Source organism: Streptomyces sp. NPDC027189 (assembly GCF_055566975.1).
This window is the reverse complement of the sequence record NZ_JBVHRI010000003.1, coordinates 111,461-167,674: the sequence shown is the minus strand read 5'-3', so window position 1 is coordinate 167,674 and position 56,214 is coordinate 111,461. Positions and strand designations below refer to the sequence as shown.

The 56,214-nt window shown below is 69.8% G+C and carries 46 protein-coding genes and 5 pseudogenes (2 of these 51 only partly in view); 26 read left to right on the top strand and 25 right to left on the bottom strand.

Annotation, left to right across the window (positions count from 1 at the left end; genetic code table 11):
- A protein-coding gene (locus ACZ4RZ_RS08575) for an SRPBCC family protein (protein ID WP_467743234.1) crosses the window boundary here: on the top strand, positions 1 to 491 show its 3' portion. The gene continues 244 nt to the left of window position 1, outside the view; 491 of the gene's 735 nt are visible here — the last part of the coding sequence; the start codon falls outside the window, past its left edge; its stop codon occupies positions 489 to 491.
- 103 nt (positions 492 to 594) lie between these two features.
- Here the strand turns inward: ACZ4RZ_RS08575 and ACZ4RZ_RS08570 are convergent, their stop codons facing one another.
- A complete protein-coding gene (locus tag ACZ4RZ_RS08570) occupies positions 595 to 2,421 on the bottom strand; it encodes an endonuclease/exonuclease/phosphatase family protein (RefSeq protein ID WP_467743233.1) in 1,827 nt (608 codons plus the stop codon).
- Positions 2,422 to 2,812: 391 nt separating this feature from the next.
- On the opposite strand from ACZ4RZ_RS08570, the gene ACZ4RZ_RS08565 reads away from it, so the two are divergent.
- Positions 2,813 to 4,240, top strand: coding sequence for a hypothetical protein (locus ACZ4RZ_RS08565; RefSeq protein WP_467743232.1), 1,428 nt, complete (start codon positions 2,813 to 2,815; stop codon positions 4,238 to 4,240).
- 123 nt (positions 4,241 to 4,363) lie between these two features.
- Here the strand turns inward: ACZ4RZ_RS08565 and ACZ4RZ_RS08560 are convergent, their stop codons facing one another.
- The 3 genes from ACZ4RZ_RS08560 to ACZ4RZ_RS08550 all read right to left on the bottom strand — a co-directional run bounded on the left by ACZ4RZ_RS08560 (position 4,364) and on the right by ACZ4RZ_RS08550 (position 6,217).
- Positions 4,364 to 4,810 carry a hypothetical protein gene (locus ACZ4RZ_RS08560; protein ID WP_369257585.1) on the bottom strand — a complete coding sequence of 149 codons (447 nt, stop codon included), beginning with the start codon at positions 4,808 to 4,810 and terminating at the stop codon, positions 4,364 to 4,366.
- A 37-nt stretch (positions 4,811 to 4,847) separates the two neighbouring features.
- Positions 4,848 to 6,008, bottom strand: a complete 1,161-nt coding sequence (locus ACZ4RZ_RS08555) for a chymotrypsin family serine protease (protein WP_467743231.1) — start codon at positions 6,006 to 6,008, stop codon at positions 4,848 to 4,850.
- Between the two features lie 71 nt (positions 6,009 to 6,079).
- Positions 6,080 to 6,217: a hypothetical protein gene (locus ACZ4RZ_RS08550; RefSeq protein ID WP_369245737.1), complete on the bottom strand. Its 138-nt coding sequence runs from the start codon at positions 6,215 to 6,217 to the stop codon at positions 6,080 to 6,082.
- A gap of 403 nt (positions 6,218 to 6,620) precedes the next feature.
- Between ACZ4RZ_RS08550 and ACZ4RZ_RS08545 the strand changes: the two genes are divergently transcribed.
- The 4 genes from ACZ4RZ_RS08545 (at position 6,621) to ACZ4RZ_RS08530 (ending at position 11,909) form a co-directional block, all read left to right on the top strand.
- Positions 6,621 to 8,072 (top strand): alkaline phosphatase PhoX, encoded by a 1,452-nt coding sequence (locus tag ACZ4RZ_RS08545; RefSeq protein WP_467743230.1) that lies wholly within the window; start codon positions 6,621 to 6,623, stop codon positions 8,070 to 8,072.
- A gap of 493 nt (positions 8,073 to 8,565) precedes the next feature.
- Positions 8,566 to 10,146: a TROVE domain-containing protein gene (locus ACZ4RZ_RS08540; RefSeq protein WP_467743229.1), complete on the top strand. Its 1,581-nt coding sequence runs from the start codon at positions 8,566 to 8,568 to the stop codon at positions 10,144 to 10,146.
- Positions 10,147 to 10,224: 78 nt separating this feature from the next.
- A complete protein-coding gene (locus tag ACZ4RZ_RS08535) occupies positions 10,225 to 10,878 on the top strand; it encodes a GntR family transcriptional regulator (protein ID WP_467743228.1) in 654 nt (217 codons plus the stop codon).
- Positions 10,879 to 10,892: 14 nt separating this feature from the next.
- Complete coding sequence (locus ACZ4RZ_RS08530) at positions 10,893 to 11,909, top strand: 1-aminocyclopropane-1-carboxylate deaminase (protein ID WP_467743227.1); 1,017 nt, start codon at positions 10,893 to 10,895, stop codon at positions 11,907 to 11,909.
- A 64-nt stretch (positions 11,910 to 11,973) separates the two neighbouring features.
- On the opposite strand, the gene ACZ4RZ_RS08525 is transcribed toward ACZ4RZ_RS08530, so the two are convergent.
- Positions 11,974 to 13,431: an MFS transporter gene (locus ACZ4RZ_RS08525; protein WP_467743226.1), complete on the bottom strand. Its 1,458-nt coding sequence runs from the start codon at positions 13,429 to 13,431 to the stop codon at positions 11,974 to 11,976.
- Between the two features lie 134 nt (positions 13,432 to 13,565).
- Between ACZ4RZ_RS08525 and ACZ4RZ_RS08520 the strand changes: the two genes are divergently transcribed.
- Complete coding sequence (locus ACZ4RZ_RS08520; RefSeq protein ID WP_467743225.1) at positions 13,566 to 14,132, top strand: TetR/AcrR family transcriptional regulator; 567 nt, start codon at positions 13,566 to 13,568, stop codon at positions 14,130 to 14,132.
- A 45-nt stretch (positions 14,133 to 14,177) separates the two neighbouring features.
- Here the strand turns inward: ACZ4RZ_RS08520 and ACZ4RZ_RS08515 are convergent, their stop codons facing one another.
- From ACZ4RZ_RS08515 to ACZ4RZ_RS08480, 8 genes are all read right to left on the bottom strand, one after another.
- Positions 14,178 to 16,793, bottom strand: a complete 2,616-nt coding sequence (locus ACZ4RZ_RS08515; protein WP_467743224.1) for an NACHT domain-containing protein — start codon at positions 16,791 to 16,793, stop codon at positions 14,178 to 14,180.
- 223 nt (positions 16,794 to 17,016) lie between these two features.
- Positions 17,017 to 18,255 carry a TerD family protein gene (locus ACZ4RZ_RS08510; protein WP_467743668.1) on the bottom strand — a complete coding sequence of 413 codons (1,239 nt, stop codon included), beginning with the start codon at positions 18,253 to 18,255 and terminating at the stop codon, positions 17,017 to 17,019.
- A gap of 234 nt (positions 18,256 to 18,489) precedes the next feature.
- Complete coding sequence (locus ACZ4RZ_RS08505; protein WP_467743223.1) at positions 18,490 to 19,479, bottom strand: zinc-dependent alcohol dehydrogenase family protein; 990 nt, start codon at positions 19,477 to 19,479, stop codon at positions 18,490 to 18,492.
- Positions 19,476 to 20,327 carry a carbohydrate ABC transporter permease gene (locus ACZ4RZ_RS08500; RefSeq protein ID WP_189187512.1) on the bottom strand — a complete coding sequence of 284 codons (852 nt, stop codon included), beginning with the start codon at positions 20,325 to 20,327 and terminating at the stop codon, positions 19,476 to 19,478. Before ACZ4RZ_RS08500 ends, ACZ4RZ_RS08505 begins: the two co-directional genes overlap by 4 nt.
- A complete protein-coding gene (locus ACZ4RZ_RS08495) occupies positions 20,324 to 21,262 on the bottom strand; it encodes a carbohydrate ABC transporter permease (RefSeq protein ID WP_467743222.1) in 939 nt (312 codons plus the stop codon). The genes ACZ4RZ_RS08500 and ACZ4RZ_RS08495 overlap by 4 nt, the downstream gene beginning before the upstream one ends.
- A complete protein-coding gene (locus ACZ4RZ_RS08490; RefSeq protein WP_467743221.1) occupies positions 21,259 to 22,629 on the bottom strand; it encodes an ABC transporter substrate-binding protein in 1,371 nt (456 codons plus the stop codon). Before ACZ4RZ_RS08490 ends, ACZ4RZ_RS08495 begins: the two co-directional genes overlap by 4 nt.
- A 138-nt stretch (positions 22,630 to 22,767) precedes the next feature.
- The gene (locus tag ACZ4RZ_RS08485) at positions 22,768 to 23,538 is read right to left on the bottom strand and encodes a DeoR/GlpR family DNA-binding transcription regulator (RefSeq protein ID WP_369245726.1); all 771 of its coding nucleotides are present in this window, start codon (positions 23,536 to 23,538) and stop codon (positions 22,768 to 22,770) included.
- A gap of 274 nt (positions 23,539 to 23,812) precedes the next feature.
- The gene (locus ACZ4RZ_RS08480; protein ID WP_467743220.1) at positions 23,813 to 24,637 is read right to left on the bottom strand and encodes an NAD-dependent epimerase/dehydratase family protein; all 825 of its coding nucleotides are present in this window, start codon (positions 24,635 to 24,637) and stop codon (positions 23,813 to 23,815) included.
- Positions 24,638 to 24,960: 323 nt separating this feature from the next.
- On the opposite strand from ACZ4RZ_RS08480, the gene ACZ4RZ_RS08475 reads away from it, so the two are divergent.
- Together ACZ4RZ_RS08475 and ACZ4RZ_RS08470 are read left to right on the top strand one after the other, a co-directional pair.
- Positions 24,961 to 25,902 (top strand): 5-dehydro-4-deoxyglucarate dehydratase, encoded by a 942-nt coding sequence (locus tag ACZ4RZ_RS08475; protein ID WP_467743219.1) that lies wholly within the window; start codon positions 24,961 to 24,963, stop codon positions 25,900 to 25,902.
- Between the two features lie 66 nt (positions 25,903 to 25,968).
- Positions 25,969 to 27,138 carry a hypothetical protein gene (locus ACZ4RZ_RS08470; protein WP_467743218.1) on the top strand — a complete coding sequence of 390 codons (1,170 nt, stop codon included), beginning with the start codon at positions 25,969 to 25,971 and terminating at the stop codon, positions 27,136 to 27,138.
- Here the strand turns inward: ACZ4RZ_RS08470 and ACZ4RZ_RS08465 are convergent.
- Together ACZ4RZ_RS08465 and ACZ4RZ_RS08460 are read right to left on the bottom strand one after the other, a co-directional pair.
- Positions 27,072 to 28,310 carry an MFS transporter gene (locus ACZ4RZ_RS08465; protein ID WP_467743217.1) on the bottom strand — a complete coding sequence of 413 codons (1,239 nt, stop codon included), beginning with the start codon at positions 28,308 to 28,310 and terminating at the stop codon, positions 27,072 to 27,074. The genes ACZ4RZ_RS08470 and ACZ4RZ_RS08465 overlap by 67 nt on opposite strands.
- Positions 28,311 to 28,373: 63 nt before the next feature.
- Positions 28,374 to 29,342: an NAD(P)-dependent alcohol dehydrogenase gene (locus tag ACZ4RZ_RS08460; RefSeq protein ID WP_467743216.1), complete on the bottom strand. Its 969-nt coding sequence runs from the start codon at positions 29,340 to 29,342 to the stop codon at positions 28,374 to 28,376.
- Between the two features lie 198 nt (positions 29,343 to 29,540).
- On the opposite strand from ACZ4RZ_RS08460, the gene ACZ4RZ_RS08455 reads away from it, so the two are divergent.
- From ACZ4RZ_RS08455 to ACZ4RZ_RS08415, 9 genes and pseudogenes are all read left to right on the top strand, one after another.
- Entirely contained in the window at positions 29,541 to 30,128 is a 588-nt protein-coding gene (locus ACZ4RZ_RS08455; protein ID WP_467743667.1) for a TIGR03086 family metal-binding protein, read from the top strand.
- 121 nt (positions 30,129 to 30,249) lie between these two features.
- Complete coding sequence (locus tag ACZ4RZ_RS08450) at positions 30,250 to 31,005, top strand: MBL fold metallo-hydrolase (RefSeq protein WP_467743215.1); 756 nt, start codon at positions 30,250 to 30,252, stop codon at positions 31,003 to 31,005.
- A gap of 202 nt (positions 31,006 to 31,207) precedes the next feature.
- Positions 31,208 to 31,864, top strand: a complete 657-nt coding sequence (locus ACZ4RZ_RS08445) for a GntR family transcriptional regulator (protein WP_467743214.1) — start codon at positions 31,208 to 31,210, stop codon at positions 31,862 to 31,864.
- Positions 31,861 to 32,769 carry a dihydrodipicolinate synthase family protein gene (locus ACZ4RZ_RS08440; protein ID WP_467743213.1) on the top strand — a complete coding sequence of 303 codons (909 nt, stop codon included), beginning with the start codon at positions 31,861 to 31,863 and terminating at the stop codon, positions 32,767 to 32,769. The genes ACZ4RZ_RS08445 and ACZ4RZ_RS08440 overlap by 4 nt, the downstream gene beginning before the upstream one ends.
- The gene (gene araD / locus ACZ4RZ_RS08435) at positions 32,766 to 34,487 is read left to right on the top strand and encodes an L-arabinonate dehydratase (RefSeq protein WP_467743212.1); all 1,722 of its coding nucleotides are present in this window, start codon (positions 32,766 to 32,768) and stop codon (positions 34,485 to 34,487) included. The genes ACZ4RZ_RS08440 and araD overlap by 4 nt, the downstream gene beginning before the upstream one ends.
- 142 nt (positions 34,488 to 34,629) lie before the next feature.
- Positions 34,630 to 35,705, top strand: a pseudogene (locus tag ACZ4RZ_RS08430) (carbohydrate ABC transporter permease).
- A gap of 1 nt (position 35,706) precedes the next feature.
- Positions 35,707 to 36,006: pseudogene (locus ACZ4RZ_RS08425) on the top strand (pectinesterase family protein); the annotation flags it as partial.
- Positions 36,005 to 36,763: pseudogene (locus ACZ4RZ_RS08420) on the top strand (right-handed parallel beta-helix repeat-containing protein); the annotation flags it as partial. The pseudogenes ACZ4RZ_RS08425 and ACZ4RZ_RS08420, both read left to right, overlap by 2 nt.
- A 161-nt stretch (positions 36,764 to 36,924) precedes the next feature.
- Positions 36,925 to 37,719: an HAD family acid phosphatase gene (locus tag ACZ4RZ_RS08415; RefSeq protein ID WP_467743211.1), complete on the top strand. Its 795-nt coding sequence runs from the start codon at positions 36,925 to 36,927 to the stop codon at positions 37,717 to 37,719.
- A gap of 6 nt (positions 37,720 to 37,725) precedes the next feature.
- Here ACZ4RZ_RS08415 and ACZ4RZ_RS08410 read toward each other — a convergent pair whose 3' ends face one another.
- Positions 37,726 to 39,942 carry a glycoside hydrolase family 43 protein gene (locus ACZ4RZ_RS08410; protein WP_467743210.1) on the bottom strand — a complete coding sequence of 739 codons (2,217 nt, stop codon included), beginning with the start codon at positions 39,940 to 39,942 and terminating at the stop codon, positions 37,726 to 37,728.
- Positions 39,943 to 40,198: 256 nt separating this feature from the next.
- Here ACZ4RZ_RS08410 and ACZ4RZ_RS08405 point away from each other — a divergent pair.
- A pseudogene (locus tag ACZ4RZ_RS08405) lies at positions 40,199 to 40,490 on the top strand (right-handed parallel beta-helix repeat-containing protein); the annotation flags it as partial.
- Positions 40,491 to 40,937: 447 nt separating this feature from the next.
- Here the strand turns inward: ACZ4RZ_RS08405 and ACZ4RZ_RS08400 are convergent.
- The 3 genes from ACZ4RZ_RS08400 to ACZ4RZ_RS08390 form a co-directional block, all read right to left on the bottom strand.
- Positions 40,938 to 41,768: a pectate lyase gene (locus ACZ4RZ_RS08400; RefSeq protein WP_467743209.1), complete on the bottom strand. Its 831-nt coding sequence runs from the start codon at positions 41,766 to 41,768 to the stop codon at positions 40,938 to 40,940.
- Positions 41,769 to 41,856: 88 nt separating this feature from the next.
- Positions 41,857 to 42,738 (bottom strand): hypothetical protein, encoded by an 882-nt coding sequence (locus ACZ4RZ_RS08395; RefSeq protein ID WP_467743208.1) that lies wholly within the window; start codon positions 42,736 to 42,738, stop codon positions 41,857 to 41,859.
- Positions 42,735 to 43,301 carry a SigE family RNA polymerase sigma factor gene (locus tag ACZ4RZ_RS08390; RefSeq protein ID WP_467743207.1) on the bottom strand — a complete coding sequence of 189 codons (567 nt, stop codon included), beginning with the start codon at positions 43,299 to 43,301 and terminating at the stop codon, positions 42,735 to 42,737. The genes ACZ4RZ_RS08395 and ACZ4RZ_RS08390 overlap by 4 nt, the downstream gene beginning before the upstream one ends.
- 258 nt (positions 43,302 to 43,559) lie before the next feature.
- On the opposite strand from ACZ4RZ_RS08390, the gene ACZ4RZ_RS08385 reads away from it, so the two are divergent.
- Positions 43,560 to 45,011, top strand: coding sequence for an NCS2 family permease (locus ACZ4RZ_RS08385; RefSeq protein WP_467743206.1), 1,452 nt, complete (start codon positions 43,560 to 43,562; stop codon positions 45,009 to 45,011).
- Between the two features lie 117 nt (positions 45,012 to 45,128).
- On the opposite strand, the gene ACZ4RZ_RS08380 is transcribed toward ACZ4RZ_RS08385, so the two are convergent.
- The 6 genes from ACZ4RZ_RS08380 to ACZ4RZ_RS08355 form a co-directional block, all read right to left on the bottom strand.
- Entirely contained in the window at positions 45,129 to 46,580 is a 1,452-nt protein-coding gene (locus ACZ4RZ_RS08380; RefSeq protein WP_467743205.1) for a peptidoglycan D,D-transpeptidase FtsI family protein, read from the bottom strand.
- Positions 46,581 to 46,675: 95 nt separating this feature from the next.
- Entirely contained in the window at positions 46,676 to 47,347 is a 672-nt protein-coding gene (locus tag ACZ4RZ_RS08375; protein WP_467743204.1) for a response regulator transcription factor, read from the bottom strand.
- Complete coding sequence (locus ACZ4RZ_RS08370) at positions 47,344 to 48,603, bottom strand: sensor histidine kinase (RefSeq protein WP_467743203.1); 1,260 nt, start codon at positions 48,601 to 48,603, stop codon at positions 47,344 to 47,346. Before ACZ4RZ_RS08370 ends, ACZ4RZ_RS08375 begins: the two co-directional genes overlap by 4 nt.
- Positions 48,600 to 49,622, bottom strand: a complete 1,023-nt coding sequence (locus tag ACZ4RZ_RS08365) for a hypothetical protein (protein WP_467743202.1) — start codon at positions 49,620 to 49,622, stop codon at positions 48,600 to 48,602. The genes ACZ4RZ_RS08370 and ACZ4RZ_RS08365 overlap by 4 nt, the downstream gene beginning before the upstream one ends.
- A 164-nt stretch (positions 49,623 to 49,786) precedes the next feature.
- Positions 49,787 to 50,260, bottom strand: coding sequence for a GNAT family N-acetyltransferase (locus ACZ4RZ_RS08360; RefSeq protein WP_467743666.1), 474 nt, complete (start codon positions 50,258 to 50,260; stop codon positions 49,787 to 49,789).
- Positions 50,261 to 50,270: 10 nt separating this feature from the next.
- Entirely contained in the window at positions 50,271 to 51,044 is a 774-nt protein-coding gene (locus ACZ4RZ_RS08355; protein ID WP_028803360.1) for an IclR family transcriptional regulator, read from the bottom strand.
- A gap of 144 nt (positions 51,045 to 51,188) precedes the next feature.
- Between ACZ4RZ_RS08355 and ACZ4RZ_RS08350 the strand changes: the two genes are divergently transcribed.
- The 6 genes and pseudogenes from ACZ4RZ_RS08350 to ACZ4RZ_RS08325 form a co-directional block, all read left to right on the top strand.
- Positions 51,189 to 52,718: an aldehyde dehydrogenase (NADP(+)) gene (locus tag ACZ4RZ_RS08350; protein WP_467743201.1), complete on the top strand. Its 1,530-nt coding sequence runs from the start codon at positions 51,189 to 51,191 to the stop codon at positions 52,716 to 52,718.
- Between the two features lie 145 nt (positions 52,719 to 52,863).
- Positions 52,864 to 53,472: a DUF1349 domain-containing protein gene (locus tag ACZ4RZ_RS08345; RefSeq protein ID WP_467743200.1), complete on the top strand. Its 609-nt coding sequence runs from the start codon at positions 52,864 to 52,866 to the stop codon at positions 53,470 to 53,472.
- 122 nt (positions 53,473 to 53,594) lie between these two features.
- Positions 53,595 to 53,953: pseudogene (locus ACZ4RZ_RS08340) on the top strand (helix-turn-helix domain-containing protein); the annotation flags it as partial.
- Positions 53,950 to 54,468, top strand: coding sequence for a GNAT family N-acetyltransferase (locus tag ACZ4RZ_RS08335; protein WP_467743199.1), 519 nt, complete (start codon positions 53,950 to 53,952; stop codon positions 54,466 to 54,468). The pseudogene ACZ4RZ_RS08340 and the gene ACZ4RZ_RS08335, both read left to right, overlap by 4 nt.
- Before the next feature lie 105 nt (positions 54,469 to 54,573).
- A complete protein-coding gene (locus ACZ4RZ_RS08330) occupies positions 54,574 to 55,293 on the top strand; it encodes a DsbA family oxidoreductase (RefSeq protein WP_467743665.1) in 720 nt (239 codons plus the stop codon).
- 60 nt (positions 55,294 to 55,353) lie between these two features.
- Positions 55,354 to 56,214: the 5' portion of an aminotransferase class V-fold PLP-dependent enzyme gene (locus tag ACZ4RZ_RS08325; RefSeq protein ID WP_467743198.1), read on the top strand. Its footprint extends 225 nt past the window's final position; the window shows 861 of its 1,086 coding nt (coding positions 1–861); it begins with the start codon at positions 55,354 to 55,356; its stop codon lies off the right edge, out of view.

Here is a 56,214-nt window from a genome sequence, read left to right as displayed (position 1 = left end):
TCGAGCCGCGCGACGACGGACGCCGGTCCTGGGTGCGGTACGTGCACAGCGGGATCTTCGTCGATGACTGGGACAACCAGTACGACGGCGCCGGCAAGCACACGGACTTCTATCTGCACACCCTGCGCGAGTACCTGACCCACTTCGCGGGCCGCCCGGTCGCCTTCTCGACGTTCGACGGACCCGGGGCGTCCGTGGCATCGGACGCCTTCGCCACGGTCGGTCGGGCGCTCGGTCTCACGGACGACACCGCCGAGGGAGCGCGGGTCCGGGCCCAGGGGCCCGACGGCCAGGTCCTCGACGCCGTGGTCGACTACCGCAACCCGTACTTCATCGGGCTGCGCACCGACAATGCCCTCATCCGCTTCTTCGGGCGCAACCACTGGGGCGCACCGGTCGGTATCAGCGTCCACGACTTCGCGGCCGACGCCGACGCGAAGCGGAACGAGAGCGCTTGGCAGGGCTGGCTGAACGGGGTGTTCGGCGCGTAGGTGCGGCTGCCGGGCAGGGGAAGAGCCCGGCCCCCCGGACGACGGGGCCGGGCTCTTCGCCGTGCGGGCTGCGGCCTTGGCGGCCGCAGCCCCCGCTACAGGCCTACGGCCGGAACCGCAGCACCTGCGGGTCGTGGTCGCTGATCTGGTCGGAGAACTCCGAGTTGATGTGCACACTGTCGTAGTCGAAGTCGCAGTCCTTGCGAATCGACGGGCTGACCAGGATCTGATCGAGGACCTGCTGGTTGCCCTGGTAGTCGTACGTGTAACGCTCGCTCCTCGGCAGCGACTTGATCGCCGACCAGAGCTCGCCGTCGCCTTCGAGGATCTTGGTGGTGTCCGAGAATTCGAAGTCGTTCATGTCGCCGAGGGTGATCACGTCGGCGTTCTTCTGCGCCTTGAGGATCTCGTTGACGAAGGAGTTCACCGCCGTCGCCTGGAGGTGACGCTGGGTCTCCGAGCTGCGCGTCGGGGGCTGGTACTGCGAGGTCAGCCCCTGGTCGCCGCCCTTCGAGTTGAGGTGGTTGGCGATCACGAAGACCGTCTTGCCGCGGAAGACGAACTCGCCCGCGAGCGGCTTGCGGCTGGACGTCCAGGCCGTGTTGGCCGGGTCGACACGGCCGGGAGACGCGGTCAGCTGCGCCTTGCCGTGCACCTTGGTGACACCGACGGCGGTCGTCGAGTCGCCGCCCGCGCGGTCGGTGAAGGAGACCCGCTCCGGGTTGAAGAGGAACACCTGGCGGATGTTGCCGCCGGGCTGGCCGCCGTCCTTGTCATTGACGGGGTCGATGGAGCGCCAGTCGTACGTCGGACCGCCCGCGGCCACGATCGCGTCGATCAGCTTCTGCACCGTCTGGTCGGCGGCGACCGTGCCGTCGTCCTTGGCGCCGTTGTTGTCCTGGATCTCCTCCAGGGACACGATGTCGGGCGACTGCAGGTTGTTCACGATCGCGGCCGCGTGGGCGTCGAAGGTGCCGTCGCCCGGGTCCAGGTTCTCGACGTTGTACGTCGCCACGGCCAGCTCGCCGCGCGACTGCTTCTTCGTCGTCTCGCGCTCCAGGCCACCCTTCTCCAGGGTGCCCAGCTGGTTCGCCACGAGCGTGTAGCCGCCGAACTGGTTGTAGTCCAGCGGGCCGGCGGTGGTGCCGGTGAGCTCGTCGCCGACGTTCGCGGTCGGGAAGTCCGCGGTCGAGCCGAGCGACTGGATCTGGATCCGGCCGGTGTTCTGCGAGGTGTACGAGCCGTACACCGAGCCGCCGCGGCGGCTGGCGTGCTCACCCGGCTTCACCGTGACCCACAGCTCGGTGTACGGGTCGGTGGCGGTGACCACGCGGGCGTCGGAGACCTGGACGTTCATGCCCTCAAGGGACTCGTAGTAGTCCAGGGCGTATTTCGTCGGCTCCAGGGTCAGGCCGTTGATCGAACCGCTCGCGGCGGTGTCGCCCGCGGGGGTGTAGTCGGCCGGTACGGACTCGGCGTCGACGACCGTCGCGGCCGGGACGGCGTTGCCGCTGGAGACCACGGTCACCGTCGGCTTGGTGATCTCCGTCAGCGACTGGTTGCCGCTGGAGGCGCCGCCCGGAACGTACTCCGAGACCGTGCCCGACACCGTGACCGAGTCGCCCACGGCGACCTTCGGGGCGGAGCTGGTGAAGACGAAGACGCCCTCACTGGTGGCCGGGTTGTCGTCCGCGTTCGGGTCCTGGAACCAGAAGCCCTTCGACGAACCGTAGGTCCGCACGCCGGTGACGATGCCCGCCACGTCCGTGACCTTCTGGCCCGCGAGCGGGGAGGTCCGGGTGGTGCCCTGGACGTCATGGATGTGGACGGTGTCCGCGTGGGCGGGTGTGGTGAGCACCACGGCGGACAGGGTGGAACAGACCGCGGCGACGGTCAGCGCGCCTATGCGCGCGGTTCTCTTGCTCGGCAAGGGAATCCCTCCGGGGACGTACGTGAGCGCCGGGACGAGAGTGGAGCTGTGGGGGAGCGTGACCTGTGTGCGGGCCGGTGACGCGCGTAGAAGCTGCTGAGCGGGTTGCCGCTCATACTTCTACGCGCGTCAATCTCGTGTGTGGGCAGGGGAGTTGTCAAGGTTTCAGGGGTGTACGGCTGCTGTCAGGGACATGAACCGGGCGGCATGGGTGGAAATCCGTCTAGGCTGAGCCGTCGGCGCGGAATTCCGGGGCGGCCTCGGGGCCCATGTGTCCCGGGACGGCCCTCGGGGTCCGGTGCCGATGGTGCTTGTTGCTACTTGCTCGTGATCATTACTGCTTTTTACGATTGCCCTGCTTGTCCTGGTTGCGCGGAGGAGAACCCAGCCGATGTCAGACAGCTCGCCCCTGCCGCCGGTGCGGCTGCACTCCGAAGCGGAGCTGGCGCGGGACGCGCTCGCCGCGCCGCTGCTCTCCCGCGCCGCGCGGCTGGCCCGCTGGGCGGGTCCGGACACGCGGGTCGGCGCGGGGGGCGAACTCGTCGAGGAGCAGCTTCCCCAGGCAGCCCTTGAACTCGGGCTGTCGGGTGACGACGCGGCCGCCTTCGCCAGTGAGGCCTGGCGGGTGGCCGTCGACACCGGGCTCGTCGGGATCGTGGACGAGGAGGAGGGCACGGTCGCCGCGGGCGAGGAGCTCTCGCTCCTCACCTCCGGCGGGCCGCAGGACGTCCTGGGCGTGTGGCTCGGCGCCCTGGAGACGGTGCTGGCCGACGCGAGCGTGCCCGACCTGGACGATCTCGTCGGCGCGATGGGCGAGGACGGCGAGATCGACCTCTCCACCCTGGACTGGGATCCGGAGGCGGACGCCGAATTCCTCGACGGGGTGCTCGGCAATCTCTATCTGCTGACCGTGAGCGGGAGTGGATCCGGTGACGGGCCGGTGCCGCTGCCCGCCCTCGCCGCGTCGATGATCGTGCCCGACGACATGGGGGAGCCGACCAACGACGTGTTGGAGCAGGTGTCGGACGCGATGATGCGACTCGACGACCAGTTCCGGCTGCTGGAGCCCGTCGGGCTGGTCGACTTCCAGCCGGTCGACGAGGCGTTGATGGCGGACGCCGACGAGGAGCCGGCGGCGGCCGTCGACGACACGGACGTCTCGCGGTACGGGATGGTGCGGCTGACTCCGCTCGGGCTGTACGGGATCCGGGCGCGGCTCCTGGAAGCGGGCATGTCCGCTCCCGCGGTGGGTGACCTGGCGGACAAGGGGGCCGACGCGCTGCTGGACGGCACGGCCGCGTTCCCGCCGGCGGCCGCGCAGGCCGAGACCGAGCAGTGGCTCGCCCGGCGTGAACCGCTGCCCGCCGCGCGGGAGTTGCTCGCCGCGGCCCGCGGCGGCGATGTCAGGGCCCCGCTGCGCCGTCTGCACTGTCAGCAGGCGCTCTCCCTCGTCGGCATGGAGGTCGAGCCCGCGCTGCGCGAGGTCCTCGACGACGCGGAGCTGGGCGGGCTCGCCCGCGTCTGGCTCTCCGAGCACGGCGCGGCCGACGTGCCCGCGCCGTCCGAGGCGATGGTCTTCTGGCTCACCATCGACACCTTGGCGGCGCAGCTCGCGGCCGAGGGCAACTCCGCCGAGCTGCAGGCCCTCGTGGAGGGCCTGGCCCAGCAGCACAGCGGCTTCTTCGCCGCGGCCTGGCGCGTCGACCACCCGGCCACCCCGGACGTCCTCGAAGCCATGGGGCGCCTCCACCCAGACAAGAAGGTCGCCAAGGAGGCCCGTAAAGCGGCGTTCAAGGCCCGCTCCCAGCAAGGGAGTTGAGAGCGCGGCGATGCGGCGGGGGCAAGGTTTGCCCCCGCCGCTCCATGCGTCAGGTCAATGCGTCGGCTCGATGCGTCGGCAGTGGTACCGCTCGATGCGTCGGCAGGCGTACCGCTCGATGTGTCAGCAGTGGTACCGCGTCGTGTGCTTGAACGACGACGTCGCGCCGTTGAAGCCGTAGGTGCCGCGGTAGGCCGGCGGGTTCTGGAACTCGCCGACGATGGTGATCGTGGTGGCGCAGGAGCCCTGGCCGGCACGCTTCGCGTCGAGGCGGATCGTTTCCCCTACGTAGCCGCCCGTGATGTCCCAGGGGGCGCCGCAGATGCCGGAGGTGATCTTGCCGCCGGTCACGACGTGCGGGTAGGTGTTGGGGTTGTACTTCACCTCGATGGCGAAGGTGACCGCCCCGTTGTGCAGTTCGAGCTGGGCGGACGTGGAGACTGCCTCGACGGAGACGTCCTGCTGTGAGGCGAACGCCTCGTCCCGGGTCTTGACCTCCGCGCCCTGCGGGTTGTGGAAGCGGTGCTCGGAGCCGGCGTGGCTCTTCTGCCGCTTGGCCTGCGTGGTCATGCTGATTCCCTCTTCCTGTGCGGGTATTGAGTGACCGTCAGGCCAGCTGCTCGGCGATTTCCACCCGCAGCAGTGTGCGAACGTTCTCGATGTGGTTGGCCACGGTGGCGACCGAGGACCCCGCGAAGAGCAGACCGGTCGCGACGTTGTCGAGCGAGGTCACCAGCGAACCGGAGTCGCCGCCCGCCGAGATGTTCGTGGTCAGGATCTGGTCCTTGAACCGGGCCGTCCCCGCCGTGCCGTAGCTGACGTCGATCGTGGCGTCGACCGCGATGATCCGGCCGAAGCTGATGTTCGTCGTGCGGCCGGTCTTCTTCACCAGGTCGCCGACCGCGACGTTGGCCTTGCGCCGCCAGGCGCGCGGCGCACCGCTGAAGTACTGCTCACGGGTGGCGTCCTGGAACTCCACCGCGCCGAGCGCGCAGTCGACCACGTTGTTGTGGCGTTCCACCGGGGTCTGCGGTGCGAACTGGATCGTGATGAACCGGTCCAGGGTCGCGATGCGGTCCGCCGGGTCCGTGCCGCCGTCGAACACTCCGGGCTGCAGGATCGCGCTGCCCAGCTGTGCCCGGTTGGAGTCGGCCAGCACGTGGTTGTTGGAGAGGATGTAGAACTTCGACGGTGTGCCGAGGCCGGGCCCCGGGGGGTCGACGGTGGCGCCCGGCAGGAAGTCGTACACCACGCTGCCCAGTGTGCCCGCGGTCACCCGTACGTTGCCGACCGAGAAGCCGGAAGGGGACGGGCGCATACGGCGCTTGAGGAGCTGCGGCTCGAACTGTCCAAGCCCACTGAGCTCTTCCAGCAACGGCTGTGAGAGGCCAGCGAGTTGCTCGGCCATGCTGCCGTCGGGCTGGTAGGAGACACCGCGGTCCTCGGAGCGGGGCGAGGTCCTGCGCTGCTGCTGACGCTGCGCGGCGACATGGCCGACCGCGACTACGTCGGTGGGGGTGCCGTCGTCCATCACCCGCGGGATGACGTCCCGCTCGGGAAGCTGGGACTCCGGAACCTTCTGGGTCACGAACACCAGCACGGCTGCCTCGCCCGTGGCCTGTCCGTCGATCCACTTCACGCCGTGGCCGAAGCCGACGACATTGGCCAGCGGCGACTGCGGCCGCAGGAAGTCTGAATTCGCTTGCTGGCGGGAGCTGTCACTCAGCTGACCACCAGTCGGTCCTCGCATCATTTCGGGCTGGCTCACGCCAGACCACCTCTTCAGTTTCGGCTCTGGGTTCCTTACGGGCCGCGGCGCGATGACTCAGCGCTCAGGGCTCACAAGTTCCCTTCCTGAGCGCTCACTTCACCGATCGCGAGCACGCGCACCGGTACGCCGTCGAGCTCGTCCGGAACCACGTCTTCTTGAAGGAGCCGGTCACGGGGCACTTTCCGGGTGACGAAGACGATGATCACGTCCTGTCCCGAGTGCTCGTCCCTCCCGGTGCTGACTCCACTCACGTTGGCCAGCTTCATGAGCCGGCCTTCATGGAGGCGAAGTACCCGCTTTGCGTCCATCGGGCTCGCCTCCCGTTCGGGTGGTGTGCTCTTCCTGTCTATGGCCCGGGGTCCCCGGAGTCAAGGCATTCTGAAATGAATCACGAGTTTCGCCACTATTCGCGCCTGTTGACCTTCTTTACGAAGATTATTCCGCTCATCGGTTCGAGTGCGAGAGGTTTGACGGATTCACGGAAGCGGGACCCCTGAAGTTGGCCCATGTTCAACTCCCGTTCAGGCACGGGCGGGACCGTGTGGCCGCAACCGAGGTCCGCCACCCCGCCCCCCACGACAGTCCCACTCCACCGTCACAGGAGACACCATGTCGCTCACCCGCAGGGACTTCGCCAGACGATCCGCGATCACCGGTGCAGGTGTCGCCCTGGCCGGCAGCGTTGGCGCCCTCGCCACCGCTCCCAACGCCCTCGCGTCCACCGACACCGACACCGAGAGCACGGGCGAGGAATCGGCGGATGGACACGACGGTGTCGGCTACGGGCCGCTGATCTCCGACCCGAACGGCCTGCTCGCGCTGCCCGCCGGGTTCTCGTACCGCGTCATCACGTACAGCGGCAAGACCAAGCTGGAGTCGGGCGAGTTCACGCCCTCCAACCACGACGGCACCTCCACCTTCTGCGGCCCGCGCGGCGCCACCCTCCTCGTCAACAACCACGAGCTCCGCGGCCCGCGCGCCAGCTGGGCCTACCCCGTGCCGCTCACCGAGGGCCTGGTCTACGACCCGGCCGCGGCCGGCGGCTGCACCGTCGTCGAGGTGCGCGGCGACAAGGTCGCCGAGTGGGTCGGCATCGCCGGCACCGCCACCAACTGCGCGGGCGGCAACACTCCTTGGGGCACCTGGCTCACCTGCGAGGAGACCGAGGACAAGGCCGGCCAGAACGGCATGACCAAGGACCACGGCTACGTCTTCGAGGTCGACCCCGAGGACCGCCGTCGCAACCAGAACCCCAAGCCCATCAAGGCACTCGGCCGCTACGCCCACGAAGCGGTCGTCGTCGACCCCAAGCGCGGCCGCCTCTACCTCACCGAGGACGCCGCGACCCCGAACGGCCTCCTGTACCGCTGGACGCCCCCGCAGGGCTTCGAGCACGGCCACGGGCAGCTCGGCACCCTCGCCGACGACGCCGGCTCGCTCCAGGCCTTCAAGTGCTTCGACTCCGGCGGCCAGTTCGTCGACGACCTCTCCCGCGCCACCAAGATCGGCACGGTGTACGGCGTCGACTGGGTCGACGTCCCGGACCGCGACGCCAAGACCACGTCCGTGCGCAAGCAGTTCGCCGCCGGCCAGGTCACCCGCGCCCGCAAGCTCGAAGGCATGTGGTGGGGCGACGGCGGCGCGTACATCGTCTCCTCGTACGCTCGCGCGGAGAGCCCCGTCCAGCACGACGGTGCCGTCTGGTTCTACGACCCCAAGCGCCGCACCCTGACGCTGAAGGTCCTCATCGGCGTGAACCCCGACCCGTCGGTCGACGGCGCCTTCGACGGCCCGGACAACATCACCGTCTCCCCGTACGGCGGCCTCGTCATCGCCGAGGACGGCGAGGGCATCCAGCACCTCTTCGGCGCCACCGACAGCGGCCGTACGTACCCGATCGCCCGCAACGAGCTGAACAACGGCACCGCAGAGGCGCCCGAATACAGCGAGTTCACCGGCGTCACGTTCTCGCCCGACGGCAAGACCCTCTTCGCCAACATCCAGGAGCCGGGCATCATGCTCGCCATCACCGGCCCCTGGAAGCGCCAGAAGCGCGGCTGATTAATTCAATGGCTCGACCCGCGGCCGCCCTCCTAAAGTGGTGCACGTCCAGGTGCGAAGGCAGGACCTACTTCCACTGATAATGGGGCGGCCGCGGGTTCGAGTCCCGCCACCGGTACAACGCGCCGGTGTAGCTCAGGGGTTAGAGCACCTACGTCGGTTCCGCCGACCTGAACTCTGGACACCACAACTTCATGCACCTCCCGGTGCGCTGGCTGCGGCTACTTCTCTCTCAAAGAATCCACGCCGCCGCCGATTTGATCTCGGGAGGCGCAGCACATGGTGTGTGCCCGGTGCGCAGGCAACGGTTACTTCATTGGATCGGACGGTTGCGGGTTCAAATCCCGTCATCGACTTCGGGTCGGTGTAGCTCAATTCGGTAGAGCATCTGGCTAAGTCCGTCGCCGACTCCTGATCTCGGGCACGCTCCATTTGCTGCGCCTCCCCTCGAAACACGACTGGAAAGTCGTAAAAGAATTCGGGGGAATTCATCATGGCGCGATTCAACACCAAGGCGGCCAAGGCACACCCCACTTCGCGGGTCACCTCGACCGGCCGTGTGCTCCGTACGTACGAGGGCGGCCGAGGCCAGGAGCGCGACGCGCGCTCCGAGCTTTTCCTGCTGTCGATTGCGAACTTCGTTTCGCAGAACACCTTTTACGAGACCGGCGCGGCTCGCGACGACCGGTTCGCCAAGCTCGTGCGCGAGCTCGCCGTCGCCGACCCGTCGTGGACGGCCGCCCTGCTCGGCTGGCTGCGCGGTGAGGGCAACCTGCGTACGGCCTCGATCGTGGGCGCCGCCGAGTACGTGAAGGCACGTCTCGACGCGGGCGCCACCGACGGCCCGGCCAACCGCCAGGTCATCGCGTCCGTGCTGTGCCGTCCGGACGAGCCCGGCGAGCTGCTCGCGTACTGGACCTCGCAGTACGGCCGCAACGTGCCCAAGCCCGTCAAGCGGGGCATCGCCGACGCCGTACGACGTCTCTACAACGGCAAGGCGCTGCTGAAGTACGACACGGCGTCCAAGGGCTACCGCTTCGGCGACATCCTCAACCTGGTGCACGCGGCTCCGGACCCGGACAAGCCGTGGCAGGGCGAGCTGTTCCAGTACGCGCTGGACCGGCGGCACAACCCGGACACGGCCGTGGTGCCCAAGTCGCTGCCCGTGCTCGTGGCGCACCGTGACCTGATGGCGCTGCGGCCCGCCAAGCGGCGCAAGGTCGTGACCGGAGCGCACGGCGCGCAGCGCCTGGCGGAGGCGGGCATGACCTGGGAGGCGCTGGCCGGCTGGCTGCAGGGCCCGATGGACAAGGCGGCCTGGGAGGCCGTGATCCCGTCCATGGGCGCGATGGCGCTCGTGCGGAACCTGCGGAACTTCGACGAGGCGGGTGTCAGCGACGAGGTGGCGGCTCAGGTCGCCGCCAGGATCAGCGACCCGGCGGAGGTGGCGCGCTCGCGGCAGTTCCCCTTCCGCTACCTCGCCGCGTACCAGCACGCGCCCTCGCTGCGCTGGTCGTACCCGCTGGAGCAGGCGCTCGGCCACTCGCTGGCCAATGTGCCGGCGCTGCCCGGACGGACGCTCGTGCTCGTTGACCGGTCCGGTTCGATGTTCTACTCGCGGCTGTCCGACCGCTCCGAGCTGAACCGGGCGGACGCGGCGGCGATCTTCGGCACGGCGCTCGCGCTGCGGGCGGCGGACGCGGATCTCGTCGAGTTCGGCACCAGCAGCAACCGCGTGAAGTTCCGCACGGGCGAGTCGGTGCTCAAGGTGCTGGAGCGCTTCGGGGACCTCGGCGGCACCAACACGAGCGAGGCGGTCCGCAAGCACTACAAGAAGCACGACCGGGTGCTGATCGTCACTGACGAGCAGGCCACGTACAGCCACTACGGCGACCCGACCGAGCAGGTCCCGGCGCACGTACCGGTCTACACGTGGAACCTGGCGGGATACCGAGCGGGCCACGCCCCGTCCGGGAAGGGGAACAGGCACACGTTCGGCGGGCTCTCGGACGCGGCCTTCCGGATGGTGCCGCTCCTTGAGTCGGCGCGGGACGCGGACTGGCCCTGGAAGTGAGCGGATGAGTGCGGCCCGTACTTCGGTGCGGGCCGCACTCTTGTGCGTATCGGGTGCTGATATCTAACATTTCAGTTCATGGAGGCGATACGGCCCGTGCGTCGGACCCTGCTCCGGGACCGCGCTTACGAGGCGATACGGGACGCCATCGTGGCCGGCGACATCGCGCCGGGCGCGGTGGTGCGGGACGCCGAGCTGGCGGAGCTGCTCGGGCTGTCGCGGGCGCCGGTCCGTGAGGCCTTCTCACGGCTGGTCGACGAGGGGCTCCTGGAGTCCAAGCCGCAGAGCTACACCCGGGTGACGCCTGTGGTGGCCGCCGATGTGCGGGACGCCGCGGCCGTCGTCGGCGCCATGCACGAGCTGGTGACGCGGGCGGCCGTGCCCCGGCTTCTCGCGGACCACGTGGGTGCCATGCGGGACGCCAACGTGCGTTTCGCCGCGGCCGTACGAGACGGCGACGTGGACGCTGCCCTGCGCGCCGACGACGAGCTGCACGACGTCCTCGTCCGGGTCAGCGGCAACCGTGCCGCCGCGGCCACCATCGCCCGCTACACCCCGCTCATCCGCCGACTGGAGCGACGGCGCTTCGGCGAGGGCGGCAACTGCCATTCGGCCGGGCTGCACGAGCGGCTGATCGAGGCCTGCGCGCGCGGTGAGGTGGACGAGGCGGTCCGCGTCACGGCGGAGATCTGGCGGGGTCTGGAAGAGCTCGCCGACGAAGCGGCCCACTGAACCCGGGAGGACCCATGCCCCTTTCCTCGTACGAGCGTTACCCGCTGCTCTTCGGACCCTCGCCGGTGCATCCGCTGGAGCGGCTGACGAAGCACCTCGGCGGCGCCTCCCTGTGGGCCAAGCGGGAGGACTGCAACTCCGGAGTCGCGTACGGCGGGAACAAGACCCGCAAGCTGGAGTACCTCGTCGCCGACGCGCTCGCGAAGGGCTGCGACACGCTCGTCTCGATCGGCGGCGTGCAGTCCAACCACACCCGTCAGGTCGCGGCCTGCGCCGCCCGCGCCGGACTCAAGTGCGTGCTGGTGCAGGAAAGCTGGGTGGAATGGCCCGACTCCGTGTACGACAAGGTCGGCAACATCCTCATCAGCCGGCTCGCCGGCGCGGACGTGCGGCTTGTGCGGGCCGGGTTCGGGATCGGTTTCAAGGAGAGCTGGCAGCAGGCGCTGCGGGAGATCGAGGAGTCGGGCGGCAAGCCGTACGCCATCCCGGCGGGGGCGTCCGACCATCCGCTCGGCGGGCTGGGGTTCGCCGCGTGGGCGTACGAAGTCGCCGCGCAGGAGAGGGAGTTGGGACTCTTCTTCGACACGGTGGTGGTGTGCTCCGTGACCGGGTCGACCCAGGCGGGCATGGTCGCCGGATTCGCCGCGCTGGAGGAGGCGGGTGGGAGGCCACGGCGCGTCCTTGGGATCGACGCGTCGGCGGCACCGGCCCGTACCCGTGAGCAGATCGCGCGGATCGCCCACGGCACGGGCCAACTCATCGGCGTACGGAAGGAATTGACACAAGCGGACATCGAGCTGGACGAGCGCTACCACGCGGGGACGTACGGGATCCCGGACGAGGCCACGCTGGAAGCGATGCGCCTCGCGGCGCGCACCGAGGGGATGGTCACCGACCCCGTCTACGAGGGGAAGTCGATGGCCGGGATGGTGGATCTGGTGACGCGGGGCGAGATCGGGCGGGAGTCGACCGTGCTCTACGCCCATCTGGGCGGGCAGCCGGCGTTGAACGCGTACAGCGCGCTGTTCTAGGCGGTGCCTTCTCTCGGCGGGGGGCTTCGGCCTCTATGCGGTGGTCCTCTGTGCGGGTGGTCTTCTATGCGGTGGTCTTCGGCTTGGTGCCGGTGATCACGAGTGCCGACACCAGCAGGGCGGTGAGCGCGATCAGCGAGCCGATGCCGAAGGCGCGGGCCGCGCCGTGGGTGAGGATCTCGGACCGTGACCCGGTCGCGTGCCGGGTCACCGTGCCGAACACCGTGACCAGGATGGACAGTCCGAGCGTGCCGCCGAGCCATTGGAGGGTCTGCAGCAGACCGGACGCGGCGCCCGCCTCACGCGGCTCGATGCCCGCGAGGATCGTCGCGTTGAGCGGCATGAAGCTCAGGCCCACGCCTACGCCCATCAGCAGCAAGGGGCCGAACAGGCCGGTCGGATAGCCGTCGCCGGGCTGGAGCCGCCACAGCCACGCGGCCGCGGTGACGAGCAGGGCCATGCCGGTGAGCAGCACCGGCTTGGCGCCGAAGCGGGCCAGAAGCCTCGGTACGAAGCGCACGGTCGTGAACATCGCCAGGGTCATCGGAAGGAAGGCGAAGCCTGCGCGGAGCGGGCTGTATTCCAGGACCTGTTGGCAGATGAGGGTGAGGAAGTAGAACGCGCCGAACATGCCCGCGGGCAGCAGCAGGACGCCCGCGTAGCCGCCCGCGCGGTTGCGGCTGGCGAACAGGCGCAGAGGCATGATCGGCTGGCCCGCGCGGGACTCGATCAGCGTGAAGCCCGCCAGCAGGGCCGCCGCCGCGCTGAAACCGAGCTGTGCCTGGGTGTCGCCCCAGCCGTCCTCCGAGACCCGGATGAACGCGTAGACGAGCGAGGTCATCCCGGCCGTGCCGGTGAGCGCGCCCGCCGCGTCGAACCGGCCCGCGTGGCGCGGGGTTTCGGTGACGAAGCGCGGGAGGGCCACGGCGACCGCGATGCCGATCGGTACGTTGATCAGCAGGGCCCAGCGCCAGGACGCCCACGAGGTGAGCATGCCGCCGAGGACCAGGCCGACGGAGGCGCCGATGCCCGCCATGGAGGAGTAGACGCCGAGGGCGTGGTGGCGGCGCGGGCCCTCCGGGAAGTTGGTGGTGATCAGGGCGAGGGTGCTGGGGGCCGTGAGGGCGGCGCCCGCGCCCTGCAGCGCGCGGGCCGCGAGTAGCCAGGCGTTCTCGGTGGCGAGTCCGCCGAGGAGAGAGGAGGTGGCGAAGAGCAGGACGCCGATGGTGAGTGTGCGGCGGCGGCCGACGATGTCTCCGACCCGGCCGCCGAGGAGCAGCAGACCGCCGAAGGCGAGCGTGTAGGCGTTGAGGACCCAGGAGAGGTCGGTGGGGGTGAAGTCGAGGTCTTTCTGGATGTCGGGCAGCGCGACGTTGACGACCGTGGAGTCGACGCCGACCATCAGGTAGGCGGTGACGATGACGAGGAGAACCGTGCCGAGCCTGTCCGGCGGCTGCTCCTGGGACGGGGCTTCGGGCGGGCTGGTGCCGGTGCCGGCGGATGGGGTGGACGGGGTGGACATGGGATGCTCCCTGTCTCGTGTCCCCGGTGGGTGTGTGCGGGCAGCGCGGACTGCCCGCCCAGTAAGCGGGGACTGTCTCCGGTTAGTACTCGGTAAGATACGGAGAGAGTCCCCGGTTGGCAAGGAGTATCTGAATGGCGCAGGTCAAGCCGATGCGGGCGGATGCGCGGCGGAACTATGAGCGGCTGATCAAGGAGGCGGCGTTCGCGTTCGCCGAGCACGGGGAGGGCGCGTCCCTCGATGACATCGCCAAGCGGGCCGGGGTGGGGTCCGGGACGCTGTACCGGCACTTTCCCACGCGGCAGGCGTTGTTGGAGGCCGTGTACGTGGACAGCATCGAGGCGATCGCCGCGCGGGCGGACGAGATCGCCGCGGAGCTGCCGCCCGGCGAGGCGCTCGTGGAGTGGCTCAACGAGCTGAGCGAGGGCATGATCCAGGTCCGCGGGCTCAAGACGCTGCTCGGGTCGGCCGTCGCGGACGGGAGTTCCGCGGTGCTGACCGCGTGCGGGGACTCGGTGAAGGGGGCGGCCACGCGGCTGGTGGAGGCGGCTCAGCGGGAGGGAACACTGCGGGCGGACGTCGAGCCGATCGAGGTGCTGCGGCTGGCGCATGGCGTGGCCACCGCGTCGGAGCTGGCGAATGGGCAGGGGAAGTACATTCGCCGGTATGTGTCGTTGCTGACCGAGGGGCTGCGTCCCTAGGCGGGCGGGGGCTCGACGACCACTCATAGGACTTGACGACAGGCTTTATGGCGAAAGCTCGCCCAAGAGGTCCGTGGCACTGTCCGTGGCTGTTTCCGGAGGGACCGAGGGCGGGCCGATGGGCTCCCGGAGGACCCGTACGGAAGGAGGAAGCGTCTCCGCGCGGGTCTCCGGTATCTCGAAGAAGACGGTACTGAGATGGGGGAAGGCGCTCAGCCACTCCCAGGTGCAGTCGAGGTCGACCTCCACCCAGAGGTCGTAGAGGCTGTCCCGGTCACACGCGCTCTGGAACTCCTCCGGCCTGAACGGACCCGAGATCTTGATGCGGGACCGGCCGCCGAAGCCGCGCAGCGCGCGCAGTTCCGCGGGGTTGGAGACCGGGAAGTACAGATAGTCGTCGGCCAGGTGCGCGACGACCTCCTCGGCGTAGCGGTCGCAGTCGAACCGGCTCCAGACCCGGGCCAGTTCGGCCCGCACCCGGATGTCGGTCAGCTCCCGGTACGCGGCCAGCACCGGAATCGCCGCGTCGGTCGCGATGCGCGTCGCGGTCAGCACGGTGAAGTACGCCTCGTCCGCCGAGAGCTCCTCCGGTCCCGGAAGCAGATCCAGGACGACCGGGCCGACGTCGGCCAGCGTCCGGGCCTGCTCCGCCGACTGGGGCGGAATCAGGGCCGCGGCCCGCCGCTGCACCTCGGTTCTAACCTCGGGGTCCAGCTCCGTCGCGTGCTCCAGGCAGGCGGCCGCCAGGAGGTGGAGCCGACGGCTCTCCTGCTCCGAGCAGTCGCCGCGCTCGATGAGCCCGGTGAGCAGCCGCGTACGCTCCGTCGTCCGCGCATGGGCGACGGACATCCGGATGACGTCCTCCCACTGGTCGAGATGGGCGTGCGCGATGAGGAAGTCGAAGTCGAGACCCTCCACCGCCGCCTTGGCGCCCAGGTAGTCCTGGAAGGTGCGGTGGATGAAGTCCATCGAGCCCTTGGTCGGTTCGCGCAACAGGCCGCTGCGGACCAGCAGATGGCGGTAGATCTCCTCCGCGCTGCCCTGCTCGGCGATGCGCGGCATCGCCGGCAGGGCATGTGCCAGGAGGTCGACCGCGTCGGCCCGGTCCATCTCCGAACGGCCGTTGCGGATCATCCAGTACGCGAGCTTCTGGATCAGCTGGACGTGATGGGCCTCGCCGATGCGGATCGTGCCCGGCTTGTAGATGCCCCGCTCGCGGTCGCGCCGGGACAGCAGCATGGAGAGCGCGGCGTCGTAGATCTCCTTGCGGCCGTCGGGGAGATGGCCGCGGCGGTCCTGATGGAGTGCGCAGATCAACGCACACATCAGAGGATTGGTGGCCAGCCGCCCCAGATCCTGCCTCGCCCGGATCGCCCGCAGCAGATCCTGCGCGTACTGGTCGCCGATACCGGCGGCCTTGTGCCATCGCCGGACGAACTCGGCCACGTTGTCCCGGCTCATCGGGGCCAGGTCGAGCTCCGCGAAGTCGTCACCGACCAGCCAGTCCTCCCGTACGGCGGACGGCCGTGACGTGACCAGCCACCGGTTGCGCGGATAGGAGTCGACCAGATCCTGCAGCCAGCGGCGGGCCTCCTCGCGCTCGTTCTCCGGGATCTCGTCGATGCCGTCGACCAGCATGAGCCCGCGCCCCGACCGCAATACCCGGTCGAACCAACCCGTCGGCTGAAGGGCGGCGATCGGACAGCCGACCTCGGACAGGAACTCGTCGGGGGTGGGGAGCTTGGCACCGCCCCGCGTCAGCGTGCGCAGTGGAAGGACGAACGGAACGAGGCCGTACAAGTACAGCAGTCGTTCGTCGAGCGCCTTCTGCGCGGTGGACACCGCCAGCCACTGCACCAGCGTCGTCTTCCCGGAACCTGCCACCCCGCGCAGGAGCACGCGATTGCGCCCCGCCAGCACCTGGTCGGCGGGCAGCAGCATGGGGTTCTTCGTGTCGCCCACCGCGTCCAGGCTCAGATACGCGGCGTCGAGCGGCCAGGTGCCCGGGGACTCGGACAGATCGAGCCCGAAGATCGTCAGCTTGCCGTGCTTGGAGGCGATGTAGCGGGCATAGCGCTCCTCGAACGGGGCGTCGGCCGGCGACGGCGTCCGGGCGATCAGCCCGTCGATCTTCTTCGACAGCTCCTCGATCCGGTGACTCTGCTCCACCAGCGTGCGGGCGACGAAGGTCGACCGCTGGGTGAAGAAGTGCACGATGTGCAGACAGGCAGTGTCGAGCACGCTCACATAGAGATAGACCGCGTCGCTCGACAGCCCGAGCGTGGCGGACGGGCTCTGCGCCCGCAGATGCTGCGCCAGAGCCATATGGCCGAGCTGGACGGCCTGTACGTCGTCCATGTCGATGCTGTCCATGGCGCGCAGGGTGTCGGCGACCGAGTGGGCCACGGCAGCCAGTTCGTACGACGGGAGGCGTTCCGCCACGCCCGTCGACTGCGCGGCCCGGTTGACCAGCTCCTTGGCGATCTTGTGCAGGTCGAGGTCGGACAGAACGCGTTTCTCGCCCGTGAACGAGACCAGGCTCGAGATGCGTACGGGCTTGTCGACCAGCCCCGCTCCAGGACCCTCGGCCACGAACAACTTCTTGATCAGCGGTGCGACCACGCTCGACGCGAGCCGAGCGCCAATGGCAGCGGGATCCATCTACCCCCCCGTCGGGTGCGTGCGGACGGCGGCCACCTCGGTGTGGCCCGCCGCCGGGTGCCCGGACTGAGCAGAGTAGGACAAAGGCGGGTACCGCGGAGGGGGAACGCCGCGGGATGTCGCCGGACATGAAGCACGGCGGTGGTGACCTCAAGTCCCCACCGCCGTCTGCCTCTTGCGCGCCCTTGCGCGCTCCCGTGCGCCGGTCGCCGGCGAGCCGACGCTAGAGCGCCTGGGCGGCCGGCTTCACCATGCCGCGGACCGTGCGGGACTTCACGAAGTCGCCGATGGCCGTCATCTCCCACTCACCGGAGAACTGCTTGATGAGCTTGGCCATCATGACGCCGGTCTGGGGTTCGGCGTTGGTGAGGTCGAAGCGGACCAGTTCCTCGCCGGTGGCGGCGTCGAGAAGGCGGCAGTAGGCCTTGGCCACCTCCGTGAACTTCTGGCCGGAGAAGGAGTTGACCGTGAAGACCAGGCCGGTGACGTCCTGGGGGAGACGGCCGAGGTCCACGACGATCACCTCGTCGTCGCCGCCGCCCTCTCCCGTGAGGTTGTCGCCGGAGTGCTTGATCGCGCCGTTCACGATGGAGAGCTTGCCGAAGTAGCAGCTGTCGATGTGGTTGCGCTGCGGGCCGTACGCGATGACCGAGGCGTCCAGGTCGATGTCCTTGCCGCGGTAGGCGGGCTCCCAGCCGAGGCCCATCTTGACCTGGGAGAGGAGCGGGCGGCCGCCCTTGACCAGGGAGACGGTCTGGTTCTTCTGGAGGCTCACCCGGCCCTTGTCGAGGTTGATCTTGCCGGAGGGCGCGGGCGCGGCTGCCGCCGCGGGGGCGGGGGGAGCGGCCGGGGCCGGCGGGGCCGTGAGGCGGGGGTCCAGGGACGGGGCCGGCGGGGCGACCGGGGGCTGCATCGCGGGGGCGGGCGGGGTGATCGGCTGTGCGGGTGCCGGGGCCGGTGCGGCTGCCGGTTCTTCCACCGTCACACCGAAGTCGGTGGCGATGCCCGCCAGGCCGTTCGCGTAGCCCTGGCCCACCGCGCGGGCCTTCCACGCGCCGTTGCGGAGATAGATCTCGACGATCACCAGGGCCGTCTCCGCGCCCAGCTGGGGCGGGGTGAAGGTCGCGAGTACCGAGGTGTCGTCCGCGTTGCGGATGGTGGCCGTGGGTTCGATGCCCTGGAAGGTCTGGCCCGCCGCGTCCGGGCTCGCGGTGACGACGATCTTCTCGATGCCCGGGGGGACCGCGGTCGTGTCGACCGTGATCGCGTCCGGGGCCGTGCCGCCGCCCGAGCGGTACGTCACGCCCGGGCCTGCGGGCTGGTTGTAGAAGATGAAGTCGTCGTCGGAGCGCACCTTGCCGTCGGCGGTGAGCAGCAGGCCCGATACGTCGAGCCGCACCGGGGCGGCGACGTCCACCGTCACGCGGGTGACGGGGAGAGGGATGTTCGAGCCGGGGGTCATAGCTGTCATGCCAGGGGTAACGAGCGGGGGCGCTTTACCGTTCCCTTACCCAGGGAGTTGTTGGTGGGGGGGTGCGAGGAAGTGGGTTTTTCGCCCCCTCCGCCCCCTGCCCGACCCGACCTGGGGCTCCGCCCCAGACCCCGTTCGCGCAGTTCCCCGCGCCCCTGAAAAGGGGGTCTGGGGGCGGCAGCCCCGAGGTACGGGTCGGGCAGGGGCGGAGGGTGCGAGAAAGCCTTACGGCACCACCACGATCTTCCGGCCCACCCCCGACGCGAACTGTTCCAGTGCCTGGGGATAGCTCGTCAGGGGGAGGCGGTCGCTGATGAAGACGGACGGATCGAGGACCCCGGTCGCGAAGAGTTCCGCCGCGCGTTCGAAGCTATGGAGGACGGCCATGGAGCCGGTGATCGTGATCTCTTGGTTGTAGATGCGGTAGGGGTCGATGGTTACGCGGGTCGCGTAGTCGGCGACACCGAACTGGAGGAACGTGCCCGCCTTGGCGACACGCCCCAGGCCGTCCTGGATCGCCGCCGCGTTGCCCGTCGCGTCGACGACGACGTCCCAGCCCTGGGGGCGTTCGAGCTCGTCGGCGTTGGCCGCGGCAGCGGAGACGCCCAGCTGCTGGGCCGTGGCGAGCCGCTGCGGGTTGAGGTCCACGATGTCCACGCTCGCCGCCCCGGTGCGCTTGGCGAGCTCCAGCATCATCAGGCCCATCGTCCCGGAGCCGTAGATCAGGACGTGGGCGCCGAGGCGGGAGTTCAGGACGTCGTAACCGCGTACCGCGCAGGAGAGCGGTTCGACCAGGGCCGCGTCCTGGGTGCGGACGTGCTCGGGGAGCTTGACGCAGTTGGCCACGGGGGCGACCGCGTACTGGGCGGCTCCACCCGCGGTCGTCACGCCGATCGCCGCCCACCGCTCGCAGAGATTGTTGTGGCCCGTACGGCAGTAGCGGCACTCGTAGCAGTAGAGGGACGGGTCCACGGCCACGCGGTCGCCGACCGAGACCTCGGTGACCTGGGCGCCGACCCCGACCACCTCGCCCGCGAACTCGTGCCCCGGCACGATCGGCAGCTTGGGCGCGAACTCGCCCTGGAGGATGTGCAGATCGGTGCCGCAGAGGCCACAGGCGGCGACCTCGACGACGACCTCCCGGGGCCCTGGCGTCGGGTCCGGGACCTCGGCGACGACGGCGCGGCCCACGGACTCGATGACGGCGGCCTTCATTTCACGGCTCCCAGTGACAGGCCCTGGACCAGCTTGTCCTGGGCGGCGAACCCCGCGGCGAGCACCGGCAGGGAGATGACGAGCGACGCGGCGCACACCTTCGCCAGGAACAGGCCCTGGCTGGTGATGAAGCCGGTCAGGAAGACGGGGGCGGTCTCGGCGACCACGCCCGTCAGTACGCGGGCGAACAGCAGCTCGTTCCAGCTGAAGATGAAGCAGATCAACGCTGTTGCCGCGATGCCTGGCAGGGCGATGGGGGCCACCACGCGCGCGAGGATCGTCGGCAGCCTCGCGCCGTCTATCTGCGCCGCCTCGATCACCGCCACCGGGACCTCGGCGAGGAACGACTGCATCATCCACACCGCGATCGGCAGATTCATGGAGGTGTAGAGGATGACCAGCAGCCAGATGTTGTCCAGCATTCCGGTGTTCTTGGCGAACAGGTAGATGGGCAGCAGCCCCGCCACCACCGGCAGCATCTTCGTCGACAGGAAGAAGAACAGGACGTCCGTCCACTTCTTCACCGGGCGGATGGAGAGCGCGTACGCCGCCGGGAAGGCCAGGAGGAGGACGCAGAGCGTCGAGACCAACGACGCCACCGTCGAGTTGATCAGCGCGGGCCAGGGGCTCGCGCCGCCTCCCGTGCCGAAGAACTCCCGGTAGCCGTCGAGGGTGAGGGCGGCGCCGAAGGACGGCGGGTTGGTCGCCGCGTCGGACTCCGAGTGGAACGACGTCAGGGCCATCCAGGCGATGGGCAGGAAGAAGACGACTCCGGCCAGCCAGGCCGCCAGGCCCAGGCCCGCTCCCCGGGTGCGGCGGGGACGTACTCGTATCGCGGTGGCGCTCATGCGCGGGACACCTCCTCGCGGAACAGGGACGACACCACGCGCAGCGCGAAGGTCGCGATGATGATCGAGCCGATGACGACCAGGACGCCCGCGGCCGAGGCGAGGCCGTTCTCGTGGGCCTGGTAGAAGCTCTGGTAGACGGTGTAGGGCAGGTTCGCGGTGCCGAGGCCGCCGGAGGTGATCGTGAACACCGCGTCGAAGTTCTGGACGATGTAGATCGAGCCCAGCAGGGCGCCGAGTTCCAGGTAGCGGCGCAAGTGGGGAAGTGTGAGGTAGCGGAAGACCTGCCAGTCGCTCGCGCCGTCCACCTTCGCGGCCTCGATCTGTTCGTGGGAGCGGCTCTGCAGGCCCGCGAGCAGGATCAGCATCATGAAGGGCGTCCACTGCCAGACGAGGGAGGCCTCGACCGCGAGCAGTGGGGTGTTGGAGATCCAGTCCGGCTGGGGGCCGCCCACGTAGTGCAGCAGGCCGTTCAGGAGGCCGTACTCGGGGTTGTAGAGGACGTGCTTCCAGAGCAGGGCCGCGGCCACCGGGACCACCAGGAACGGTGCGATCAGGAGCGTACGGACGATGCCCCGGCCGCGGAATTTCCGGTCCAGGAGCAGTGCCAGGACCAGGCCGAGGACCAGGCTGACCAGGACCACGGTGACGGTCAGCAGGATCGTCGTCCAGACGGAGTGGCGCAGGTCGGGATCGGTCAGTACGTCCGAGTAGTTGCCGAAGCCCGTGAAATGGCGGGCCTTCGGGTAGAGGGCGTTCCAGTCGAAGAAGGAGATCACCAGCGTGGCCACGAAGGGGAGCTGGGTCACGGCGATCATGAAGATCAGGGCGGGGAGGAGCGGGGCGCGGGTGGCCCAGGCGCGCATCCGGCCGGAGGGACGGCGGGCGGCGCGTACGGAGGGGGCGGCCAGAGGGGCCGTTGTCGTTGCGGTCATCGTCCCTCGTACTCCTTGGAGATCTTCTCTGCGAGTTGCTGGGACTTGCTCAGGGCCGACTCGACGGACTGGCGTCCGGCGATGGCTGCGCTGATCTCCTGCGAGACCTTGGTGCCGAGATCGGTGAACTCGGGGATGCCGACGAACTGGATGCCGGGCGCGGGGCGCGGCTGCACCCCCGGGTCGCGCGGCCGGGCGCCCTCGATGGCGTCGCGCGTCGTGGCCTGGAAGGCCGCGGCCTCCTTGACGTAGGCGGCGTTCGTGTAGGTCGAGGCGCGCTTGCCGGCCGGGACGTTGGACCAGCCGATCGTGTCCCCGACCAGCTGCTCGTACTTCTTGCTGGAGGCCCAGGAGATGAACTTCCAGGCCTTGTCCGAGTTGTGGGAGGCCTTCTGCAGGCCCCAGGCCCAGGTGTAGAGCCAGCCGGAGGACTGGGTCTTCTCGACGGGCGCGGGTACGTAGCCGATCTTGCCCTTGACCGGGGAGTCGGACGCCTCCAGCGAACCGGCGGCAGACGTGGCGTCGTACCACATGGCCGTCTTGCCCTGGGTCATGTTGTTGAGGCACTCGGCGAAGCCGGACTGGGCGGCGCCGGACTCGCCGTGCTTGCGGACGAGGTCCACATAGAACTTCGTGGCCTTCTCGAACTCGGGGGAGTCGAGGCGCGCCTTCCAGTCCTTGTCGAACCAGGTGCCGCCGAAGGTGTTCACGACGGTGGTGAGCGGGGCCATCAGCTCGCCCCAGCCGGGCAGGCCGCGCAGGCAGATGCCCTTCATGCCGGACTCGGCGCCGTCGGCCTCGGCGGCGAGCCTGCCCACCTGATCCCAGGTGGGATTCGCCGGCATGGTCAGGCCCTTCTTGGCGAACACGTCCTTGCGGTACATCAGGAAGGACGACTCGCCGTAGAACGGCTGCCCGTAGAGCTTCCCGTCGTCGGCCGTCAGGGACTGCCGCATGGGTTTGAGGATGTCCTGCTCGTCGTACGCGCTGTCCTGGCGTACGTACGAGTCCATCTCGTGCAGCCAGCCGTTCCTGGCGTAGATCGGTATCTCGTAGTTGGACAGCGTGGCGACGTCGTACTGGCCCGCCTGGTTGGCGAAGTCCTGGCTGATCTTGTCGCGGACGTCGTTCTCCGGCAGGACGGTGAAGTTGACCTTGATGCCGGTCTCTTTGGTGAAGTGGGCTTTGGTGAGCTTCTGCAACTCCACCATCTGCGGGTTGTTGACCATCAGGACGTTGATGGAGTTGCCTCCGGAGCCCGCGCCGCCCGCTCCGGTCCAGCAGCCGGAGAGCAGCGGGGTGAGCAGCGTCCCTGCGGCGGCCGCGGCGAGCAGTGCGCGCGGCCTCCGTCGGCTCGGGGTTCGCATGGATCACTCCTGGACGTATGGGGAGATAAGGGGTGCGATTGGGCGTGGGGCGCCCTACGGGGTATGTGGGTTGTGTTTTCGGACGGTGGGGGTGCGGGTTTGGATTTCGAACTGGACAGAGGGGGGTCGGTTTGGTTTTCAGACTCGGATGACCTGAGGGCCTTGCAGCGAGTACCGGTGGGCCTCGGACGCCGGGAGCAGCGTGCTCGTGACGATCGCCTCCAGCGCGCTGATGTCGGCGAACCGGCAGAAGCTGACCGCCCCGAACTTGGTGTGCACGCCGGCGAAGATCGTGCGCCGGGAGGCCCGGACCGCCTGCGCCTTGACCTCGCTGACCGCCGGGTCGGGCGTGGTGAGGCCGTGCTCGCGGGAGATGCCGTTGGCGCCGATGTAGGCGAGGTCGATGACGAAGCCGGAGAGCATCTTCGTCGTCCAGTGGTCGACTGTCGCGAGCGTGCCGGGGCGGACCCGGCCGCCGAGCAGCAGGACGCTCGTGTTGTCGGCCTCGGCGAGCGCGCCCGCCGTGGCCAGGGACGCGGTGACCACGGTCAGCGGCCGGTCCCGGGGCAGTGCCTCGGCGATGAGCTGGGGGGTGAACCCCTCGTCGACGAAGACCGTCTCGGCGTCCCCGAGCAGCTCGGCGGCCGCGGCCGCGATCCGGCGCTTCTCGGGCACATGGCTCGTGGTGCGGAAGGCGAGCGTGGTCTCGAAGCCGGCGCTCTCCACGGGGTAGGCGCCGCCGTGGGTGCGGCGCACCAGACCGTGGTCCTCCAGGGTGCGCAGATCCCGCCGTACGGTCTCCTTGGCGACGCCCAGTTCGGCGGCGAGCGCGGTGACGTCGACCGAGCCCGTGCGGCGCGCGGCCCGGACGATCTCGCGCTGTCGTTCCTCCGCCGTCATCGCCGTCATGGTCGTCACCTGCTCCCTTGCACTCCGTCGCGCACTGCCCGTTCGGGCCCGGTGGGGCCTTGAGGGAAGTTCTACAGCGGGTATCGGCCACTGACCAGGCCTGTTGCGTGTCCGATGGTGACCGTCTGTGTCCGTTTCGCGCTACGGGTGCCCGCGGCGGACCTGGGGCGGAGTGGGTGGCGAGGTGGGATCGGGCAGGCTTCCTGCCCGAACACGGGAGCGGGCGGGCCCGTTCGATGCCCGCCCGCCCTGTGTTCCGGCTTCCGCCGCCGCGTCAGTACGGCCAGATCGGCGGGTGCGTGGTGAAGTGGCCGCCCAGGTGGGCGTGGTCCGGGTTGGCCGGATCGAGCTCGCCCTGCTCGGCGATGAGCTTCTCGGCGTACGGCTCGGAGTCGTCCTGCGGCTCGTAGCCCAGCGCCCGGGCCGTCGAGAGGTCCCACCACAGTCGGGTGTTGGCGGACGAGCCGTAGACGACCGTGTGCCGTACGTCCTCGGCGGTCAGCGCTGCGTGGAAGAGGCGGGCGCCGTCCTCGGGGCTCATCCAGACCGAGAGCATGCGCACGCTCGTGGGCTCGGCGAAGCAGGAGCCGATGCGGACCGAGACAGTCTCCTGGCCGTACTTGTCCCAGTAGAACTGCGCCAGGTCCTCGCCGAAGGACTTGGACAGGCCGTAGAAGGTGTCCGGGCGGCGCGGGGTGTCGATGGGGATCAGGGCGCTGTCGTCGAAGGGGGCGTCGCCCTGCGGGCGCGGGGTGAAGCCGACCGCGTGGTTCGAGGAGGCGAAGACGATCCGGCGTACGCCCTCCTCGCGGGCCGCCTCGTACAGGTTGTACGTCCCCTCGATGTTCGCCTTGAGGATCTTCTCGAAGGAGGCTTCCAGGGAGATGCCCGCGAGGTGGACGATCGCGTCGACGCCCCGTACCGCCTCGCGCAGCGCCGCCTTGTCGGACAGATCCGCGGTGATCGCGTCCGGCTCGCCCTCGATGGGCCGCAGGTCGAGGAGGCGCAGCTCGTATCCGTACTTCGGCAGCAGTCCCCGCATCAGGGTGCCGAGTCCGCCGGCGGCGCCGGTGAGCAGAACGGTGCGGGGAGCGGGCATGCGGGGGTCTCCTCGGTGCGGGTCTCTGTGCCACGACGGTGTCACGGCGGGTGTCGCGACGGGTGTCACGGCTGGGGTACCGGTGGGTGTCGCAACGGGTGTCACGGTGTGCGGCCGTATCCGTGTACGGCATTCACATGCGTGGACACGCTAAGGATCGCTGACGTGCTGCGTCAAGTGTCGCGCGGAGGTGGGGAATCCGCCTTCGTGTTGCGGGTTTGCGTGCTTGACCGGCCCCAAGGTCGCGGCTTAGCGTGGGCGCGTTCAGAAATATAGACGTGGATCAGAAACGTGCACCGTGGGCACCTGTTTAGGGAGAGTCCGTGACGTCAGCCCCTCTCGCCGCTCGGCTCAGCGTCCCCAGCGGGCCGTTGTTCTTCCCCGTCACCGCGTACGGCCCCGACGGCTCCGTCGACCTCGACGTCTACCGGGAGCATGTGCGGCGCGGCGTCGAGGCAGGCGCCGCGGCGGTCTTCGCGTGCTGCGGCACGGGAGAGTTCCACGCGCTCACGCCGGAGGAGTTCGAGGCGTGTGTGCGGGCGGCCGTGGAGGCGGCGGAGGGGCGTGTGCCGGTGGTCGCCGGCGCCGGGTACGGGACCGCGCTCGCCGTACGGTTCGCTCGGCTGGCGGAGGGCGCCGGGGCCGACGGGCTGCTCGCCATGCCGCCGTACCTCGTCGTGGCGGGGCAGGAGGGTCTGCTGCGGCACTATCGCGAGGTCGCCGCGGCCACCTCGCTGGACGTCATCGTCTATCAGCGCGACAACGCCGTGTTCACGCCCGAGACCGTGGTCGAACTGGCGCGCACCGACGGGATCATCGGGTTCAAGGACGGGCTGGGCGATCTGGATCTGATGCAGCGGATCGTGAGCGCGGTGCGGAGCGAAGTCCCCGGGGATTTCCTGTACTTCAACGGGCTGCCGACGGCCGAGCTGACCGGGCTCGCGTACCGGGGTATCGGGATCACGCTGTACTCGTCCGCGGTGTTCTGCTTCGCTCCCGAGATCGCGCTTGCCTTCCACCGCGCGCTGAACGCCGGGGACGACGAGGTGGTGAACCGGCTGCTCGACGGGTTCTACCGGCCGTTCGTCGATCTGCGGGCGCAGGGGCGGGGGTACGCGGTCTCGCTCGTCAAGGCGGGGGTGCGGTTGCGGGGGCTGGATGTGGGTGAGGTGCGGCCGCCGTTGCACGAGCCGGCCGAGGATCATGTCAAGCAGCTGGCGCAGTTGATCGAGCGTGGGTATGGGTTGCTCGAGGAGGGTGTGTGACCGTGCGGCTGGGGCTTCTTGGGGAGGGCGTGTGACCGTGCGGGTGCGGCTTCTTGGGGAGGGTGCGTGAAGGCGTCCGCGTTTCTGTACCCGTGGGATGTCAACGGGGATCCGGAGGCCGCCTCGCGGATGGTCGGGCTCGGGGTGCCGCAGGTGACGCTCGCGTCCGCGTACCACTCCACGCGGGCGTTGACGCCTCGGCATCCTCGGCATCGGATCGTGACGGCTTCGCATGCCGCCGTGCTGTATCCGGTGGGGGACGCGCGGTGGGAGGGGCGCGCGCTGCGGCCGTACGCGGCCGAGAAGTGGGCGGCCGGGGACGCGTACGGCGCGGCTGCCGCGCAGCTCGCGGAGGCCGGTCTCGAGGTCCACACCTGGGTGGTCCTGGCGCACAACTCCCGTATGGGGGCCGAGCATCCGTCGACCGCCGTGGTCAACGCGTACGGGGACCGGTATCCCTGGGCGCCGTGCATCGCGCAGCCCGAGACGCGGGCCTATCTGGTCGACCTCGCGGCGGAGGCCGCGGTGCGGCCCGGGGCTCGCGGTACGGAGCTGGAGTCGCTCGGGTGGTACGGGCTGGCCCATCTGCACGCGCACGACAAGATCGGCGGGGTGGGGCTGGGGGATGCCGGGCAGTATCTGATGTCGCTGTGCTTCTGCCCCTCGTGCCGCGACGGATATACGCAACTGGGCCTGGACCCCGACGAGTTGGCGTCCTCGGTGCGGCGGGCCCTGGAGCCCGTGTGGCGGGGCGAGACTCCCGCCGGGGGCTGGGAGGCGGTGGAGAAGCTCCTGGGCGGCGAGCTCGCGACGGCCACGCGCGCGTGGCGGGACTCCGTGGCGGGCTCGCTTCAGTCGGACACGGTCGCCGCGGTGCGCGCGGCCGCCCCGGAGGGGTTCCGGATCCTGCTCCACGCGGACCCGGCCTCGTACCACTGCGGAGCGAACGCCGGTGTGGACCCCGAGCACATCCTCTCGGTCGCCGACGGCGTGGTCGTGCCGTGCGCGGGAGGGCCGGGACTGCTGACTCCCTTTGCCGAGCGGCGTGTCGGGGGGAGTGTGCTGGCGGCCAACTTCACCGTGGTGAGCGGGATGGGCGGCAGCCCCGGAACACTCGGCGAGGACGTGGCGCGGGCCGCAGGGCTCGGGGCCACCGAAGTGCGGCTGTATCACGCGGGGCTGGCGTCCGACGAGGACTTGTCGCTCACGGCGGAGGCGCTTACGCGGCTCGGCTGAGCCTTGAGCAGGGGCGAGACCGCCACCAGTCGCGCCAGCCCGGTCACCACCAACAGCACCTGATGGTCGACCAGTTCGACCAGGCCCGCGCCCACGGCGAGCCCCACCGCGGTCGGGGCGTACATCAGTGTGCCGGCGGTCGCCGCGGTGCGCCCCCGGAGGGCGTCGGGGGTCTCGCGCTGGACCGCAGTGAGGGCCGCGATCAGCACGCAGGGGAGGCCCACGCCGACCGCCGCGGCCGAGGCGAGGGCCACCATGTCGTACGGGAGCGCTTGAGCCGTCACGGCCAGAGCGGTGAGCGCGATGCCGTATCCCGCGAAGCGGTGTGTGCCGAGGCGCCGCAGGAGGGGGCCGGAGACCAGGCCGATGACCACCGAGCCGGCGCCCTGGACCATGGACAGGAGGCCCACGTACGTGGGGGAGTGGCCCAGGCCGTCCACCACCGCGTAGACCGTCGCGCCGTTGAGGCCCGCGAAGAGCATGGTCGTGCCGCCCGCGACGACGAGCGGGCGCAGCTCCGCGTGGCTCCAGAGGTGGCGGGCGCCCTCTGCCGTCCGCGTGCGCAGGTCCGTCGGGGCCGGGCGCGGCCTCGTCTCGCGTACGCGCAGAAGGGTGTACAGCCCCCCGGCGAGTACGAATGTGACCGCGTCCAGGAGGGCGACGCGGGCGCCGCCGTATGCCGCGTACAGGCCCGCTCCGGCGAGCGGGGCGACCAGCTTCATGCCCTCGTTGGCCGTCATGCGCAGGCCGTTGAAGTCGCCGAGGAGGCGTTTGTCGACCGCCGTGGCCACCAGCGCCGACTCCGCCGCGTCCTGGACGACGCCGGTCGCGCCGTAGACGAGGAGGACGGCGAACAGGATCCACACGGTCGCCGGTGAGTCGACGGTGAACAGCGACAGGAGCAGGGCGGCCAGGCCCAGATTCGTCCACACCAGCAAGGGCTTGCGGCGGATGCGGTCCGCGAGGGTGCCGAGGACCGGGCCGATGAGCGTGGGCGCCCAGAGGGCGAAGACGCAGAGCGCGGCCAGGCCGTTCGAGCCGGTCAGGTCCTTGACCCAGATGCCGGACACCAGCCACATCGCCGACGAGCCGAAGCCGGAGACCACCACCCCGCCCAGATACAACCCCGCGTTGCGGTCCCGCAGGACGCGCGTCACTGTCCATGTCGCCATGGATCGTCATCGTGGAGCTAAGGCGGTGGCCCCGGGATCGGGAAGGTGCCCTAGAGAGCGCCGTCAGATGGTGATGACGAGCTTGCCCCGGGGGTGGCCCTTCTCCAGGTGGCGGACGGCCTCGGCGGCCTCGGAGAGGGGGTAGGTGCGGTCGATGGGCGGAGTGATGCTGCCCTTCTCGGCGAGTTCCTTGAGGGTCAGGAGGTCATCGCGGCGGGGGACCGAGATGAGGTTGCGGAGGTTCTGCCCGATGAAGGGGGACAGCAGGACGGCCCGGAGACCGCGGCTCAGACCGCCGAAGAAACCGGTCCCGCCCTCGCCGCCGACGATGACCAGGGTGCCGCGTGGGGCGAGGGCGCGGCGGAGGACGGGCAGCGGGCGAAGGCCCGCGTTGTCGACGATGACGTCGTAGCGGTGGGGGCCGTCGGTGATGTCCTCGCGGGTGTAGTCGATGATGTGGGCGGCTCCCAGCGAGCGGACGAGGTCCGCACTCGCGGGACCGCACACGCCGGTGACCTCGGCGCCATACATCGTGGCGAGCTGGACGGCGAAGGTCCCCACGCCGCCGGAGGCGCCGATGACGAGGACCCGCTGACCCGGCTGCGGGCGCGCCTTGCCGCTCAGGGCCTGGAGGGCGGTCATGCCCGAGACGGGGAGGGCGGCGGCCTGCTCGAACGTGAAGTTGGCGGGCTTGGGCGCCAGCCGGTCGGCCTTGGCGCGCGCGTACTCGGCGAACGAGCCCTCGCAGTTGCCGAAGACCTCGTCGCCCGGCTTGAAGCCGGTCACCCTCGCCCCGACCGCCTCGACGCGTCCGGCGCCGTCCCAGCCCCGGACCGGGTTCTTGGGCTTGCGGAGCCCGAGGGCGAGACGGGCCACATAGGGCCGGCCCGTCATGAGGTGCCACACGCTCGGGTCGACACCGGCGGCGCGGACCTGGACGAGCACTTCGTCGTCGCGGGGTACGGGACGGTCGATGTCGCGCAGTTCCAGGAGGTCTGCGGATCCGTAGGCATCCTGAACGATCGCCTTCATGGCGTGACTCCCTTTTGTGGCCCCTGCATGAGCATCACGCTTTTCGTGGTCCCACGCTTGAGCATCACGGCGGCTCGAACGCGTGAACAGAGGCCTGAGCATGATCTCGGGAGCGGGAGCGATGAGTTTTCGTACGGCCGACGGTCTACCTCTTGACGACCCCGTGACGAGAGGAGCCCGACCATGGGCGATGGCGGTATGACACCGACAACACTGGACCTGGGCCCGCAGGCCCTGATCGTGGCGCGCCTCGCGGAGGCCGTGACGGAGGAGCAGCTCGACGGCGTGACCCCCTGCCCCGGGTACGGGGTGCACAACATGCTGGGGCACCTGGCCGGGCTGGCCGTCGCCTTCCGCAACGCCGGGCGCAAGGACCTGGGCCCCACGACGGACACCAGCCCGGGCGACGTCGTGCCCGACATCGAGCCCGGCTGGCGCGAGGCCCTGCCAAAGGCGCTCGACGAGCTCGCCGAGGCCTGGCGCGACCCGGCCGCCTGGACCGGTGTGACCCGGGCGGGCGGCGTGACCCTGCCGGGGCCGGTGGCGGCTGCCGTCGCAGCCGACGAGCTGCTGGTGCACGGGTGGGACCTCGCCCGGGCCACCGGCCAGGCGTACGAGCCCGACGCCGCCGCCCTGCAAGCGTCGTACGAATTCCTCGCCGCCGCGGCCGAGGATCCGAGCCGGGGCGGCGGCATCTTCGGCCCGGTCGTGCCGGTGCCGGACGACGCGCCGCTGCTGGACCGGGCGATCGGACTCAGCGGGCGCGACCCCGGCTGGAAGCCGTAGCGAGCAGGCGTAGGCGTACGACGAGCACGCCACGCGCAGGCGTACGACGTAAGTCGGGCACGCGTAGGCGCACGACGTAAAAGGGGGCGCCCGCCGACGCGCCATTTCGTACGCTCCCCGTATGTCTCTCGGCCTCACCGTCCTCGGCACCGCCTCCCCGCACCCGCAGCCCGGCCGCCCCTGTTCCGGCTATCTGCTGCGCGGCGGGGGCGCCGAGGTGTGGGTCGACGCCGGGCCCGGGAGCTTCGCCGAATTGCAGAGGCATACGGATCCGGCGGGACTGGACGCCATCTGGATCTCGCATCTGCACGCGGATCACTGCGCGGACCTCGTCTCCGCCGTATACGGGTTCGCGTACGGCGGGCTCACCCCGTCCGCGCCCCTTCCGGTCTATGGGCCGCCCGAGCTCGGGCAACGGCTCGCCGGGTTCTTCGGGCAGTTGGATCCCGGGTTTCTGGGTGGGGTCCTCGACTTCCGGACCTTGTACGACGGGCATGACGCTCGGCTGGGTGAACTGCGGCTCCGTACGCGTGCCGTCGTGCACGACACCGAGGCGTACGGGCTGCGGGCCGAATGCGAGGGGAGCGTCCTCGCGTACTCCGGGGACAGCGGGCCGTGCCCCGCGCTCGCCCAACTCGCCGTCGGCGCCGACCTCTTCCTCTGCGAGGCCGACATCGACCGGCATCGCGGAAGTGAACGTCAGGTGCACCTCACACCCGAGGACGCCGGCGCGGTCGCCGAGCAGGCGGGTGTGGGGGAGTTGCTCGTCACCCACGTAGGGCCGACGCTCACGCCGGAGTCGGCGACCGAGCGCGCCGCGGCCGTCTTCGGCGGCCGGACCACCACGGCTCGTGAGGGTGACACCACGGCTCTTTGAGGACCGGTCCCACCCCCCGGTCAGTCCAACTTCTTTTGCCAGAAGCGTTGACGAAACACGGTCACGCTCCTACCTTCAACGCGTCGTACTTCGTACGTCATATATGAGACGCGATATGCGAGATCAGATGCAGTGGAACGGTCCGCTGGATCCGATGGCATCTGGTCCTTGCGATCCGACACGTGAGATCCGAGAGGCGCGCATGACCTCTGTGCCCACCCCGATCCCGTCCCGCACGCAGTTCGTGCTGGAGGGGATCAAACACCGCATCCTCACCGGGCAGTTGACCCCGGGGCAGGCCCTGGTCGAGACCGAACTCGCGGCGCAGTTCGGGGTGTCGAAGACGCCCGTGCGCGAGGCGCTCAAGACACTGGCCGGTACCGGGCTCGTCGTGATGAACCAGTACAAGGGCGTCACGGTGCGCATGGTGGACGCGGACATGGCGCGCGAGGTGTACGACGTGCGGCTGCTGCTCGAACCGGAGGCGCTGCGCCGGGCCGTGCGGCGCGGGGCCTCGCTCGATGCCGCGCGGGACGCGCTGACCCGCGCCGACAAAGCCACCGACACCGCCGAACGTTCGCTCGCCAACCGGGAGTTCCACCGCGCCCTGTACGTGCCCTGCGGCAATCCGCTGCTCGGCCGGATGCTCGACGAGGTGCGGGACCAGGCCGCTCTGGTGTCCGCGGTCGCCTGGGCCGCCGACCCGTCCTGGGAGCGCGAGGCGGGCGAGCACCGGGAGATTCTGCGGCTCGCCATCGCCGGTGACGCCGACGGTGCGGCCGACGCGCTGCACGCGCATATCGCGTCGTTCGTGCAACGGGCCTTCCCCCAGGGCCAGGAAGAGGATGGACAGGAATGACAGCGACGTACGAGACCCAGCGGGCGGCGCTCGCCGAGGTCGTGGCGATCCCCGTGACACCGTTCGCGGAAGACGGGGCGATCGATCGCGACACCCATCGGGCCCTGTTGCGTCGGCTGCTCGACGGCGGAGTGAAGACCCTTACACCGAACGGCAATACCGGTGAGTTCTACGCTCTGACGCCTGAAGAGCGGCAGCTTGTCACCGAGTTGACCCTCGAGGAGACCGGGAACCGGGCGGTCATTCTTGTCGGTGTCGGGCACGACGTGCCGACCGCGGTCGCCTCGGCGCGGCATGCGCGCGATCTCGGTGCACAGATGGTGATGGTCCATCAGCCCGTGCATCCGTATGTGTCGGAGGGCGGTTGGGTCGACTACCACCGGGCCATCGCCGCGGCCGTACCCGAGCTGGGGGTCGTTCCGTACATTCGCAATCCGCTGCTCGCGGGGGAGCGGCTCGCCGAGCTCGCCGACGAGTGCCCGAACGTCATCGGGGTGAAGTACGCCGTTCCGGACGCCGCGCGCTTCGCCGCCTTCGCGCGGGACGCCGGGCTCGAACGGTTTGTGTGGGTGGCCGGGCTCGCCGAGCCGTACGCGCCCTCGTACTTCTCGGCGGGTGCCACCGGGTTCACCTCCGGGCTGGTGAACGTCGCCCCCTCCGTTTCGCTGAACATGATCGAAGCGCTTCGATCCGGGGACTATCCGGGGGCGATGAAGGTGTGGGAGCAGATCCGCCGGTTCGAGGAACTGCGCGCGGCCAACGGCTCCGCCAACAACGTGACCGTGGTCAAGGAGGCCCTGGCCTCGCTCGGGCTGTGCCGCCGGGACGTCCGCCCGCCGAGCAAGCCGCTGCCCGAGGCCGAGCGCGCGGAAGTCGCCGGCATCGCCGCGGGGTGGTCCATATGAAGCGCCCGGAGGAGCTGAGAAGCCACCAGTGGTACGGGACCGACGGGCTGCGCTCCTTCAGTCACCGGGCGCGGACGCGGCAACTCGGCTATCTGCCCGAGGAGCACCTGGGCAAGCCGGTCATCGCGATCCTGAACACGTGGAGCGACATCAATCCGTGCCATGTGCATCTGCGGGACCGTGCGCAGGCCGTGAAGCGGGGGGTGTGGCAGGCCGGGGGCTTCCCGCTGGAATTCCCGGTGTCCACGCTGAGCGAGACCTTCCAGAAGCCCACCCCGATGCTCTATCGCAACCTGCTCGCGATGGAGACCGAGGAGTTGCTGCGGTCCTATCCGGTCGACGGGGCCGTGCTGATGGGCGGCTGCGACAAGTCCACGCCCGCGCTGCTCATGGGGGCCGCCTCCGTCGATCTGCCGGCCGTCTTCGTGCCCGCCGGGCCGATGCTTCCGGGTCACTGGCGCAATGAGGTCCTCGGCTCCGGCACCGACATGTGGAAGTACTGGGACGACAAGCGCGCCGGGCTCATCGGGGACTGTGAGATGACCGAGCTGGAGAGCGGGCTCGCCCGTTCTCCGGGGCACTGCATGACCATGGGTACGGCGTCCACGCTCACCGCGGCCGCCGAGGCACTCGGTGTCACCGTGCCCGGTGCGTCGAGCATTCCCGCCGTCGACTCCGGTCATGACCGGATGGCCGCGGCGGCGGGGCTCAGGATCGTCGAACTCGTCCGCAAGGACCGGAAGTTGTCCGACATCCTCACCGCGGAGGCCTTCGAGGACGCGGTGACGACCGTCCTCGGGCTCGGCGGCTCCACCAACGCCGTGATCCATCTGATCGCCATGGCCGGGCGGGCCGGTGTCACCCTCACGCTCGACGACTTCGACCGGATCGCGCGGACCGTGCCGGTGCTCGCCAACGTCCGGCCCGGCGGCCGGACGTACCTCATGGAGGACTTCCACTTCGCCGGCGGCCTGCCGGGATTCCTGTCGCGGATCACCGACCTGCTGCACCTGGACCGGCCGACGGTGTCGTACGACAGCATGCGGGAGCAGCTCGACGGCGCGCTCGTCCACAACGACGACGTCATCCGTACCCGGGAGAACCCGGTGGCGGCAGAGGGCGGTGTCGCCGTGCTGCGCGGCAACCTGTGCCCGGACGGCGCGGTCATCAAGCACATCGCCGCCGAACCGCAGCTGCTCAAGCACACCGGTGCCGCCGTCGTCTTCGACGACTACAAGGCCATGCAGCGGACCATCAACGACCCGTCCCTCGGTATCACCGCGGACAGCGTGCTCGTCCTGCGGGGCTCCGGGCCCAAGGGCGGGCCCGGCATGCCCGAGTACGGGATGCTGCCCATCCCCGACCATCTGCTGAAGCAGGGTGTACGGGACATGGTGCGGATCTCCGACGCCCGGATGAGCGGCACGAGTTACGGCGCGTGTGTGCTGCACGTGGCGCCCGAGTCGTATGTCGGCGGGCCGCTCGCACTGGTGCGGACCGGGGACACGATCACCCTCGATGTCGAGGCGCGTTCGCTTCAACTCAACGTGGACGACGAGGAGTTGGAGTGCAGGAGGGCGGAGTGGACGCCGCCGCCCGAGCGGTACGAGCGCGGCTACGGGGCGCTGTACAACGAGCAGATCACCCAGGCGGACACCGGCTGCGACTTCGCCTTCCTGGCCCGGCCGGGCAAGGTGCCGGACCCCTACGCCGGGTGAGAGCGGCCCGCGAGGACCGCTCTCTTCTGGCCGATATCCCGAACCACATCTGTGAAGCGCTTCAACCATGTGCATGTAGCAAGCGCTTCCTGTGCGACTGACAGCAAGCGCTCCACGGCACCCGCAAGAACGGAGAACAGTCATGGCCCAAGCCGCAGCCGTGGCGAAACAGCCCGCGCCACCCCGGCGGCGCCGTGGCTCGGCGACGCCGCGCAAACTGCCGTATCTGCTGATCGCCCCGGCGGGCCTGCTGATGCTGGGCTTCATCGCCTACCCGGTCATCAGCGTCTTCTACTACAGCCTGCAGAACTACAACCCGACCAAGCCGTGGCGCAACGGCTACGCGGGCTTCGACAACTTCGTGCACGCCTTCACCGACGACCCGCAGTTCTGGGACACGCTGACCTTCAGCGCCAAGTGGGTCTTCGTCGAGGTCGGACTGCAACTGCTGTTCGGGCTGGCGCTGGCGCTGATCGTCAACCAGACCTTCGTGGGGCGGGCGGTCGGCCGCGCGCTGGTCTTCTCCCCGTGGGCCGTCTCCGGTGTGCTGACCTCCGCGATCTGGGTGCTGCTCTACAACTCCCAGACGGGGATCACGCGTTACCTCGCCGACGCGGGCATCGGGCAGTACGGCACCAGCTGGCTGTCCGACACCTCCACCGTCTTCCCGGCAGCCGTGGTCGCCGACCTGTGGCGCGGTGTCCCCTTCTTCGCGATCTACGTCGAGGGCGACGTCGACTTCGTCTTCGGCCGCCAACCCGCGCGGCTACCTCGTCACCCGGAACGGCGGTGGACGGCGCGAAGACGAAGCCGTACGGGGCGGCAGCTCGTACACCGCCGTCGCGCCGCCGACTCCATCGCGCTCGCCGGCTTCGCCCGCCAGTACTACTGCGACTGCTGAGCCGGATCACCAGCGAGGCCCCGGACGCCTACTACAAGCTGGCCCGTCCCTGGGTGCCCGGCTCGGACACCACGGCCCGGCCGATGCTGACCGTCCGCGACACTCGCCTCGACGCCGGGATCGACGCGGTCGCGCCCTACACCAACATGTCGGCCGGCTACCCGTGGCAGAGCCAGCGGTTCGCCGAGTACCGGAACACCGGTCCGGGCGCGGTCATCAGCGTCGCGGAGAACAGGCCACAACTCACCGACGAGGAGGCCGAGTCGGCGACCCGTGAGGGGTATCTCGGCGACTGGACCCCATGGAAGGGGTGCTGAGATGCGTCGGCGAGCCTTCCTCATGGCCGGGGCGCTGACGGTTGTCGGCGCGACGCCCGCCGTCGCGGCCGGACGCCGGGAGATGCACGTCCGTCCCGGCGACTCGGTCCAGGCCACCGTGGACGCGGTGGACGGCCCCGGCCGGACGATCGTCGTCCACCCGGGCACGTACCGCGAAGTCGTCACCATCCCTGCCGACAAGACCGACTTGACGCTGCGCGGTGCCACCCACGACCCACGTGACGCCGTCATCGTCTACGACAACGCCAACGGGACACGGAAGCCGGACGGTTCCGGGACCTAACAGCGCCGTCGTCTGCCAGTCCTGCACCGGCACGAACTGGAACAACATCAAGACCATCAACGGCGGCGACTCCGGCTTCACGCTCACCGGCGACGGCACCGTCGACAACACGGTCAGGAACATCGACTCGTACGGCAACTACGACGCCGCCAACCACGGCGAGAACGCGGACGGCGTCGCGGTGAAGTTCGGCTCCGGCACCGGCAACCTGATCACCGGTGCCCGCCTGTACAACAACTCGGACGACGGCATCGACCTCTGGTCCTTCTCGTCCCCCGTCACCGTCGAGCACACGTGGTCCTTCGGCAACGGCAAGAACCGCTGGTCCGACTCGGCCTTCGCGGGCGACGGCAACGGCTACAAAATGGGCGGCGACGGCGAGGTGGTCGCGCACGTCGTCAACAACTCCGCCGCCTGGGACGACGCGGGCAACGGCTTCACCGAGAACTCCAACACCGGAGCGATCGTCATCAACCGCACCACCGCGTACGCCAACGGCAAGTACGGCTACTACTTCGCGACCAGCTCCGCGAAGCTGGGCAAGAACCTGGCCGTGAGCAACGGTTCCGCCGCCGTGTCCAGGGGCTCCTCGGTCACCTCCGCCGGCAACAACTGGGACTCCGGCATCGCCACCCCGTCCTTCATCTCCACGGACGCCACCACCACGTACAACTCCCGCAAGTCCGACGGCTCGTTGCCCGCGACCACGTTCCTGACGACGGGATCCACGACCATCGGCGCCACGATGAACTGACGTCTTCCAGGGAGACGGAAGCGGGCCGGAGCACCGGCCCGCTTCTCTTTTCCTGTGGGTGAGGTATCGATCGGATAAAGGCCCGCGCATCGCGCACGTGATGCGCGTAGACAGTGCGTGACCTGGTGCGGAATCCACCACACCCAGATACCGGAGAATCCATGCGGAAGTCCCTCAGAGCGGCAGCCATAGGCGCCGCCTGTGTCGTCGCCGGCGCTGCCCTCTACGGCACCGGCGTAGCCACCGCCGGCCAGTCGACGGCGAACTCCACCCACGAGCCGTACAACATCGGGCTCCTGGTCAAGGACATCGACACCTACTACGGCACCACGCTCGACAGCAACGGCGTGTACCAGGCGTCCGCGGACAGCCAGTACGCCAAGGACCTGGCGCGCCTCGAGTCGGACGCCAAGCGTTACATCGACAAGGCGGCGCACAAGGCCAGGCACCACGGCGAGAACCCCGCGGTCGTCTTCGACATCGACGACACGCTGCTGCTCTCCCTCGACTACGAGAAGAAGACCAACTACACGTACAACTCGGCCTCCTGGGCCGCGTACGTGGCCCAGGCCGACCGCCCGGCCGTCTTCGGCACCCCCGAACTCGTCGAGTACGCCGAGTCCAAGGGCGTCGAGGTCTTCTACAACTCGGGCCTCAAGGAGTCGCAGCGCGCCTCCGCCGTCGAGAACCTGAAGAAGGTCGGCGCCGACATCAACCTCGACGCCGACCACATGTTCCTCAAGGACGCGGCGAACCCGCCCGCGTACCTGAGCGACTGCGCCACCGCCGCCGCCTGGAACTGCACGACCGTGCAGTACAAGTCCGGCACCCGCAAGCACATCGAGTCCCTCGGGTACGAGGTCATCGCAGACTTCGGCGACCAGTACTCCGACCTCGAAGGGGGCTACGCCGACAAGACGTACAAGCTCCCGAACCCGACGTATTTCGTCAGCTGAGCCTCTTCAGGAACGGCCGGTCCGCACGGGGCGGATCGACTCCAGGGTCGGCACCACCGGCAGAATCGTCCCGTCGGCCGCGAATTCCAAGCGGTCGACGGTGGTCTCCCGGTGCGTGCCGTCCCCGCCCGGCTTCCCGGGTCCGTTCAGGGCGAACCGGTGGTAGACGATGTACCAGTCGTCCGTACCGGGGACGTTCACCACGGAGTGGTGGCCGGTGCCCTTGATGCCGTACTCCGGGCGCTTGGACAGGATCGTGCCCCGCTTGGTCCACGGGCCGAGCGGGGAGGGTCCCGTCGCGTAGGCGACGTGATAGCTCTCGCTGCGGGTGTCGTCCTCGGACCACATGAAGTAGTACGTGCCCTGCCGCTTGACGACGAAGGATCCCTCACGGAAGCCGGTCTGGGTGATCTCCTTCACCCGCGTCGCGTCGAACGACACCATGTCGTCGTTCAGCGGCACGACGTACCCGTGCCCGTTGCCCCAGTAGAGATACGCCCGGCCGTCGTCGTCCGTGAAAACAGCCGGGTCGATCATCTGGCCCGTGAACTGGCCCTTGGCGACCAGGGGTGTGCCGAGGGCGTCCGTGAAGGGACCCGTCGGGGAGTCCGCGACGGCCACGCCTATCTGCTGCTCGGCGCAGAAGTAGAAGTAGTACTTGCCGTTCTTCGAGGCGATCGCCGGTGCCCAGGCGTTCTTGTCCGCCCACGCCACATCGGGTCCCAGGTCGAGGATCACCCCGTGGTCCTTCCAGTGCACCAGATCCTTCGACGAGTACGCCTTGAAGCTCGTCCCGCTCCAGCCCGCGTGGCCGTCCGTCGTCGGATAGATCCAGTACTGGCCGTCCAGGTAGTGGACGTCGGGGTCCGCGTTGAGGCCCGGAAGGACGGGACTTCGGGTCGGCACCGCCTCGACCGTCCACGTCCGGCTCGTCCCGTCCGCCGCCGTCACGGTGTACGTCCGCGGCTCACGGAAGTCGCGGCGCGTGCCGGACTTGGGGCTGAGCTCGGCACCCTGGCCGACCCACAGCTTCGGCGCGAGCCGCGAGAGGTCCGCTCCGGGCTCCATCGGCAGCACGACCTTGGACGCGGCCTCGGTGACGACCGCGTACCCCTTCTGCCCGTGCGCCGTCGCGTCCATGACCGAGGTCCCGGTGACCGGATACGCGGCGAGCAGCCGGTCGTACTCCGCCTGTGTCACCGGCACGACGGTGCCGTGCCGTGGGCTCGCGGGCAGCTGGTAGTCCGTGGACATGGTCCACTTGCCGGAGTCGAGGTCGGTCGTCTCGAAGGGGACGTAGCCGCGGCCGCCGTACTCGTCGATGAAGAGGTACCACTTGTTCTCGGTGTTGGACTTGAAGACGGTCGGCCCCTCGCCGCGGTTGATCGAGCCGCTGCCGATGCAGTCGGAGACGAAGTCGTACTTCGTGTTCGTGAGAGACGCCGACTTCTCCGCGGTGATGAACTTCGAGCAGGGGCTGGACGAGGTGGGGTCGCGTTCGTCCTTGGTGTAGCGGTAGTAACTGCCCTTGTTCTTGATGACCGTTGAGTCGATCACCGAGTAGCCGGGGTCGTCCCAGACCTTCGGCTCGCTGAAGGTGCGGAAGTCCTTGGTGGTGGCGTACAGCATCTTGTTGTACGTCGATCCGGTGTGATCGGGATCGTCGTCGGCGTAGAGCTTGGACGCCCAGAAGACGACGTACTCGCCGAGCGTGTCGTCCCAATAGGCCTCCGGGGCCCAGGTGTTGCCCGCGTTGTCGGGGGCGACCTTCACCAGCCGCTGGTCGGTCCAGTGGACCAGGTCGGTGGACTCCCAGATCATGATGGACTTGCTGCCGTGCCGCTGGACGTAGTCCCAGCTGCCGCTGCTGTTCTTGTACATCCTCAGGTCGGTGGCGATGAGATAGAACGTGTCGCCCTCGGGGGAGCGGATCACGAACGGGTCGCGCAGGCCCTTCTCGCCCAGGTCGGAGGTGAGAACGGGCTTTCCGGCGTTCAACTCCCGCCAGTGCAAGGCGTCGTTGCCACGGCTGAGGGCGTAGCGGATCTGCTCCCCGTCGGCGGTGCCCTCGCCGGTGAAATAGGCGAAGAGATAGCCGGCGTACTTCTGTTTGTTCACGTGCGGTGCTCCGGGTTGCGCGGCAGGGCTGGGCGGTGCCGCGAGCAGGCCCAGCAGGAGGGCGAACAGGGGGATCAGGAGCGTGCGGGCGGTGCGGCGTCGCATGACACATCCTGTCGGAGTCTGATGGATTCTGTTGATTGAACTGCCCTCGGAGTGTCACCAGTTGGGGACGGTGTGTCAATCGATGCGGACGTGGTGGGGGCGGCGAAAAGTTTCGATCGCTTGCGCGGGGACCTTGGCAACCCATTTGGCCGCGGCGGCGACCAGAGAGCAGAAGCGGGCCGGGGCGGCCCCTCCGGCCCGCTTCGTACGGCCCGACAGGGCCTGGAGCCCCATTTCCCTAGGAAAGGAACGCCCCGTGCGTCAGAGCATCGGACGCCACCGCAGGACCCGCACGCTCTCGATCGCCGCCGCGGTGGCCGTCGCCGCGGGGGCGGGTGGCGTCTACCTCGGCCTCTCGGACAACGGCTCGGCCCAGGCCGCCGCCACCACGGTCACCGTCTCCACCACCGCCCAGCTGGAGTCGGCGGTGGTCAACGCGGCCGCCGGTACGACCATCCAGGTGCGCGGCGGTACGTACTACCCCACGGCCACGCTCAAGTCCACGGCCAACGGCACCAGTTCTACGCGCATCACGCTCACCGCGTACAAGCTCGGCTCCGCCACGGTCTCCGCGGCCAACAACTGGGACAGCGGTGTCTCGACGCCGGCCTTCAGGTCGACGGACGCGACGACCGCGTACGGGGCCCGCTCGTCGAGCGGTTCGCTGCCCTCGACGACGTTCCTGACCACGGGCTCCACGACCATCGGCTCGACCATGAACTGACCTGTCGCGTATGAATGAACGCCCCCGCCGGTCGTCACCGGCGGGGGCGTTCCTCTGCTGACCGAGGGGGGCTCAGGTCAGCAGGTCACTGGTAGGGACGTGGAAAGCGAACGCGTGGTTCATTCCCCGGTACGAACCCGTGGTGAGCGAGCGCGTCGAGGCAGCAGGTGTCGAGGCAGGAGGTGTCGGGCTGGTGTGGACACCGATCGCCGAGGTCCCGAGCACACGTCGGCGCGTGCGGCGTTTTCCGTGAAGGCTCAAGGTGATGGCGTCACTCGTAGCTGATGTCGGACGCCGTGAACTTGCAGGATGTGCCGTCCGGGCCGGTTCCCAGCTCAGTGGGTTCCTTGCCGGTGTTGTTGCCCTGGAAGCGGACGCAGGTCTTGATCTTCTTGCCGCTGTCGCCGTGGACGCGCACCTTGCGCAGCGCGGCCGTGTCGCCGTAGTTGGAGTTGATGCCGACGATCGCCTTCAGGGGCGCGGTGACATCCACGTCGCTGATGATGATCGTGCGCTTGTACTGCGTCTTGCAGTTGCCGCAGGAGCGCACCAGCTTGCCGGAGTTCTCGACCTGGAACTTGCTGACGACGAGCTTGCCGGCGCCGTTGAACTGCAGCACCTTGTCGTCGGCGTTCTTCGCACCGCCGCCGTAGACCTTGTACACGGCCGACGACGACTTGCCCTTGAAGCTCGCCGCGTCCTCGCCGACGTCCAGCCACCACACGTTCTGGAGCGTGCAGCTGCCCAGGCAGTGCACGCCGTCGGCGGCCGGGGTGCCGATGATGACGTTCTTGAGGGTGGCGCCGTCGGCGAGCTCGAAGATGGGGCCCTGGTCCTCGTCCTGGCTGTCGGTGCCGAGGTCGCCGCTGCCGTAGAACTTCTTCAGCTTGCCGTCGTACGTGCCGGACACCGAGATCGTCGACGGGACGGCCTTGCTGCCCGTGGCCGTCGGCCAGGCCGACGCCGCGCCGGCCGAGGACAGCATCGTCGTGGTGACGATCGCCGCGCCGGTGATGCCGAGAGCGGCCACACCGCCGATCACGGCACGCCGCTTGGTGACCCGGCGGCGATGGCGGACGCGCTGTTCAACTCGTGCAGTCATGAACCGAGTTCCTTGAGTGGTGAGGAGACCGTTGCGTCTCCTGGTCGCCACTGCTGAGGAGAGGGTTGCCGCCCCTCCAGAAATTCTCTTACGAATCTCCGTCGGCCGCCGAGCCGTCGCTGCCCTGGGCGGCGAAGTCACCGGTCACGGTGGACCGCTCGCCGTTCGTGGTGGTGGCCGTCGCCGAGTAGCTGTCGTCCTTCGCGTCCCGGCCACCGCGGTCGTGGTCGTACTGCCCCGCGAACACCCACTCGCCCGGCCAGACCGTGTGGTCCGGCTTGAGCACCCAGGTGTAGACGAGGAAGCCGTCCTTCTCCGCGACCGTCGTGGTGAAGTCGTCCTCGGGCAGCGAACGCCAGGCGCCCGCGTCGGTGACCCCGCCGGTCTGCCTGATCCTCAACTCGACGGTGAGCGAGCTGAGTTGCTTGCCCGGCTTCAGGGTCACATTGCTCTGCGCCCAGAACTCGTTGCTGTGCGGGTCGACCGAGCCGTCGGACCAGAGCGGGCCGTCCTGGTTGCCCTTGGCGGGCGGCTGCGCCGTGGCGGAGGCGGAGTTCTCGGGCGTCGGGGTTGCGGAAGGCGACGAACTCGGCTTCCCGGACTGCTTCGACGTACCGGAACGGTGGGTGGGGTCCGGGGCGACCGGCGCCCGGCTCGTCGCGTCCGGCGACGGATCGGGGGTCGGCGAGACCGCGACGGTCTGCTGCGCCGGGGTGTCGTCCTTCACCGCGGAGGCGACCGCGTAGCCGCCCACCGCGAGGACGCCCGCGACCGCGGCCGTGGCGCCCACGACACGGGCCCAGCCGAGCAGTGGCGGACGCGCCGCGCGCCGCGCGGGCCGCCGCTCGTGGCCTTCCGCCATCCCTCGCTCGACCCGGGCCAGGATGCGCGCGCGGTCGGGCTCGTGCGCCTCGGCCGCCTCACGCAGCCCGGCGCGCAGCTCGTCGTGCACGTCCTGCGCCTTCCTCATCGGTCCCTACCTCCGGCTCCGCCCGTGGGCAGCACTTCCGCGTGCACCCGCATCGGTGCTTCGTCGGTGCCGAGAAGCCGCTTCAACTCCGCCATGCCCTTCGACGTCTGGCTCTTCACGGTACCCACGGAAACCCCGAGGGCGAGAGCCGTGTCCTTCTCCGAGAGGTCGAAAGCATGCCGGAGAACGACACAGGCGCGCTTGCGGAACGGCAGTCTGCGCAACGCTTCCTGGACATCGATCTTGCCCGGTATATCGGGGTTCTCGGTCTTGTCCTCGCGCTGCGACCAGAACAGCGTGATCCGCCGGCGCTCCCGCACCGCGCTGCGTATGCGGGTGCGGGCGAGGTTGGCGACCACACCGCGCGCGTACGCCACCGGGTGGTCCGCCGCGCGCACCCGGTCCCAGCGGTGCCACAGCGCGAGCAGCGCGTCCGCCGCCAGATCGTCGGCGGCGTCCGCCTCGCCGGTCAACAGGTATGCCAGGCGGGCAAGTTCGGCGTAGTGCCGTTCGAAGAAGGCGTGGAACTCCACGGAGGCGGCGTCGTCGACGGCAGTGCCCACGGGCGACCTCTCCTCGCTGCGGCTCTCGGCACCGATGCGGGTGCGTGCGTATACGGCCCCTGTGTTTCACCTGTGAAGAAGTGGTGCTCGCGTGGGGCGGGATGCGAGAGCGTACCAGCGTTCCGTACAGGGCTTCGAACACCGTATGGCAGGTCGAACTCGATTCCGTAACACGGGGAAAACCTGAAAGCGGTTCAACGCGGGAACAATCCAGCCAGCATCCGCACACTCAGCACGCAGGTAGCGAGGAGTATCGCCATGTCCGAAACGCAGCAGGTGACCGACCGGCCAAGTGCCGTGCCACCGGGGGAGAACAGCGTCGATCGGTTCTTCAAGATCTCCGCCCGGGGCTCGACCTTCGGCCGGGAGATACGCGGCGGCTTCGCCACGTTCTTCACCATGGCCTACATCCTTGTCCTGAATCCGATCATCCTGGGCAGCGCCAAGGACAAGTTCGGCCACCAGCTCGACGCCGTCCAACTGACCACCGCCACCGCCCTGGTGGCCGCCGTCATGACGATCACCATGGGCGTCGGCGGCAACCTCCCGCTCGCGCTCGCCGCGGGCCTCGGCCTCAACGCGGTCGTCGCCTTCCAGATCGCCCCGCTGATGAGCTGGGACGACGCGATGGGCCTGATCGTGCTCGAAGGCCTGCTCATCTGCGTGTTGGTGGTGACGGGCCTGCGCGAAGCCGTCATGCACGCGATACCGCAGCCCTTGAAGCAGGCGATCAGCGTCGGCATCGGCCTGTTCATCGCCTTCATCGGCTTCGTCGACGCCGGGTTCGTCACCCGTATCCCGGACGTCGCGAACACGACGGTGCCGGTGCAGCTCGGCGGCACGGGTGCGCTCGCCGGCTGGCCGATTCTCGTCTTCTGCCTCGGAGTTCTGCTGACCATCGGGCTGCTCGCGCGCAAGGTCAAGGGCGCGATCCTGATCAGCATCGTCACCATGACGATCGTGGCGATCATCATCAACTCCGCCGCCGACATCAAGAGTTGGGGCCTGACCACGCCGAAGGTCCCCGACGATGTGGTGGCCTCGCCGGACTTCGGACTGCTCGGTCACTTCAGCCTGTTCGGCTCCTTCGGGGAGACCAGCGCGATCACCGTCGTCCTGCTCGTCTTCACCCTCGTCCTGTCCGACTTCTTCGACACCATGGGCACGGTCGTCGGCATCAGCGCCGAGGCGGGACTGCTCGACGACGAGGGCAAGGTGCCCAACCTCGGCCGGGTGCTGCTCATCGACGGCGCCGCGGCGGTCGCGGGCGGCGCGGCCTCGGCGTCCTCCTCGACCTCGTACATCGAGTCGGCGGCGGGCGTCGGTGAGGGCGCGCGCACGGGGTTCGCGAACCTGGTCACCGGTGGCCTGTTCGCGCTCGCCCTCTTCCTGACGCCGCTGCTCACGATCGTTCCGCTGCAGGCCGCGGCGCCCGCGCTCGTTGCGGTGGGCTTCTTGATGATGACCCAGGTCAAGCACATCGACTGGGACAAGTACGAGATCGCCATCCCGGCGTTCTTGACCATCGCGGTGATGCCGTTCACGTACTCCATCACCAACGGGATCGGTGCCGGGTTCCTGGCGTATGTGCTGATCAAGACGGTGCTGGGGAAGGCGAAGGAGGTCCACTGGCTGCTGTGGGCTGCCTCGGCGCTGTTCCTGGTGTACTTCGCGATTGATCCCGTGGAGCAGTTGTTCGGGGTGAAGTGACTCGTCCGTCGGCTGCGGGTTGTTCGTGGCTGGTCGCGCCCACGCGGCGGAGCCGCACATGTCACTGCCCCGCGCCCCAACGGTTCGCTCCCGTCAGGGGTGCGGGGAAGGGAACCCTCAGTTCTTCAGGGCTGCCTTCATCATCGCCTTGGCCACCGGCGCCGCCAGGCCGTTGCCGCTGACCTCGGAGCGGGCCGCGTCGGACTGTTCGACCATGACCGCCACGGCAACCTCCTTGCCATTGGAGTCGGACTTCGCGTACGACGTGAACCAGGCGTACGGCGTCTTGCTGTTGTTCTCGCCGTGCTGGGCCGTACCGGTCTTGCCGCCCACGGTCGCGCCGGAGATCTGGGCGTTCGTACCCGTGCCGTCCGTGATGACCGTCTGCATCGCCGACTGGAGCTGCTCGGCCGTGGACGAGCTGACGATCTCCTTGGTCTCCGTGCTGTCGTCATAGTTCTTCAACACATTGCCGTCGGCGTCACTGGTCTGCGACACCATGTGCGGCGAGACCAGCTTGCCTTCGTTGGCTATGGCAGCGGACACCATGGCCATCTGGAGCGGGGTCGCGGTCACGTCGAACTGGCCGATGCCGGTCAGCGCCGTGGAGGACTTGTCCATGTCCGAGGGGTACACGCTGGTGTACGCCCGGACCGGCACGTCCTGCGTCTTGTCGTTGAAGCCGAACTTCTCGGCCATCGCCTTGACCTTGTCCTGGCCCAGGTCGACGGCCATCTTCGCGAAGACGTTGTTGCACGAGTACTGCAGCGCGACGCGGATCGAGGCGTTCTCGCAGGGCGCGTTCGGGTTCTCGTTCGACAGCTCCCGGCTCGTGCCCGGCAGCGTGTACGGATCCGGGCTGTCCGTCTTCGTGTCCACGTCCGAGTACAGCCCGTCCTCCAGCGCGGCCGCCGCGACGACCAGCTTGAACGTCGAGCCCGGCGGCAGCGGCTGGCGCAGAGCGCGGTTCGTCATCGGCTTGTCCGCGTCCTTCGTCAGCTTCGTCCAGGCGGCGGAGTTGCCCGTGCTGAGCTGCGAAGGGTCGTACGACGGTGTGGAGACGACCGCGAGGATCCTGCCCGTCTTCGGGTCGATCGCGACGGCGGCGCCCTTCTTGTCACCGAGGGCGTTGTACGCCGCCTTCTGCACATCGGGATCGATCGTGGTGATCACGTCACCCGGGTCGGCGCGCTTGTTGGTGATCGTGTCGAGCGGGTTCTTCAGCTGGGTGTCCGTGCCGTCGAGCAGGTCCTGGTAGATGCCCTCCAGCTGGGTCGCCCCGTACACCTGAGAGCTGTAGCCCGTGACCGCCGCGTACAGACTGCCGTCCTTGTACGTGCGCTTGTACTTGAGGTCGCCGCCCTTCGTCTGCGCGGAACCGGTGATCGCGTCGCCGGCCACGATGATGTTCCCGAGCGGGTTCGCGTACAGCGAGATCGCGTTCCGCCGGTTGTCCTTGTTGTCCGCGAGCGCCTTGCCGTCGTAGAACTGCACCCAGGTCGCCCTGATCAGCAGGGAGAGCACGAGCAGCAGAGTGAAGACGGCGGCACGCCTGATCGTCTTGTTCATCCCGCTCAGAAGGACGAGCGAGGAGGAGCGAATCGTTCCCTTCCGCCCGCATTTCTCATGCGTCCTTCATGAAGTTCGTCCCTCGGCGGCGGGGGTCAGCCGCCGTCTCTCATGAAGCCCGCTTCGTAGGCGGCGATCACCGCCTGGGTGCGGTCGCGGGTGCCCGTCTTCGCCAGGACGGCCGCGACGTGCGTCTTCACCGTCGCGGGTCCGACCCCGATGCGCCCGGCGATCTCGGCGTTCGTGAGCCCCGTGGCCATCAGCCGCAGTACGTCGCGCTCCCGTGCGGTGAGCTTCGCCACCCAGGGCGGCGGGGTGGGCCGCGACCGCGCGTGCTCGGCGGCCAGCGCCCGCACCGCCGACGGGAACAGCAGCGTGTCGCTGCGCGCGACCAGCCGTACGGCCTGCACGAGCGCGTCCGCCTCGGCCCGTTTGAGCAGGAACCCCGAGGCTCCGGCACGCAGCGCCTCGTACACGTAGGCATCGTTCTCGAAGGTGGTCACGACGACGATGCGCGGGGGGTGGGGGAGCGTCGCGAGGATCTGCTCGGTGGCGCGGATGCCGTCGATCTCGGGCATGCGTACGTCCATGAGGACGACGTCCGGTGTCAGCTCCCGGACGACGGACAAGGCCTCGGCACCGGTCGCCGCCTCGCCGACGACCTCCAGGTCGGGCTCGGCGGCGAGGATCGCGCGCAGGGCGGTGCGCACCATGCGTTCGTCGTCGGCGAGGACGATGCGGAGGGAGTCGGCGCGGGGGCTGGTCATGAGGGTCCTTCGTTTCTCTCGACGGGCAGTCGTACGGTCAGCCGCCACACCCCGTCCGCCGGGCCCGCCTCGCACGTGCCGCCGAGCAGCCGGGCGCGGTCGGCGATGCCCCGCAGGCCGTGACCGCCGCCCGGGCGGGGAACGCCGGTCGCTGTGGTCGGGTTCTCCGTGGTGATCTCCAGTTCGCTGCCGTTCCCCGTGATCCGCAGGGTGACCGGTGTTCGCGCGCCCGCGTGTTTGAGGGCGTTGCTCAGGCCCTCCTGCACGATGCGGTAGGCCTCCCGGGAGACGAGTGGGTGCAGGTCGTCCGGATCCACTTCGACGGTGGCCCGCACGCGCAGGCCGCCGGCGCGGGTGCGGTGCAGCAGGCCGTCGAGGTCGGCGGCCAGGGTGGGGGCCGGAGCGGTGGAACGATCGTCGCCCTCCCGCAACACGCCCAGCACCGCGTCCAGTTCGCCCACCGTCCGCCGCGTGGTGTCCTCGATCGCGGCGAGGGCCTCGCGGACGAAGTCCGGGTCGGTGTCGAGGACACGGCGGGCGGCGCTCGCCTGGAGGGTGACCGCGCTGAGGGCGTGGCCGACGGAGTCGTGCAGCTCGCGGGCGAGCCGGTTGCGTACGGCGAGGTCGGCGGCGCGGCGTTCGGCCGCCGCGAGCCGGTCCTCGGGCGTGGGCCCGAGCAGCGCGGGCGCCCAACGGGCCAGCAGGTTCCCGCAGACGGCGGCGCAGGCCGCGAGCGCGATGAGCGTCGCGACCCCGGCGACCGGCGACAGCGCCAACGCCCAGGTGTGGTCGAGGACTTCGGGCAGCCCGAGCCGGGAGTCGCGCAGCCCCGCGACGACCGGCAGCACGATGAGAACCGCCGCGAAGGGCGGTACGGCCAGCGACATCCCGCTGATGACCCCGCCGAAGCCGAGGTGCAGCGTGAACCAGCCGACGGCGCGCCGACGGGCCGCCCAGGTGCGCGGGGGCCCGTCGGCGAGCCGGTCGCCGTCGACCCCGCACAGCGCGCGCACCCCGGCCACCGACATCGGCCGGGTCAGCGGGAACAGTGCGGTGATCGCGGCGAGCGGCAACCCGACGGCGAAGGACATGAGTTGGAGGGGCAAGGAGTTGAACACGTAACGCGAGTCGGTGACCGGTCCGACGATGACCTCACCGACGAGGACGTACGGCATCGCGAGCGCGCCGCCGAGGATCAGATGGATCCACCGCCGGCGCGCCCGCCGTCCGAACAGGAACCGGGCGAACTCCCTCACGTGGCGCGCCGTGGCGGCCTGGCAGCGCCGGTCCGCTCGGCGAAGAAGTACGCGCCGAGGGTGACCACGAGCATGCCGACGATCATGTGCACAGCGTAGGTGAGGTCCATCAGCTCCGTCGGGCGCTTGCCGATGTCGTCCACTGCGAGACCGGCCAGCGACAGCCAGCCGCCCCAGCAGGCCACCGCCCCGGAGCCGACCCAGGCGAGGGCGAGGGGCGCCATCACGGGCAGGGCCCGCCCGCGCCGGAAGGCGAGGATCCACGCGCCGGCGACGGTGGCCACCAGGAACACCACGTACATGGCCTCCAGTACGTAGAAGTCGCTGGTCCGGTCCGCAACCCGGCCCGCGCTCAGCCCCGCCGTGCCGCCGCAGGCCCACAGCAGGTGCGTGGCGAGCGGGAACAGCGCGAGTACGGCCGCCGCGACCGCCGTCGCCCGCTGGGCCGCGCCCACCCGGCTGACCGGCAGCTCCCACACCCGCCCGCGCCACAGGTGTCCCCAGCGGTCCCGCGCGTACAGCACGAACAGCGTGCCCAGGGCGAGACCCTGCACGATGAACCCGGTGTAGACGACCCCGAACACCCACTCGTCCAGGAACGGTTCCCGCCCGCTCTCCAAGGCCTTGTTCCCGGAGCCGCCGAGGGCCTTCACCAGGAGCTGGAGCGGGAAGCCGGTCATGATCGGCGCGAGCAGGCCGGTGGCCACCCACATCGGGAAGGCCAGCAGCCACGCGGGCACCCGCAGCCCCCAGGGCCGGGTGAGCAGCAGCGCGATCACGATGACGGTCCCGTCCATCAGCACGGTGATGCTGTTGGCCACGGCCAGGCCGGTCCGGTGCTCCAGCAGCGAGCTCCCCTCGGGGATACCGAGGTGACTCCCGGCGATCCAGGCCACCTTGAGGGAGAGATACGGCGCGCACGAGACGATGGCGAGGGCACGGAGAATCCGGCGAAGCCGGCTGCTGCCCACGGATCCCGCGGGGGCCGTGTCCGAAGCGGAGGCGAGTGTCTGCGTCATGCCTCCACGCTCCCGGTGGCGGCCCTCACCCACGTCCTGCGCGACGACGATCCGCCTCCGCCGGACGGGGGAGGGGCCGTCTGACGTGTGGAGGGCTCCGGCACCGCCGACACGGTGCTGTGCGGCGGTGCCGAACCGGCCCCGGGCCGGGCGTCACGTCGTGCTCAGGCCTCCAGGGTGAGCACGATCTCGGGTATCTCCGCGCCGCGGGCGTTGGCGTAGCCGCTGGTCCGGGCGGTCACGTGGAAGCCGCACTTCTCCAGGACCCGGCGGGAGGCGGTGTTGTCCGCGGCGGCGCGGGCGTACAGCGGGCGTTCGACGACCTGCGCCAGCAGGGCTTGCAACGCCGCGGTCGCGATGCCGCGGCCCCAGTACGCGCGGTCGATCCAGTACGTGACCTCCCGCTCGCCCGGCGAGCCGTACACCGACGCGCTGCCGAGGACGTCGCCGTCCACCAGGACCGTACGCACGACGACCTCGGACGAGGAGCGGATACGACGCCAGTGGGCGTCGAAGGCGGTCCAGTCGGCGGGGTCCTCCGGGGTGAACGCGGCCATGCGGAGCGCGTCCGGGTCGTTCATCTGGCGGAAGAAGACCGGCAGATCGCTGTCGTGGACCTCGCGCAGGATGACATCCATGCCGGACACGTCAGAGCCTCCGCGTCGCGAGCGTGAGCCGGTCGCGCGCGTCGAACAGCGCGTCCTTGACCATCTGTTCGTGCGCGGGGGTGAGACGGGCCACCGGAACCGAGCAGCTGATCGCGTCGCGGGCGGGCGTGCGGTACGGGATCGCCACGCCGAAGCAGCGCAGCCCCAGCGTGTTCTCCTCGCGGTCCACCGCGAAGCCCTGCTCCCGCACCTGGTGCAGCTCCTCGATGAGCTTCTCCCGGTCGGTGATCGTGTGCTCGGTGAGCGCGGGAAGCGTCTCGGGGAGCATCTTGCGGACCTGCTCGTCGGTGTGGGTGGCGAGCAGCGCCTTGCCGAGGGAAGTCGAGTGGGCGGGCAGCCGGCGGCCCACCCGGGTGAAGGGGCGCAGGTAGTGCTGGGACTGGCGGGTGGCCAGGTAGACGACGTTCGTGCCGTCCAGGCGCGCCAGGTGGATCGTCTCCGTCGTGTCGTCGGAGAGCCGGTCCAGCGTCGGCCGGGCCGCGGCGACCACCTCGTCGCCGTCGATGTACGACGTGCCGACCAGCAGCGCCCGTACGCCGATGCCGTACCGCGTGCCCGTCGCGTCCGTCTCGACCCAGCCGAGCTCCACGAGCGTACGCAGCAGCATGTACAGGCTGGACTTGGGATAACCGACGGCCTCCTGGACCGCGGCCAGGGAGTGCATTCCGGGCCGGCCGGCGAAGTATTCGAGCAATTCCACGGTCCGCACCGCGGACTTGACCTGCGCCCCGCCGCCTGTCTCGCCTGCCGACATCGCCCTTGACCCCTTCGTTGGACGGGAAATAGTCTCCGCATCATATTCACCAACAGAGACGGCGTTCAGTATATCGAACGCCCCTGGTGGGTGACATAAGAACTGCGGTGAAGAACTGCGGCAACACATCTGGAGGGATCCGCGGTGGCAGCAGCACCAGTCTGGAGTGTCGACCCCCGTACCGGGAAGCAGCGTGAACAGGTTGCGGTGGAGGCCACAGCCCAGGAGGTGGACGAGACAGTGCGCGCCGCGCACGCCGCACGCCCCGCGCTCGCCGACCGCACTGTACGCGCCGCGTTCCTGCGCACCGCCGCCGACCTGCTCGAAGGCGCCAAGGACCAGCTCGTCGAGGCCGCCGACGCGGAGACCGCGCTCGGACCGGTCCGGCTCACCGGCGAACTCGCCCGCACCTGCTACCAGTTGCGCGCCTTCGGGGACATCGTCGACGAGGGCGCCTTCCTCGACGTCGTGATCAACCACCCCGACGACACCGCGACCCCGCCGATCCCGGACCTGCGCCGCTACAAGGTGCCGCTGGGCGTCGTCGCCGTCTACTCCGCCTCGAACTTCCCCTTCGCCTTCTCCGTCGCGGGCGGCGACACCGCGAGCGCGCTGGCCGCCGGGTGCCCGGTCGTGGTCAAGGCGCACCCCGACCACCCGGCGCTGTCGGAGCTGGTCGCGGCCGTACTGCGCCGGGCCGCCGCTCGGCACGACATCCCCGAGGGCGTCATCGGCCTCGTCCACGGCTTCGAGGCGGGCGTCGAGCTGGTCAGGCACCCGCTGATCGCCGCCGCCGGGTTCACCGGTTCGGTACGCGGCGGCCGTGCCCTCTTCGACGCGGCGGCCGCCCGGCCCGTGCCGATCCCCTTCCACGGCGAGCTGGGCTCCCTCAACCCCGTCGTGATCACCGAGGCCGCCGCCGCCGAGCGGGCCGAGGCGATCGGTGCCGGGCTGGCGGGCTCGATGACGCTGGGTGTCGGCCAGTTCTGCGTGAAGCCGGGCCTGGTGCTGGCGCCCGCGGGCGCGGCGGGCGACCGCCTGGTGAAGTCCCTGACGGACGCGGTCAGCGACACGGACGCCGGTGTGCTCCTCGACCACCGCATGCGGGACAACTTCATCGCGGGCGTCGCCGCGCGGGCCGAACTCCCCGACGTGGAGTCCCCGGTGACCCCCGGCGCGGGCGGCGAGCACACCGTGAGCCCCGGGTTCCTGACCGTGCCGGCGCGGAAGCTCACCACCGAGGGCGAGCACGACCTGCTCCTGGAGGAGTGCTTCGGCCCGCTCACCGTGGTCGCGCGCTACGAGGACGAGTCCGAGGCCGGCGCGGTCCTCTCCCGCCTTCCCGGCAACCTCACCGCGACCGTCCAGCTCTCCACCGAGGAGGCCGCCGGCGAGGGCCGCGGCGCGGAGATCCTCGCCGAGCTGACGCCGCTCGCGGGGCGCGTGCTCGTGAACGGCTGGCCGACGGGTGTCGCGGTCGCCCCAGCCCAGCACCACGGCGGTCCGTACCCGGCGACGACCTCGACGTCGACGTCGGTGGGCGGTACGGCGATCGAGCGCTGGCTGCGGCCGGTGGCGTACCAGAGCGCGCCGGAGGCGCTGCTGCCGGCGGAGCTGCGGGATGACAACCCGCTGGAGCTGCCGCGTCGTTTCAACGGCCGTCTGGAGCGCTAGCGCTCCGCCGGGTGCGCCGTTGGACCGTCGGTTGTCCGTGAGCCGGGGGCCGTCTGTGGCTTGTCGCACTCGAGCGGCGTAGCGTCATCCGTCACTGCCCCGCGCCCCTTACAGGGCGCGGGGGTGGACCTGAGAGACTCACCGGATGGACGTCGAACTCCCCGAACTCCCCTTCCTCCTCCGTACCTATGGCCCCGACGGCCATTGGTCGTACGAGGACGGAGTGCTCACCGGCTGGGCCGGCCCCCGCCAGGACCGCTTCGTGCCGCCCACCGGTGAAGGCCTGGACCCCGCCTCCGACGCGCCCCGGCTGCTCGGGGCGCCCGAGGGGGACTTCCAGCTGATCGCCCGGGTCACGGTGGGCTTCGCGGCCTCCTTCGACGCGGGGGTCCTCTACGTCCACGTGGGGGAGCGGGCGTGGGCGAAGCTGTGCCTGGAGTACTCCCCGGACGTGCCCACCGTCTGCACGGTGGTCACCCGGGGGCACTCCGACGACGCCAACTCCTTCACGGTGGACGGCAGTTCCGTGTGGCTCCGGGTGAGCCGCACGGGTCGAGCCTTCGCCTTCCACGCCTCGCGCGACGGCGAGCGCTGGACCTTCGTGCGCCTCTTCACGCTGGGCGACGAGAAGGAGACCGGGGCGGCTCTCATCGGTTTCATGGCCCAGTCGCCCATGGGCGAGGGCTGCGTGGTGACCTACGACGGCATCGAGTTCCGGCCCAGCTGGCCGAGGGACCTCAGAGACGGCAGCTGAGGAGCTGCGTCACTGGGAGCAGCGGGCGCTGATGCCGAGGCTGCCGTGCATACCGCTGAAGAAGCTGGGAGAACGGCGTCGCAGCCGAACTTTTGTTCCTGTTCGGCGCGGTCCGTGCGTGCCCCCATCGGGGCACCAACATCCGCGGCTGGGCCATGCGCAACCTGGACAAGCCCCTCACGCTCACCGATCTCGCCCGGCACGCGGGCGTGAGCGGCGCACGCTCACCCGCCGCTTCCACGCCGAGAGCGGGGTCAGCCCCCTGCAGTGGCTCCTCCACCAGCGCATCGAGCGTGCCAAGGAACTCCTGGAGACCACCACCCTCCCCATGGACCAGGTGGCCCGCGCCTGTGGTCTCGGCACGGCAGACTCGCTGCGCGGCCATCTGGTCCGCCGCACCGGCCTCACCCCGAGCGCCTACCGCACCCGGTTCAGCCGGCTGGGAACCGCGGTCGCCTCGGGAGCGTCCTCGGCTGCATGATCCAAGACCGTGTGAAGCAAGTGGGCCGGGTGATCAGGACCGCGCTCCCCGCCGAGGCCGCGGCCATCGCCGCCCTGCACGCTCGGGCCCGGGCGACGTACTACCCGGACGGGATCCCGCAGGACGGCACCGACTGGCTCGCGGCCTGGCAGAGCGTCATCGAGCGGCCGGACGGGCATGTGCTGTGCCTCGTTGACGAGGGCCGGATCACGGGCATCGCCTCCTTCCGCACCCCCGAGGGCGCCCCCGCGGAAACAGTGAAGCTCTTTCAGTTCCACGTCGACCCCGACCACTGGCGGGGCGGTATCGGCACCGAGCTGCACGCCGCCTGCGTCGAGGAGTGGCAGGCCGACGGCAAGCGCACCGCCGTCCTCGACGTACACATCGACAACCGGCGCGCCCAGGCCTTCTACGCCCGCCTCGGCTGGATCCCCGATCCGGAGAACCCGCCGGCCGAGGGCGACCACCACCTGTACCTGCACTTCTCCGTGACCGGGGAACGACCGCCTGCCTGACCGGGGAATGAAACCAGCCGCTTGAACGTTCACACACCGACGTCCCTGGAGGGTGTCCCCGTACCCCGTACCCCGTACCCGTACGACCTGGAGAGAGCCGAAGACATGCGCGTCGAGATCTGGAGCGACATCGCCTGCCCCTGGTGCTACGTGGGCAAGGCCCGCTTCGAGAAGGCGCTCGACGCCTTCCCGCACCGCGACGAGGTCGAGGTCGTACACCGTTCGTTCGAGCTCGACCCGGGCCGCGCCAAGGGCGACATCCAGCCCGTCATCAAGATGCTCACCAAGAAGTACGGCATGAGCGAGGCGCAGGCCCAGGCCGGCGAGGAGAACCTGGGCGCGCAGGCCGCCGCCGAGGGCCTGGAGTACCGCACCCGGGACCGCGACCACGGCAACACCTTCGACATGCACCGCCTGCTGCACTTCGCCAAGGAGCAGGGCAGGCAGGACGAGCTGATCGGCCTGCTCTACAAGGCGAACTTCGCCGAGGAGCGCACCGTCTTCGACGACGAGGAACGGCTCGTGGAGCTGGCCGGCGCCGCCGGGCTCGACGCCGACGCCGCCCGCAAGGTGCTCGCCGACCCGGCCGCGTACGCCGACGACGTGCGCGCCGACGAGCGCGAGGCCGCCGAGCTGGGCGCGAACGGGGTGCCGTTCTTCGTGCTCGACCGCAAGTACGGCGTCTCCGGTGCCCAGCCCGCCGAGGTCTTCGCGCAGGCGCTGACCCAGGCGTGGGGCGAGCGGCCGCCGCTCCAGCTGATCCAGGACGGTTCGGCCGACGCGGAGGCCTGCGGCCCGGACGGATGCGCGGTGCCGCAGAGCTGAAAAGCGCAGGTCGGAGCCCACGTATAAGCGCCTCTTAGCGGTTCCACGTAAAAATCGGCAATGGACGGGGGGTTCCTGGGACCGCAGAGTGGTCCCATGGAGACCTTCGAGAGCCTCGTACGTGCCGAGTTCGCCCCGGAGAACACCTATCTGAACACCGCGAGCACCGGACTCGTACCGGCGCGCACGGTGACCGCCATGCGCGCCGCCGTCGAGTCCGTCGCCGCCGGGCGGCCGGCCGACATGTTCGCGGACGTCGAGGCGGCACGCGCGTCGTTCGCCCGGCTGGTCGGGGTTCCCGGACGCCGGGTGGCGGCCGGGGCCTCGGTCGCCGTCTACAGCGGGTTGATCGCCGCCTCGCTGCCGCAGGGCGCCGAAGTCCTCACCGCCGAGGCGGATTTCAGCTCGGTCGTGACCGCCTTCCACGTCCGCGGCGATCTCAAGGTCCGTGCCGTACCGCTGGAGCGGATGGCCGAATCCGTACGCCCGGGCACGGCGCTCGTCGCGGTCAGCGCCGCGCAGTCCGCGGACGGGCGGGTCGCCGATCTGGCGGGGATCCGCGACGCCGCGCGGGCGCACGGGGCACGCACGTACATCGACGCGTCCCAGGCCGCCGGATGGCTGCCCCTGCGGGCGGACGCGTACGACTACGTCTCCTCCGTCGCCTTCAAGTGGCTCGTCTGCCCGCGGGGCGTGGCCTTCCTGGTCGTCCCGGAGGACCTCGGCGGGCTCACCCCGGTGTTCGCGGGCTGGGTCGCGGGGGAGGCCCCCTGGGACAGCTGCTACGGCCCCGTCGAGGAACTCGCCCACTCCGCACGGCGGTTCGACGAGAGCCCGAGCCTCTTCTCGTACGCCGGTGCCCGGCACTCCCTCGCCCTGATCGAGGAGCTGGGCGTGGCGAACGTACACGCCCACGACCTC

Excerpts from the sequence above, each read along its gene's own strand:
- ACZ4RZ_RS08565 (WP_467743232.1), top strand. The coding sequence starts at position 2,813 with ATGTCAGACAGCTCGCCCCTGCCGCCGGTGCGGCTGCACTCCGAAGCG.
- ACZ4RZ_RS08560 (WP_369257585.1), bottom strand. The coding sequence starts at position 4,810 with ATGACCACGCAGGCCAAGCGGCAGAAGAGCCACGCCGGCTCCGAGCAC.
- ACZ4RZ_RS08545 (WP_467743230.1), top strand. The coding sequence starts at position 6,621 with ATGTCGCTCACCCGCAGGGACTTCGCCAGACGATCCGCGATCACCGGT.
- ACZ4RZ_RS08540 (WP_467743229.1), top strand. The coding sequence starts at position 8,566 with ATGGCGCGATTCAACACCAAGGCGGCCAAGGCACACCCCACTTCGCGG.
- ACZ4RZ_RS08535 (WP_467743228.1), top strand. The coding sequence starts at position 10,225 with ATGGAGGCGATACGGCCCGTGCGTCGGACCCTGCTCCGGGACCGCGCT.
- ACZ4RZ_RS08530 (WP_467743227.1), top strand. The coding sequence starts at position 10,893 with ATGCCCCTTTCCTCGTACGAGCGTTACCCGCTGCTCTTCGGACCCTCG.
- ACZ4RZ_RS08525 (WP_467743226.1), bottom strand. The coding sequence starts at position 13,431 with ATGTCCACCCCGTCCACCCCATCCGCCGGCACCGGCACCAGCCCGCCC.
- ACZ4RZ_RS08520 (WP_467743225.1), top strand. The coding sequence starts at position 13,566 with ATGGCGCAGGTCAAGCCGATGCGGGCGGATGCGCGGCGGAACTATGAG.
- ACZ4RZ_RS08515 (WP_467743224.1), bottom strand. The coding sequence starts at position 16,793 with ATGGATCCCGCTGCCATTGGCGCTCGGCTCGCGTCGAGCGTGGTCGCA.
- ACZ4RZ_RS08510 (WP_467743668.1), bottom strand. The coding sequence starts at position 18,255 with ATGACCCCCGGCTCGAACATCCCTCTCCCCGTCACCCGCGTGACGGTG.
- ACZ4RZ_RS08505 (WP_467743223.1), bottom strand. The coding sequence starts at position 19,479 with ATGAAGGCCGCCGTCATCGAGTCCGTGGGCCGCGCCGTCGTCGCCGAG.
- ACZ4RZ_RS08500 (WP_189187512.1), bottom strand. The coding sequence starts at position 20,327 with ATGAGCGCCACCGCGATACGAGTACGTCCCCGCCGCACCCGGGGAGCG.
- ACZ4RZ_RS08495 (WP_467743222.1), bottom strand. The coding sequence starts at position 21,262 with ATGACCGCAACGACAACGGCCCCTCTGGCCGCCCCCTCCGTACGCGCC.
- ACZ4RZ_RS08490 (WP_467743221.1), bottom strand. The coding sequence starts at position 22,629 with ATGCGAACCCCGAGCCGACGGAGGCCGCGCGCACTGCTCGCCGCGGCC.
- ACZ4RZ_RS08485 (WP_369245726.1), bottom strand. The coding sequence starts at position 23,538 with ATGACGGCGATGACGGCGGAGGAACGACAGCGCGAGATCGTCCGGGCC.
- ACZ4RZ_RS08480 (WP_467743220.1), bottom strand. The coding sequence starts at position 24,637 with ATGCCCGCTCCCCGCACCGTTCTGCTCACCGGCGCCGCCGGCGGACTC.
- ACZ4RZ_RS08465 (WP_467743217.1), bottom strand. The coding sequence starts at position 28,310 with ATGGCGACATGGACAGTGACGCGCGTCCTGCGGGACCGCAACGCGGGG.
- ACZ4RZ_RS08460 (WP_467743216.1), bottom strand. The coding sequence starts at position 29,342 with ATGAAGGCGATCGTTCAGGATGCCTACGGATCCGCAGACCTCCTGGAA.
- ACZ4RZ_RS08455 (WP_467743667.1), top strand. The coding sequence starts at position 29,541 with ATGACACCGACAACACTGGACCTGGGCCCGCAGGCCCTGATCGTGGCG.
- ACZ4RZ_RS08450 (WP_467743215.1), top strand. The coding sequence starts at position 30,250 with ATGTCTCTCGGCCTCACCGTCCTCGGCACCGCCTCCCCGCACCCGCAG.
- ACZ4RZ_RS08445 (WP_467743214.1), top strand. The coding sequence starts at position 31,208 with ATGACCTCTGTGCCCACCCCGATCCCGTCCCGCACGCAGTTCGTGCTG.
- ACZ4RZ_RS08440 (WP_467743213.1), top strand. The coding sequence starts at position 31,861 with ATGACAGCGACGTACGAGACCCAGCGGGCGGCGCTCGCCGAGGTCGTG.
- araD (WP_467743212.1), top strand. The coding sequence starts at position 32,766 with ATGAAGCGCCCGGAGGAGCTGAGAAGCCACCAGTGGTACGGGACCGAC.
- ACZ4RZ_RS08415 (WP_467743211.1), top strand. The coding sequence starts at position 36,925 with ATGCGGAAGTCCCTCAGAGCGGCAGCCATAGGCGCCGCCTGTGTCGTC.
- ACZ4RZ_RS08410 (WP_467743210.1), bottom strand. The coding sequence starts at position 39,942 with ATGCGACGCCGCACCGCCCGCACGCTCCTGATCCCCCTGTTCGCCCTC.
- ACZ4RZ_RS08400 (WP_467743209.1), bottom strand. The coding sequence starts at position 41,768 with ATGACTGCACGAGTTGAACAGCGCGTCCGCCATCGCCGCCGGGTCACC.
- ACZ4RZ_RS08395 (WP_467743208.1), bottom strand. The coding sequence starts at position 42,738 with ATGAGGAAGGCGCAGGACGTGCACGACGAGCTGCGCGCCGGGCTGCGT.
- ACZ4RZ_RS08385 (WP_467743206.1), top strand. The coding sequence starts at position 43,560 with ATGTCCGAAACGCAGCAGGTGACCGACCGGCCAAGTGCCGTGCCACCG.
- ACZ4RZ_RS08380 (WP_467743205.1), bottom strand. The coding sequence starts at position 46,580 with ATGAACAAGACGATCAGGCGTGCCGCCGTCTTCACTCTGCTGCTCGTG.
- ACZ4RZ_RS08375 (WP_467743204.1), bottom strand. The coding sequence starts at position 47,347 with ATGACCAGCCCCCGCGCCGACTCCCTCCGCATCGTCCTCGCCGACGAC.
- ACZ4RZ_RS08365 (WP_467743202.1), bottom strand. The coding sequence starts at position 49,622 with ATGACGCAGACACTCGCCTCCGCTTCGGACACGGCCCCCGCGGGATCC.
- ACZ4RZ_RS08360 (WP_467743666.1), bottom strand. The coding sequence starts at position 50,260 with ATGGATGTCATCCTGCGCGAGGTCCACGACAGCGATCTGCCGGTCTTC.
- ACZ4RZ_RS08355 (WP_028803360.1), bottom strand. The coding sequence starts at position 51,044 with ATGTCGGCAGGCGAGACAGGCGGCGGGGCGCAGGTCAAGTCCGCGGTG.
- ACZ4RZ_RS08345 (WP_467743200.1), top strand. The coding sequence starts at position 52,864 with ATGGACGTCGAACTCCCCGAACTCCCCTTCCTCCTCCGTACCTATGGC.
- ACZ4RZ_RS08335 (WP_467743199.1), top strand. The coding sequence starts at position 53,950 with ATGATCCAAGACCGTGTGAAGCAAGTGGGCCGGGTGATCAGGACCGCG.
- ACZ4RZ_RS08330 (WP_467743665.1), top strand. The coding sequence starts at position 54,574 with ATGCGCGTCGAGATCTGGAGCGACATCGCCTGCCCCTGGTGCTACGTG.